The following is a 57,671-nucleotide window of genomic DNA, read 5'->3' as shown; positions in this document are numbered from 1 at the left end:
CCGGACCCGGGCTTAGCGAATTATAAGGATTTCAGGGAAAAAACCAGTGGTTACAAAACCACAACAACCGGCGTAATAATAGCCGGTTAATTATATAAAAATAATATTTTCATTTAAAATCAATTTGTTAATTATGTATTTCATGCCACGGACAGAAAATCGTTTATCAGCATTCATTAGCTATATTCAGGGTATTTTTATTATCCGGCAGTATTTTATCTGGCGGGAGAAGTGAATAGCGACGGAAAACGGAAAAAGAAGCAAAATAACCGTGATTTTTCAGCAGAAGAAAAATCACGGCAGAAAACAAATGATAAGAAAAATTAAATAATACATCACCAGTCATTGAGGCGGGGTTGTTAATATTTTGTTTTTATTGGTATTTTGCAGAATAAAAAACCAGTAAATGGTTTGTTATGTAAATTTAAAATCTTATTTTTTATTATTTTATGGATTATAAATTTGTGATCTCTTCGTCATTTCTCAAAAAAATTTAATCGCTAAAAAGGTGGGGTATTTTATCTATTTAATTGATTTTATTTTATTTATTTTTATTTAATCACTGTGATTTATAGTTAGGCTATCATTTAAAATGCAATGAATTTGGCGCAAAGTAATGACATTACCTTAGTGTAATTTATTATTTTGGAGCTCATTGTGAATCAGTCAGAACTTATCACGCTCGCGTCCGCGAATGCGTTAAATAAAGATTTCGACGTTAAGTATCAAAATGTCATCAGTGATTTTTTCAGCCGGGATCCCGGCAAATGGCCGATTTTTAATCATCCGCAAATTCGGGCAATTACACAATTCCGTCAGACCACTGACGCGGATGTGCAGCAGATCAACCGCTATCCGCAGGGGAAAGCGCTGTTTGCTCAGCTGGCGGGTGAGTCACATGTCCGTCAGAACGTGCTCCGCCCGGGAGAAGGGCAGGATGATTTACTGGTGTTTGCCTCCGCGCTGTGCAAAAACTGGGAAAACCCGCTGGCCGTGGAAAACGTGATTGCCATGCCGTCAGACCCGGCCGTTTACGGCTCCATGCTGGGATTACTGGGTAATCCGAACATGGTGTACTGCGAGTACTCCGGCGTGGCGGATAACATGGAAAAAACCGTTATCCGTAAAGTGGCTAATCTGATTGGCTATGATGCAGATAAAGCGTCCGGTCTGTTCACCCAGGGCGGAACCATGTGCAACCTGTACGGTTATCTGTTCGGGATCCGTAAATCGCTGAAGCAGTCAAAACACCTAGGAATGTCGGTTGATCAGGATTTCCGTATCATCAACTCACAGGGCGGTCACTACTCCAATATGACTAACCTGTCCCTGTTAGGTGTGGATATCACCAATAAAACAATCCGTATCCGGGTCACGTCAGATAACACCATCGACCTGGCGGATCTGGAACAGCAAATCCGTGCCTGCTATACCGTCCACTGTAAGATTCCGGTCATTTTACTGACCGCAGGAACAACCGATACCTTTGGTGTGGATGAGATCAAACAGGTTTATGATCTGCGCAACCGTCTGTGTGAAGAATTTGAAATGACCGAAAAACCGCATATTCACGTGGATGCGGCGGTCGGCTGGCCGATTATTTTCTTTATTGATTATGATTTTAATACCAACCCGCTGGCGATTAACGACGCCACCCTGGCTGGTCTGCGTCACAATGTGGCGAAATTTAAACAGCTGAAATATGCGGATTCCATCACTATCGACTTTCATAAATGGGGTTATGTGCCGTATACCTCCAGTCTGGTGATGGTGCGTGACGGTGATGATTTTAAAGCACTGGAAAATGACCCGGAGAACTTCACCTATTTTGAGCATGCGCTGGAAGGGCAGACTCACCTGCAATCCACCATTGAGTGCAGCCGCAGCGGTGTCGGCGTGTTCGGCGCGTATGCCGGATTGCATTACCTGGGTACTGAAGGCTATCAGACCATCATTGCGCACTGTCTGCAAAATGCGAACTATATGCGCAATCAGCTGTTATCGCTGGGGAATGCTTGTGTGATGGCACCGGAAAATCAGGGGCCGAGTGTCGGTTTCCGTCTCTATTCACCGAAACTGGTCAATGATCCGCAGGCAATGTTTATGCATGAGCTGACCTGTGCCGGAGATAGAACGGCCTATGACATGATGGTGCGCAACAGTCGCTGGCACCGTGAACTGTTCCTGAAACGCGGCAAAGCGGGACTGTTTACCAACTGGGTGGATTCTATCGCCTGCTCGGCTTATGCGGAGCATAACCGGTTTGCCTATATTCCGGGGGAAAAAGCGGTCTTTATGAATCCGGTGACGCAGCGTCATCACATCGACGCGTTTACTGAAATGCTGAAAACCATGAGCGCAGAATAAAAAAGGGTGTTTTTTTCTTTTCTGTTTATGGTATAACAGAAAAAGAGCATCACGGCAGTGTCATATAACGGCACTGTCTGTGAAGCAAAATTAACGATTTTCAGAGAAGAGTAAACCGATGAACTGCATGATCAACCGTCAGCTAAGCCTAAACCTACTATTCAGTTAGGTGGCTTCGTTTATCTGTTTTTCTTCATAAGCCACCAGCAAGGTGGCTTTTTTGTGCGTGTAAACCTGCTGGTGGAACTGTTTTTTTTAGGGAGAGTTCCTATGATGTCAGGTTTTACCGCAAGGATTATTATCAGCGCAGCTTCACGATCGGTCTGTTGTTCTGCCGCCGCTTCTGTCTCTCAGATGACACCGCAGGAGGCCGTATGAGTCAGCAATGGACATCCCGTTTTGGTCATATTTTAGCCGCTGCCGGGTCGGCCATCGGCATCGGTGCTATCTGGAAATTTTCGTATGTTGCCGCCAATAACGGCGGTGGTGCCTTCCTGGTGGTTTTCCTCTTATTCAGTTTTGTTATCGGTCTTGCGGTATTACTGGCTGAAAATATCCTCGGCAGCAGCACCCGCAGCGAAGCCGTCAACGCCTTCAAAAAAATGATGGGACGCCACTGGGCGTGGATCGGGGTGATCGGTGTATTCAGCTCGTGGTGTATTTACAGTTTCTACAGCGTGGTCGGCGGCTGGACTATCGGTTACACCGTGATGGCCGCCGCCGGTGAGCTGAACATTACCGACAGCAGTCAGCTGACCGGCATTTTCACCCGCTTTATCAGTAACCCGTGGTGGCCGGTGATCGCCCACCTGGTATTTGCCGGCATGACCTGCTTTGTGGTGCTGGCCGGGGTGCAGCGCGGGCTGGAAAAATCCGTGAAAGTGATGATGCCGTTACTGTTTATTATTATGATCGTGCTGATTATCGTCGGGATAAGCTTACCCGGCTCATCCGCCGGACTGAAACTGTTCCTGTACCCGGATTTCAGCAAACTGACCGGCAAAGGCGTACTGGATGCACTGGGGCTGGCCTTCTTCTCTCTTTCTATCGGGCTGGGGATCCACATTACATACAGCGCGTATTTGTCTGATAACAAAAGCATTGCCAACTCCAGCATGTGGGTGGTGATCCTCTCCTGCATGGTGTGTGTGCTGGCCGGACTGATGATTTTCCCTGCATTATCAGCAGCAGGTCTGGAGGCGAATGCCGGTCCGGGTCTGACCTTTATGACCATGCCGGTGTATTTTGCCCATCTGCCGGGCGGTTCTGTGCTGGCGGTGACATTTTTTGTCTTGTTGCTGATGGCGGCACTGACATCCGCAATCTCACTGCTGGAACACATTGTGGCGTATGTTCAGACGCGTTTTCAGTGGACACGCCGCAGAGCTGGTCTGGTGGTGACAGCATCGATTATGCTGATGGGGATCCCGGTATCATTATCTTTCGGGCCGTTAAGTGATGTGACCTTAGGCGGGAAAACAATTTTTGATGTTCTTGATTATCTGACATCCAATATCCTGATGCCGCTGTTCGGTATTGCTGTCTGCCTGATTTTCGGCTGGTCACGTAAAGCGAATGCGCTGATCCCGGAAAATATCACCGGACTGAAGCGTCAGAGTTTATTACTGGTCTGGCGTTATGTGGGACCGATCTGTATCGGCGTGATTCTGGTACACGGTCTGATCAGTTAATAACAGACAAAAAAACGGCCTGCATGTTCGCAGGCCGTCAGGCCGTTGACAAACCCGAAGGGGTTGGCGACGACCGACAGAGGTTGTAAAAATAAACCAGGAAAATCAATTTATTGATTTTCGGCTGATAACACAAAGCGGGAAAAACCCCGTTTTATCCTGCTTTGTCAGCAATCTCACGGCCTGCATGTTCGCAGGCCGTTTTGCTTTACGGACAATCAGAACCGGTAGTTCACACCCAGGAAACCGCTGTACGGCGTTTCCTGTTTACTGCCGTTGGCGTAGTTGAATTCGCCGTAGACAGCCCAGTTATCATTCAGTTTTGCATCAACACCAATGCCGTATTTCCCGGTGGTGCCGGACATATCATTGGTTCGCTTCCCTTGTTTATTCAGTTCCACATCGCCGTTTTTCAGGAACTCATGGTTCACGGCCACGCGGATATACGGTTTGATTTGTGTGCCGTTTTCCAGCACAAAATTTTTCCCGAAGGTGGCACCCAGCTCACCGCTGAACGAGCGGGCGGCATCGGCTTTGATACTCATCTCATTACTGTAGCGGTAATCCGCGCCCTGGCCGCGGAAGGCGGCAACCATGGCATACGGTTCGATAAAGTAATTCTCTTTTTCGAAGTACTTACCGGTTTCAACAGAGAAGCCGATACCGTTGGTGTTACTGTTGGCAGAGGTTTTGCCGTCATTAAACTGCGCATCATAATCACTGCGGAAATGGTTGGCTTTCACCACACCGTCCACATAGATACCGGATTTATGCTGCCAGGTGGTGTAAACGCCGAGGCTGTAACTGTTAATGGTACCGTCGTTTTTATCCATCTTCAGAGAGGAGTGAGAATACCCGGCAACAACGCCGCTCCAGAGATAGCCGTTTTCCAGCTCCGTCATTTTGTCACCACCGGCGACAATCCCGCTGATGTCATGACGGTAGGCGACTTCATTATTACTGATGTTGTGGCGTCCGCCGGTGACTTTCGACCAGACACCGAGATTCACCTGCGGGTTATTGCGCAGCTCACCGAGACGGGCGCGCAGTGTGCTCAGTTCGCTCCGCCAGATTTGCGGCAGGGCGTTGGCAATCATCATTGCGGTTTTACTTGGCTCAGAGAGATCCGGTCGTTCAGGTTCCGGATCCACAGGGTCAACCGGATCCACAGGATCAACCGGCGGAGTCTCTTTGGTAGGTGACAGATACCATTCATCCGATGAATCTTTATCCTGCACCAGATAATATTTATACGCCCCGAGATCCACACTCTTGTTGGTCATAGTAAACGTATCGTTCTGACTGCCGGCGGCGTGGATCAGATGATAGCGATCCGGGTCGGAGGTGTTACTGACCAGCGCTTTACCGGAATCCATCACACGGACACCAAACTTACCGTCTGTTTTATCCGAGACACTAAGGAAATCCCCGCTGCCGTCCGCGAGGCTGGTATTCATCACAAACAGGCCGTTACCGGAGAGTTCTTTGATGTTGAGCTGACTGTTGCGCCCGGTATTGCTGCTGCCCGGTTCACCAAAGACGGCGACACCATTGTTCACCAGGTTATCGACAGTGACAACGGATTCACCGGTATCACCGTTATGGCGGATATAGAGATACGCATTATTACCGGTCAGATTCACATTCTGAGCATACGATCCTTTGCCGAAGTTGCTGAGCCACGGATGCTGATCCCCGCCTTCCATCACCAGAGAGCCGTCTTCCACATCCAGGTTATAGAAGGCGTAAGCACCGTAATCGAGGATGGTTTGTCCGCCGTTGCGGATAGTGGTACCTTCTGTGCCGCCGTAAGCCAGAACATGCTGGATCCCGCCGTCAACCAGGGTAGTGGCCGCTTCCGCATATTTGCCGACAAGCTGAAGGCCGCCTTTATAAATCGTGGTATCGGAGGCTTTGCCGTTCAGTCCGACATTCTGAACACCGCCTGCCATGACTTGTGTATGAATAGCCGTCGGATCATTACCCCATTTTGCATCAGGATCACTGTTCTCAACCCATTGGCCGTCTTTCCAGTCACCGTCATGGTTTGTCACCAGCTGCTGACCGTATATCACGGTATCCTCAACCGTCCCGGAGCGCACCCGCTGTGTGCCGCCTGCATAAATCGTGGTGTTTTTGGCACCGGTACGGTCATTAACATAAACCGACTGATAGCCGCCGTCATAGATATAGTTATTCAGTGCCAGCCCGGACACCGCGTGATAGCTTCCTGCGCCGGTAATATAGTTATTGGTGGCTGTACCACTATCCTGTGTATAGGTACCGCCATTCTGAATAAGGGTACTCCGGGTGTCTGCATCCGGATTACTGACAGGAATGTACAGCTCGCCGCCGTCAATCAGATTATTTTCAGCATAGGCGTTATAGCCGACAGTCAGCTTACCGTCTTTATTTACACGGGTATTATAAGCCGATACCCGCTGTTTGGTGTCAGATGCGGTGCGTAACTCCATCACACCGAAGGCATCCACGGTGGTGTTGTAAGATGTGGTGCCGTTATACATTTGCAGGTTAGCGACATGGCCCGCATCAATCCCTTTCAGGGTAATACCGATAACGCTGCTGTTATCAAAAGGGGTTGCTCTGAATGAATCGCCCAGGTGGGTCGTTGAGTGCCCGAGGGTCGTGCCGATCAGGTGGGTATCATCCTGAAATCTGACATTCGGTTTTTTTGCTGCAGAGTAATTGAGATCTATTCCGGTCAGGTATTTATAACCTTTTACCGTAAATCCTTTGCCTGCACTGACATCCGCCTGCACATCAGCATCCGCATTGCTATAGCTGCCGCTATTTTTAATACTATCAATACGTTTGGATTCATCACTGAAGGAAAATTCAGGAATTGGTTCAGGTATCACAGCATAACCGGCAGAGGCGTACGACATCCCCATTGCGGAAAGTATCAGAAAGGAAAGTTTATTCATTTTCATTTTTTTGCCCGTGGTGGTTTTTTAAAAACACGTGAAAATTTGTGTTATTTAATTAATAACTAAAAGAAAAATATTTTTTTTCGGGGGCGTAAAGAGAGTAATAAGATCCTAGGATTTTAGTTAAGATCAGTCAATGCAGGGAATTTAGGGAAATTTAATAATGTCTGTAATGCTGATTTTTTGCACAAAAAAGATCAGAAAGTATGAAAGTAAAATGATTATTTCAGGTGATGATCACTATTAAAATGAATAATAAACAGAATATAAATAATCAGCTAAGTATAAACAGATAATAATATTATAATAATAAACATCTTGTTGCTTTTTTATGGTGACATTATCTGTATTTACACTTATTTGTGGTGTTAATATCTGATTTGCTCAATTTAATGCAGATCGTAAGAATAATGAAAAATTCAACATTAATTGATTTAAATCAAAAACAACCAAAGGCCATATTGTATTAATTGATATTCACCGGTAAATGAATCAGATGTAATTTATTTAATTTGTTATTTATTTGTGCTTAACCGATTAAATTATACCGAATGAGAATGTATTTCATTTTTATTTTAAACAGCCGCAGTTGTCCGAAATGTATTATTTCACCGGGTTCAGTTAATTCTGAAAACACCCCAGGTTGCATCTGATGAACCGGTGAAATGCATCCGGTAAATGCTGTCTTTTTTCCTGTCGGTAGTGAAAAATTCCGCCATTCTCATTGCGGGTCGCCGGTACGTTATATTTTAAATTGATATGTATTAATAAAACCGATAAATAGATTAAATGTTAAAAATAGAAAAAATTCTCATTATCTGTAAAATAATATTTCTGATTTTATTTTTTTGTTTATTGATTATGTTCCGTGTCTCAGTAATTTAATAATAAGCGGATTATATTAATATTAAATTAACACAACGGAATAGAGAGAATGATCGAAGATAATACCTTTATTACTTCGGATATCACTTCTGAGGGTATTGACCGGCGATGCTTTCTGAAACTCTGTGCGGCCTTAGCGGCTACCATGGGTCTCAGTGCAAATGCATCTGCCGAAATCGCGGCGTCCGTCAGCCGTAAGGATTGTCCCCCCGTCATCTGGATATCTGCACAGGAGTGTACCGGTTGCACTGAGTCCCTGCTCCGGGCGACGCACCCGACCATCGAAAATCTCATCCTTGATATGATTTCGCTGGAGTACCACGAGGTACTCTCAGCGGCATTCGGTCATCAGGCGGAAGCCAACAAGCACAATGCGATTGAGAAATACAAAGGTAAATATGTGCTGGTGGTGGACGGCTCTGTACCGCTGAAGGATGACGGTATTTACTGCATGATTGCCGGTGAGCCGATTGCCGATCATATCCGCCGTGCGGCGGAGGGGGCTGCCGCGATTATTGCCATCGGCTCCTGTGCCGCCTGGGGCGGGGTGGCTGCCGCCGGTGATAACCCGACCGGCGCGGCATCACTGGAAGCGGTTCTGCCCGGCAAAACGGTGATTAATATTCCGGGCTGCCCGCCTAACCCGCATAACTTTCTGGCAACGGTTGCTCACATCATCACTTACGGCAAAGCCCCGGGGCTGGATGATAAAAACCGGCCGCTGTTTGCTTATGGGCGTCTGATCCACGAACACTGCGAGCGCCGCGCTCACTTTGACGCCGGACGTTTTGCAAAAGCGTTCGGCGACCACGGTCACCGCGAAGGCTGGTGCCTCTATCACCTCGGCTGCAAAGGACCTGAAACGCACGGTAACTGCTCCACACTGCAGTTCTGTGATGTCGGCGGCGTGTGGCCGGTGGCTATCGGGCATCCGTGTTACGGCTGTAATGAGGCCGGTGTCGGCTTTCATAAAGGCATTCATCAGCTTGCGGGCGTACAGAACCAGACACCGCGTTCTGAAAAACCGGATGTGGAACTGAAAGAGGGCGGTTCGGTATCGGGCGGCGCTATCGGGCTGCTCGGCAGTGTCGTCGGGCTGGTGGCGGGTGTCAGTGTGATGGCTGTCCGTGAGCTGGGCCGCCAGCAGAAGAAAAACCGGAACGGCGATCCGCGGGGAGAGTAACTGTGAACAGGCGTGACTTTATTAAAGTGGCTTCCGGCGGGGCATTACTGTTAGGTAATACATCCGTGAGCCACGCGGCGGCGGAGAACCGCCCGCCGATCCCCGGTGCATTGGGCATGCTGTATGACTCCACCCTGTGTGTCGGTTGTCAGGCGTGTGTGACCAAATGTCAGGATATCAATTTCCCCGGCCGTAATCCCGACGGGGCGCAGACGTGGTCCAACAATGACAAGCTGTCGCCGTACACCAATAACATTATCCAGGTATGGACGAGCGGCAGCGGCGAACACAAAGATCAGGAAAAAGACGGTTATGCCTACATCAAGAAACAATGTATGCATTGTGTTGATCCGAACTGTGTCTCCGTCTGCCCGGTCGGTGCGCTGAAAAAGCATCCGGTCACCGGCATTGTGCATTACGACAAAGATATCTGCACCGGCTGCCGCTACTGCATGGTCGGCTGTCCGTATGATATACCGAAATACGATTACGATAACCCGTTCGGGGCGATCAGCAAATGCGAACTGTGCAACCAGAAAGGCGTTGAACTGCTGGATAAAGGCGGTTTACCCGGCTGTGTGGATGTCTGCCCGACCGGCGCTATCATCTTCGGTTCCCGCGAAGATCTGATGAGTGAAGCGAAAAAACGCCTCGGGCTGACAGCCGGAGAGGAATACGCCTATCCGCGCCAGACCCTGAAAACCGGCGACAACTACAACCATCCCGTGCCTTCCTATTACCCGCATCTGTACGGCGAAAAAGAGGGCGGCGGAACGCAGGTGATGGTACTGACCGGCGTGCCGTATCAGAATCTGCAACTGCCTGAACTGGCCGAACTCTCCACCGGTGCCCGCTCCGAAAACATCCAGCATACCCTGTACAAAGGGATGATCCTGCCGCTGGCGGTACTGGCCGGGCTGACTGTGCTGGTGCGCCGCAACAGCAAAAATGATACTCACGACGGAGGTGATGATCATGAGTCATGATCCCAAACCCCTCGGCGGAAAATTATTCAGTAAGCCGATCATCATTTTCGGGCCGCTTGTTATCCTCTGTGTGCTGCTTATCGTCAAACGTCTGGTCTTCGGGCTGGGGTCAGTCTCTGATCTGAACGGTGGCTATCCGTGGGGGATCTGGATTGCCTTTGACCTGCTGATCGGCACCGGTTTTGCCTGCGGCGGCTGGGCGCTGGCGTGGGCGGTGTATGTCTTTAACAAAGGGGAATATCACCCGCTGGTGCGTCCGGCACTGCTGGCAAGCCTGCTGGGGTATTCGCTGGGCGGGTTATCCATCACCATTGACCTTGGTCGCTACTGGAATATGCCGAACTTCTTTATTCCGGGCATTTTCAACGTCAACTCCGTTCTGCTGGAAACCGCGGTCTGTATGACGATTTATATCGGCGTGATGGCGCTGGAACTGGCCCCGGCATTCTGTGAGCGTATGGGCTGGAAAATCTCCCTGAAGCGGCTGAACAAAATCATGTTTTTTGTGATAGCGCTCGGCGCGTTGTTACCGGCTATGCACCAATCCTCGATGGGATCACTGATGATTGCGGCAGGCCACAAGGTCTATCCGCTGTGGCAGAGTTATGAAATGCTGCCGCTGTTCTCTCTGCTTACCGCCTTTATTATGGGATTCTCCATCGTGGTCTTTGAGGGCTCGCTGGTGCAGAGCGGCCTGAAAGGCAACGGCCCCGATGAAAAACGGCTGTTCGGCAAGCTGGCACTGACGGTCAGTGTGCTGATGGCGTTGTTTCTGGTGCTGCGCTTCGGGGAACTGATCTATCGCGGCAAGCTCGGGCTGGCTTTCGCCGGGGATTATTACGCCGTCCTGTTCTGGTGTGAAATCCTGCTGATGGTGTTTGCACTGGCAGTCTTCAGTATCCCGGCGTTCCGCCACGATTCCCGTCTGCTCTATACCGGTGCGGTGAGTATGCTGCTCGGCTGTGCGGCCTGGCGTCTCGCCTATTCATTGCTGGCGTTTGATCCCGGCAATGGCTATCACTACTTTCCGTCAGCAGAAGAACTGTTAATTTCCATTGGTTTCGTGGCTGTTGAGATCTGCGCTTACCTTTTCCTGATCCGCCTGTTACCGATACTCCCTGCAGTAAAAAAACCAGCAGCTCCCCCTTATCATGAGGCAAGCAAGTCATGAGCCAGAGAATTACGATTGATCCGGTTACCCGTATCGAAGGACATTTACGCATCGACTGTGAAATTGATGATGGTGTGGTCACCAAAGCCTGGGCGTCAGGCACCATGTGGCGCGGAATGGAAAAAATTGTCAAAGGTAAGGACCCGCGCGATGCGTGGATGATCCTCCAGCGTATCTGCGGTGTGTGTACCACCACACATGCCCTGGCCTCGGTGCGTGCGGTGGAAAACGCCCTGAATCTGGATGTGCCGGTGAATGCGCAGTATATCCGCAATATTATTCTGGCGGCGCACACCACCCATGACCATATCGTCCACTTTTATCAGCTTTCCGCGCTGGACTGGGTGGATATCACTTCCGCACTGAAAGCCGATCCGGCAAAAGCCTCTGCCATGCTGAACGGCGTGTCTGACTGGCCGCTCAACAGCACGCAGGAATTCGTCAGAGTGCAGGATAAAATCAAAGCCCTGGTGGAGAGCGGACAGCTGGGCATTTTTGCCAACGGCTACTGGGGACACCCGGCGATGCAGTTGCCGCCGGAAGTGAACCTGATTGCGGTCGCGCACTATTTACAGGCGCTGGAATGCCAGCGCGATGCTAACCGCATTGTGGCGCTGCTGGGCGGCAAAACGCCGCATATCCAAAACCTGGCGGTCGGCGGGGTGGCAAACCCGATTAATCTCGATGGTATCGGTGTGCTGAACCTGGAACGCCTGATGTATATCAAATCATTTATCGACAAGCTGAATGATTTCGTTGAGCAGGTTTATAAAATTGATACTGCGGTTATTGCTGCATTTTACCCGCAGTGGTTTGAAACCGGGCAGGGCGCGGTGAACTACCTGAGCACGCCGGAATTCCCGACCGACGGCAAAAACGGCAGTTTCCTGTTTCCCGGCGGCTACATTGAAAACGCTGACTTAGCGACCTTCCGCCCGATTAATTCCCAGACGGATGCTTTCCTGCTGGAAGGGATTCAGGAAAGCTCGCCGCACTCCTGGTATCAGGATGAAGCGCCGCAGAAACCGTGGGAAGGCACAACCGAGCCGAAATACACCGGCTGGGACCCGGACGGTAAATACTCGTGGGTGAAATCGCCGACCCTGTACGGCAAAACCGTGGAGGTCGGGCCGCTGGCGAATATGTTCTGCAAACTGGCGGCGAAACACCCCGGTACAGAAGAGAAACTGAATGAAATTATTGCGGTTTATCAGACCCTGACCGGCAACACGCTGGAGGTGAAACAGCTGCACTCGACACTCGGGCGGATTATCGGCCGTACGGTGCACTGCTGTGAATTACAGGCGGTGTTGCAGAACCAGTATGCCGCGCTGATCGCTAATATCGGCACCGGCGATCACATCACCTATGTGAAGCCGGAATTCCCGGCCACCGGCGTGATAAAAGGCGTGGGTTTCCTGGAAGCACCGCGCGGCATGTTATCGCACTGGGTGGTGATCAAAGACGGTGTGATTGAGAACTATCAGGCAGTGGTGCCGTCCACCTGGAACTGCGGGCCGCGCAATCACGACAATGTGGCGGGGCCGTATGAACAGTCGCTGGTCGGGCTGAAAATTGCCGATCCGGAAAAACCGCTGGAAGTGGTGCGTACTATCCACTCATTCGACCCGTGCATGGCATGTGCGGTTCACATTGTTGATGTTGATGGCCGTGAAACGGTATCAGTGAAGGTGCTGTGATGCGGATTCTGGTATTAGGTGTCGGTAATATTCTGCTGACCGATGAAGCCATCGGCGTACATATCGCGGAAGCACTGACGGAACGTTATATCCTGCCGGATTATGTGGACGTGATGGACGGCGGCACGGCGGGGATGGAATTGCTTGACAGCATGGCCGGGCGGGATCATCTGATTATCACCGATGCCATAGTGACGGCGAAAAGTGCCCCGGGCACCATCCGCATTCTGCGGGATGAGGAAGTACCGGCGCTGTTTACCAACAAAATCTCCCCGCACCAGCTGGGGCTATCCGATGTCTTGTCCGCACTGCGTTTTACCGGGGAGTTCCCGGCTAAACTGACGCTGGTGGGCGTGGTTCCGGCCTCGCTGGAGCCGGATATCGGTCTGACCCCGCAATTGCAGGCTGCTGTTGAACCGGCACTGCAGCAGGTGCTGGCGGTACTGCGGGAATCGGGCGTTGAGGCGGTGAAGAAGGAGACGGCAGATGTCTGAGGATATTCAGGGCTTTATACACAGCCCGGCAACGCAGATCCGCGAAGCTTTTGAAAAGATAGCGGCAGAGACTATGCACGATCTCACCTTCCTGCACCCGTCAATGCCGGTTTATGTCACGGAACTGACACTGTTTGAAGGGCAGTGGACGGGGTGTGTGATCACGCCGTGGATGTTCAGTGCCGTGATTTTTCCGGGGCCGGATCAACTTTGGCCGCCGCGCAAAGTCAGTGAAAAAATCGGCCTGCGGCTGCCGTACGGCACCATAACATTCACGGTCGGTGAGCTGGAAGGGGTATCTCAGTATCTGGCGTGTTCGCTGCTGTCCCCGCTGCCGCATACACTGTCCCCGCAGGAAGGAATGAGGCTGGCAGATGACAGTGCGCGTATGCTGCTCTCACTGCCGGTCACCGATCCGGATGTCCCGGTGATGGCCGGACGCAGAGCGCTGTTTACCGGTAAACCGGTGCCCCGGCATGCATGAGTTATCCCTGTGCATGAGCGCGGCGGACATTATCCGCGAGCAGGCTGAACAGCACGGTATTGCGCGGGTAACGGATGTCTGGCTGGAAGTCGGCGCACTGGCGGATGTGGAAGAGAGTGCGCTGCACTTCTGTTTTGATATCGCCTGCCGTGATACCGTGGCGCAGGGCTGCACACTGCATGTTGATGTTATCCCGGCACAGGCGTGGTGCTGGGATTGCAGCCGTGAGGCCGAAATTATGCAGCACGCCGGATGCTGCCCGTACTGCGGCAGTGAACGGCTGCGCATCAGTGACGGTGATGATTTGCGGGTAAAAAGCCTGGAAGGTGAGTGAGTGTCATTTTCCTGCCGTATTCAGCAGCCAGCGGGAAAAATGCTGCATGGCCGGGGTTTCCGGACGGGACTGTAACCGGGTCAGCCAGTAGCCGCCGAGGGTGATCTCAGCGGCAAACGGCTGTACCAGTGCGCCCGACTGCAACAGGCGGCTGAACATACTTACCGGCGCAATCGCTACCCCGGCACTCAGTTGCGCCGCTTCCGCCATGGCCAGTGAGGTATCAAACACCATGACCGGCTGTGACGGGGAAGGCGGTGTGCCGCCCGCACAATCCAGCCAGCGGCTCCACTCATCCCGGCGGAACGAACGCAGCAGCGTGAAGCGGTGAACATCATCCGGCTGCTGTAACTGCTTTGCAATCGCCGGTGAGCACAGCGGGGCGTGCGGTGCGCTGAAAATCAGTTCCGCGTCTGATTCATGCCATGCGCCGTTACCGAAACGGATCGTATAATCATGCCCTTCCGCCGCCGGATCCACGTGGTTATTGTGGGTGGAGATATGCAGATCAATATGCGGATGGCTGTCATAAAATCCGCTCAGACGCGGCAGCAGCCAGCCTGCGGCAAATGTCCCGACCACCCCCACTTTCACCCGCTCACGGAACTGCCCGTGAGAAAAACACTCCAGCGTGTCCGCAATCCGGTCAAACGCCTCGTTAAGCACCGGCAGTAATCCCTCGCCCTCATGGGTCAACACCAGCCCGCGCGAAACGCGGGTAAACAGCGCACAGCCGAGCTGCTCTTCCAACACTCTGACCTGCTGGCTGACGGCGGCATGGGTGACATTCAGCTCAATCGCCGCGCGGGTAAAACTGAGATGACGGGCGGCGGCCTCAAAGGCGCGCAGCGGGTTAAGGGGGAGGTAACGTCTGACCATAATCCACCTGTAAGTTTTTCTTTAGGCTCTTGTTATAATTAACCGTTTGTTCTGTCCGGCGAATCTGACGATACTTGCCGCCGTTACTCACACACGGAAGGTTAATTCTGATGAAAAAATCATTATCTGCAACACTGATTTCTGCCCTGCTGGCGTTTTCCGCCCCGGGGTTTTCCGCCGCTGACAATATCGCAGCGGTGGTGGACAGCACCATTAAACCGCTGATGGCACAGCAGAATATTCCCGGGATGGCAGTTGCTGTTTCCGTAAAGGGCAAGCCCTATTATTTCAACTATGGTTTTGCCGATGTTGAGGCAAAACAGCCGGTCACTGAAAATACACTATTTGAGCTCGGATCTGTAAGTAAAACTTTCACAGGTGTGCTGGGTGCGGTTTCCGTGGCGAAAAAAGAGATGTCCCTGAATGACCCGGCGGCAAAATACCGGCCTGAACTGACACAACCGCAGTGGAAGGGGATCACATTGCTCGATCTGGCTACTTATACCGCAGGCGGCCTGCCGTTACAGGTGCCGGACGCGGTGAAAAGCCGTGAAGATCTGCTGCATTTCTATCAGCAGTGGCAGCCGTCATGGCAGCCGGGCGATATGCGTCTGTATGCAAACAGCAGTATCGGCCTGTTTGGTGCTCTGACCGCCAACGCCGCAGGGATGCCGTATGAGCAGTTGCTGACCACGCGTATCCTGTCTCCGCTGGGGTTATCACACACCTTTATTACCGTGCCGGAAAGCGCGCAAAGCCAGTATGCGTACGGCTATAAAAACAAAAAACCAGTTCGCGTGTCGCCGGGACAGCTTGATGCGGAATCTTACGGAGTGAAATCCGCCTCAAAAGATATGCTGCGCTGGGCGGAAATGAATATGGAGCCGTCACGGGCCGGTAATGCCGATTTGGAAATGGCAATGTATCTTGCACAGACCCGCTACTATAAAACCGCCGCGATTAACCAGGGGCTGGGTTGGGAAATGTATGATTGGCCGCAGCAGAAGGACATGATCGTGAACGGCGTGACCAATGAAGTCGCATTGCAGCCGCATCCGGTAACCGACAATCAGGTGCAGCCGTACAACCGCGCTTCCTGGGTGCATAAAACGGGGGCAACAACCGGTTTCGGCGCCTATGTGGCCTTTATTCCGGAAAAACAGGTGGCGATTGTGATCCTGGCGAATAAAAACTACCCGAATACTGAAAGAGTCAAAGCCGCACAGGCTATTTTGAGTGCGCTGGAATAATGTTTTTCCTGAACCGGCCCCGGCGGACACGGCGGGGCCGTAATTTAAGATTATTCCTTATGCAATAATTTGCTTTATGGGCTGTTTTATGGAGGATGAGAGTATCGGGCACTGACAGCTTCCGGCTGAACCGGATTTCACTGTGTGCTGCGGCAAACTGATGTCAGTCTCAACACACAGAGGAAAATGTTGTCATGGACGTTCTGCGTTTTATCCTCCGCTTACCTTTTATTCTGCTGCGTCTGGCAGCACGCGGTCTTGTTTATCTTTTTACGCTGCTGGGTTTTCTGCTGCGCCCGTTCACCGGACGGATCCGCTGGGCGGTACCGGGCTGGGTGACCTTTGCCGGTAATCAGCTTGTCCGGCTGGAGCGGGGTGTAAACCGCTATCCGAAAACTATTTTTGTCTTATTGCTGCTGACCGCTGCGGTGGCAGCGGGCAGTTATTACACGTGGCACTGGTATCAGAACAAACCCAAGCCGGTGGATGTTGCGCCGCTGGTGGTGCAGGATATTTCCGCGTCTGTGCAGCGCCCTTCGGCAGTAAATTATCACCGTGATGATAATTCAGCGCAGATTGTGGTGGTGACATTCTCCCGCTCTGCCGCCCCGGTGACACTGATCGGCAAACCGGTCACTGCCGGTATTACCCTGACCCCCGCAATGGAAGGTGAGTGGCAGTGGCGTAATGACCGCAAGCTGGTATTCACGGCGAAAAAAACCTTCCCGATGGGGAAAACCTACACCGTCGATATGGATGTCAAAACACTGCTGGCTCCGCAGGTGGCGTTAGCGGAGAAACAAAAGACCTTTACCACACCTGAGTTTTATTATCGCGGCGGCCGGGCGGAGTTCTATCAGGATCCGCAGGATCCGATGAAGAAACACGCCATCATCGGCCTGACCTTCAATGCCCCCGCTGATGTCAAAAATCTGGAATCGCGTCTGTCCATGACCCGTGACGGCAAGCCGGTGCCGTATACCGTCACTTATGATGATAAAAAACTCAAAGCCTGGATCCACTCCGGGCAGCTTGCACTCAATGATACGGACAGCGAAGTGCTGCTGACAGTCAGAGCCGGTGTCGGTGCAGCCGTTCCGGCCAATACCACGGACAAAGATGAAACCTTCCGTGTGATCGTGCCGAACCGCTACAGCCTGGATGTGACGGGTATCGACAGTCAGCTGGTGGAATCAGATGACGGAAAAGATCGCCGCGCCCTGATTGTGTCATTCTCCGACCCGGTAAATGAAAAACAGATCACAAAAGCGGTTCGTGCCCGTCTGCTGCCGGAAAAACATCCCGATTATCATTCTGAGGGTATTTACGACGACTGGAAACCGGATGATATCAGCGAAAAAGTCATTGCTTTATCAGAGCCGGTGGCGCTGACCACGGATGACAGCGAGCAGGAAAATCAGGCGGCATTCAGCTTCAGTTACAATGCCCCGGCCAACCGCTGGCTGCTGGTGGAAATTACCGGCGGTATGAGTTCAGCGGGCGGTTATTACCTGAAAACATCACGCTATCTGCCGGTACGCATCCCGGATTACCCGAAAACACTGCGCTTTATGTCAGACGGGGCACTGCTGTCGATGAAAGGTGAAAAACAGATCACCGTCGCGGCACGTAACTTCCCTGGCCTGCAACTGGATGTGAAACGGGTGATCCCGGGCCAGTTACAGCACATCGTCTCCTTTAAAGATAAAAACTTTACCTCAACGGATTTTAACCGTCTGAGTGATGAATACTTTACGGAGCACTTTACTTATCAGACGGCGCTGTCAGCCGCCCGCCCCGGCGATATTCAGTATAAAGGTATCGACCTGAGCAAATACCTTTCCGCCGACCCGTCCGCAAAACGCGGCATATTCCTGCTGAGCCTGCGGGCGTGGGATCCGGCTAAACCGGCGGAAGCCACGGAAGCGGAAAGTTATGACGAAGGGGATGAGGATTACGAAGAGGACGCGGTGCTCGACTCGCGCTTTGTGGTGGTCACTGATATGGGGATCATTGCGAAATCTTCCCTCGACGGCTCGCGGGATGTGTTCGTGCAGTCCGTGTATACCGGCGAGCCGGTCAGCGGCGCGAAAGTCTCGGTGGTGGCCAAAAACGGCACCACACTGCTGAGCCGTGTGACCGGCAGTGACGGTCACGCCGCATTCCCGCCGCTGCATGATTTCCGTAATGAGCAGATGGCGGTAATGTTCCTGGCGGAAAAAGAGGGGGATGTCTCCTTCCTGCCGGTCAATGCCTGGTATGACCGGCAGCCGGACTTCTCGCGCTTTGATATTTACGGCGACGAAACCCCGGAAGATCCGCGCACCCTCAGCAGCTATCTCTTCTCTGATCGCGGTATTTACCGGCCGGGAGAAACCTTTCATGCGGGGCTTATCACCCGCACCTATGACTGGAAAACCCCGCTGACCGGCATCCCGCTGCGGGCGGAGATCCGCGACCCGCGCGACACGCTGATGCACTCACAGCAGATTATTCTTGATGCCACTGGTTTCAGCGAACTGAGCTACACCACATCGGAAAACGCCCCGACCGGCGACTGGAATATCTATCTCTACCTGGAAGGTAAAGATGAGAACGATCTGCGCCTGCTCGGCACCACCACCGTGGTGGTGAAAGAGTTTGAACCGGACACCATGAAAGTGGCGCTGAAACTGACGCCGGATCGTCAGCAGGGCTGGGTAAAACCGGATGAATTGCAGGCAGCGGTTGATGTGCAAAACCTGTTCGGCACCCCGGCGCAGAACCGCCGTATCGCGACAAAAATGACCATGCGGCCGGTTTATCCGTCATTCACGCAGTATCCGGATTACCGTTTCTATGAAAACAGCCGCAGTACGGATAACTTTGAAACGCAGCTTGAAGAGCGCACCACCGATGAAAACGGTGCCGCACCGCTGGCGTTAGGGCTGGAAAATTACGCGGAAGCGACCTATCAGTTACAGCTGTTCACCGAAGCGTTTGAGCCGGGCAGCGGCCGTTCGGTCACGGCAGCGGCGCGGGTGCTGGTCTCCCCGCATGACTCGCTGGTGGGTATCAAAGCGGACGGTGACACGGATTATATCAGTAAGGATGCAGTGCGGATGCTGAATCTGATTGCGGTGGATCCGTCACTGACCCGTATTGAAAAAACCAATCTGAAACTGGTGCTTCTGGAGCAGAAATACATTTCCGTGCTGATGCGCCAGCCGTCCGGGGTCTTCAAATATCAGTCAAGACTGAAAGAAACCCGGATTGATGAACAACCGCTGACCATCAGCAGCGCCGGCACTGATATCACACTGAACACCTCGAAACCCGGTCACTTTATCTTACAGGCGGAAGATGCGGACGGTAATGTGCTGAACCGAACCGACTACACCGTTGCCGGTAACGCGAATATCACCCGCTCGCTGGATCGCAATGCGGAACTGCAGCTGACGCTGAATAAAGAGGAATACAAACCGGGCGAAGAAATTGAAATTGCTGTCAGTGCGCCGTACACCGGCAGCGGTATTATCACCATTGAGCGCGACAAAGTGTATCAATGGGTATGGTTCCGCGCAGATACCACCAACTCGGTGCAGAAAATCCGTGTACCGGCAGAGCTGACCGGCAACGGCTATGTTAACGTGCAGTTTGTCCGCGATATCAACTCCGATGAAATCTTTATGAGCCCGCTGAGCTTCGGCGTACAGCCGTTCCGTGTCAGCCATGAGGCGTTTAACGCGGGGATTTCACTGACATCGCCGGACGTGATGAAACCGGGTGAAAACCTGGCGGTTCATGTGAAAACCACCTCGCCGCAGAATGTGGTGGTCTTTGCCATCGATGAAGGCATATTGCAGGTGGCGCGTTACCGCCTGAAGGATCCGCTCGACTATTTCTTCCGCAAACGGGCGCTGGAAGTGAAAAGCACTCAGATCCTTGACCTGATCCTGCCGGAATTCAGCAAAATGATGGCGCTGACCGCAGCACCGGGCGGGGATGCCGGAGAGGGCATCGATCTGCATCTTAATCCGTTCAAACGCAAGCGGGATGAACCGGTGGCATACTGGTCGGGGATCACCGCAGTTGATGGCGACGCGGTCTTTAATTATCAGGTGCCGGATTATTTCAACGGTAAGATCCGCGTGATGGCGGTATCGGTTTCACCTGACCGCATCGGCCACACACAGAGCAGCACCACGGTACGGGATGACTTTGTGCTGACGCCGAATATTCCGGCCATGGTCTCCCCGGGCGATGAGTTTGATGTCTCCCTCGGTATCGCCAATAATCTGACAGGGCTGAACGGTGAAGCGGTACCGCTGGATGTCACCGTCAGCGCCGATCCGGCACTGGAAATCACCGGCAGCAACCGTGCGCAGATCACCCTCGGTGAGAAGAAAGAGACGGTACTGTCGTTCCGCCTGAAAGCCAATGCGCTGCCGGGCACGGCGGATATCACTTTCCGTGTCACTTCCGGGGATAAATCGGCGATCCGCACGCAGAACCTGTCAGTCCGTCCGGCCTCGGCTTACCGCACCCGTTCATTTCTCGGGCGGATGGACGGTAAACAGCAGCGGGTGACGGCGCTGCGGCAGATGTTTGATAACTATGCCAAACGGGATGCGCGGGTATCATACTCGCCGATGGTGATGAGTGAGGCGCTGTCGCAGTATCTGGATAACTATCCGTATAACTGTTCGGAGCAGATCACCAGCCGCGCCATTCCGCTGCTGTTCAGTCAGCGTAATCCGGAAATCAGCACACTGCAGTCACAGACAGCGATCCGCAAACAGCTGCAACAGACCATGACCACACTGCTGACGCGGCAGAACGGCCAGGGCGGTATCGGCGAATGGCAGGCGATGCCGGAAACCGATCCGTTTGTCACGCTGTATGTGGTGCAGTTCCTGCTGGAAGCACAGGACGCGGGTTATCCGGTGCAGGAATCGCTGCTCGGCTCCGCCAATATTTATCTGAAGAAAGTGGCGGCGAACCCGATGCTGAATACGCAGGATGATATGCGGATGCGTGCCTTTGCCGTCTACTTGCTGACCCGTCAGGGCGAAGTGACCACCGGACTGCTGGCTGAGGTGCAGACACAGATGCAGAGCCGTTATCCGGATTCGTGGCAGGCTGATCCGGGCGCATTGTATCTCGCGGCATCCTACAAAATGCTGAAGATGGATAAACAGGCAGATATGATGCTGGCACCGACGTGGAAAGCCCTGAACACCGCTTACAGCAAAGCATGGTGGACACGGCGTTATCTCGATCCGCTGGTGCAGGACAGCACACGGCTCTACCTGATTGTCCGTCACTTCCCGGAAAAAGTGTCTGCTATCCCGCCGCAACTGCTGGAAAACATGGTGCTGCGCTTTAAAGAGGAGCGTTACACCACCTATTCAGCGGCCATGAGTATTCTGGCAATGGAATACTACAGCCGTCATATGCAGCAGAGCGGTGCACAAGCCGGTGAACTCACCATCAGTGTCCTGAAAGGCAAAGACGCGCCTGACGTGATTTCGGTGATGAAAAATGCCTCCGCGACCGGAAAATTCGGTGACGGTATCAGTGAAATCCGCTTTGATAATCCGTCGGATAACCCGGCTTGGTATGTGGTGACAGAATCCGGTTTTGACCGCACACCACCGCAGGCGGCAGTAGCGAAAGGACTGGAAATCAGCCGTGATTACCTGAATGAAAAAGGTGAGGTGATAACCAGCGCGGCACAGGGCGAAAAAGTGTATGCCCGTCTGCATATCCGCGCCAACGCCAAACAGGGACTGAATAATATTGTGGTGGCGGATCTGCTGCCGGGCGGGTTTGAGGTGGTGCGTCAGGATCCGGAAGCGGCGGACAGCCTGCAACTGTCACAGCTCCCGTTCAGCACCGGCCGCCGCTGGGTGCCGGACTTCACTGATGCCCGCGAGGACAGAGTGCTTATCTACGGCAGTGCTGCGGCGGATAGTCAGGAGTTTATCTATCAGATAAAACCGGTGAATACCGGGCGCTTTACCATTCCTCCGGCCTTTGGCGAAGCCATGTATGACCGGGAGATTCAGGCGCAGTCTGCGGCAGCCGGGGTCTTTACGGTTCTGCCGCCTGCCGGTGATAAACCCTGAATGCACGGGCGGTATCGGTCAGAATGAGCGGCATCCGGCGCGTAATACAGAACCTGGCGGCAGTGATTATCCTGCTGGCGCTGTTTCTGATCGGATTCCGCCTCTGGCCGCACCCGCCGCTCTCGGAAGGGCTGCCTCTGTCGGTGGCTTATTATGACCGCAACGGCACACTGCTGCGCCTGACACTGGCAAACGATGACCGCTACCGGCTGTGGACACCGCTGGAAGAGATGTCACCGCTGCTGACACAGGGCACGCTGCGTTATGAGGATCGCTGGTTTTATCTCCATCCCGGGTTTAATCCGTACAGCCTCACGCGCGGTTTTTTTGTCAGTTACATCAGCGGGGAGCGGCTTCAGGGCGGTTCAACCATCACCATGCAGCTGGCGCGGATGCGCTGGCACCTCAACACCCGTACCCTGTGGGGGAAAACCGAACAGATCCTGCGGGCGGTGCAGCTGGAACTGAGCTATTCCAAGCACGACATTCTGGAAGCCTATCTTAACTATGCCCCCTATGGCCGGAATATTGAAAGCGCCGGGGCGGCCTCACTGGTCTATTTCAATAAAAAACCGGCGGATTTAACGCTACCGGAAGCCCTGACGCTGGCGGTACTGCCGCAGTCGCCGGGGTATCGTGTCACACCCGGTACGGCAGATATCAGTCAGCCGCTGATGCAGGCACGTAACCGGCTCTGGCAGCGCTGGCGGGAAGAACATCCGGACGATGAAAACATGGCGGCACTGTTTGAATTGCCGCTGATGCTGCGCCAGCCGGAACAGATGCCTTACATCGCCCCGCATCTGATTGAGCAGATAGCCCGGCAGAACCGGTTCAGTGCTGAAAAACCACAGACAGTGGTCACCACGCTGGATGTGAATCTTCAGCGCATTGCCGAAAAACAGGTGGCTGCTTTTATCGCCCGCCGTCAGCAGGCGGGATTACACAATGCGGCGGTGCTCCTTGTTGATACCCGTGATATGGGTGTGCGGGCGCTGGTGGGCTCGGCGGATTATTACAACACGGCGATCCACGGTCAGGTGAACGGCACCAATGCCAAACGCTCCCCCGGCTCGGCGCTGAAACCCTTTATTTACGCCCTCGGGTTGGAGCAGGGCGTGCTGCACCCGCTGACCATTCTTAAAGATGTGCCGTCCACTTTCGGCAGCTACGCACCGGAGAACTTCGATCTGCGCTTTATGGGGCCGCTGCCGGCGACACAGGCACTGAATTACAGCCGTAATATTCCGGCAGTGGATATCGCGGCAAAACTCAGCAAACCGAATATCTATCAGTTTCTCCGTCTGGCCGGGCTCTCCGGGATGGCGGGGGAAAAACACTACGGGTTGTCGCTGGTCCTGGGCGGCGGTGAAGTGACCGCGCAGGAACTGGCAAAACTCTATGCGATCCTCGCCAACCGGGGCGTTCTGCGTCCGCTGCGGATGACTGAATCAGAACAGCCTGCTGCACCGGTCCGCCTGCTGAGTGAGGAAGCGGCGTTTATCACGCTGGATATGCTGGGGCAGCACCGCCGTCCCGGTAACAGCCTCGCGCAAAAACCGATGACACTGCCGGTGTACTGGAAAACCGGCACATCCTGGGGATTCCGTGATGCCTGGAGCAGCGGCATCACCGGGCCGTATGTGCTGGTGGTCTGGCTCGGGAACTTTGACGGCACCGGAAACAGTGCGCTGATTGGTGCGGAAGCTGCCGCACCGCTGTTTTTCAATATTATCGACAACATTATGGCGGAGTACCCGGCGCTGCGGGAGCCGGACTTTCCGCAACCGGAAAACCTCCGTCAGGTGGAGGTTTGTCTGGCCAGCGGCAACCTGCCGACGCAGTGGTGTCAGCGGCGGGGCAAAACCTGGTTTATCCCCGGTAAATCACCGATTGCGGTTGATACCATCTACCGCCCGGTGGCAACGGATAAAATCACCGGTGAGGTGGTGTGTCCGCCTTATGATCCTGCTGAGGTGAATATTGATATCTATGAATACTGGTCGTCTGACCTGGCGCGGGTATTTGCCATGGCCGGTCTGCCGAAGAAAACCCCGCCGTCTGCCGCACACTGTAAAGGCGGCAACAGCCTGATTGGCGGCACACCACCGCGTATCACCTCACCGCTGCGCAACACCACCTACACACTGCGGCGGACAGCAAACCAGCCATCCTCTCTGTTTTTTACCGCCACTGCGGATAATGACAGCAGTGTGATTTACTGGTTTGCCGGTGATGCATACCTCGGTAACAGCACCAGCCGCCGCCCGCTGGAATGGAAACCGGAAGCCGCCGGGAGCTACCGTATCCGCGCCGTGGATGATCACGGTCGTGCAGATTCACGGATGATTCAGGTGGATATTCTGGGAGTGAGGGACAGGTGAGTTGTAAACACTCTCCCGGAACAGGTCATATTCCGGGAGGGCGCTGATAATAAAACCGCTTATTTATTTTTTATCGCTGATACGTGAAAAATCCCACTCTTTTAAGGCTTTTTCGGCCTCTTTATTGCCGTATTTTGCTGACAGTATCAGGTTATCCCGTGCTTTGCGCAGATCATCATCACTGCCGGTACCGACCAGTTTGTGATAATACATCCATGCGACCTTGAGTTTCGCCATTTCATGATGATTGCCCTGTTCAAGGGAGGTCATTTCATAATAGCGGGCAGCCTGCGGATAATCCTTTTCCAGCCCGGACTGACCGAAATAGAGCATATCTCCGGCGAGGTGTGCGGTATTGCTGTCACCCAGTCTGGCTCCCGCATCAAAATACGCGAGGGCTTTTTTGCCATCCTCCGGGATGCCGCGCTCATTCGGTTTGCGGTAGAGATTCCCCAGTACGTTATACGCTCTGGCGTAGCCGTTTTTACCGGCGAGTTCATAGAAATAGAGCATTTTTTCCGTATCTTCCGGAACACGTTCGCCACGGGCATAGTTTACCCCCAGCGAGAATGCAGCCATGGCATCACCGCTTTCCGCTTTCTGCCGTTTCGCTTCAATTTCCTGTTCATAACGGCCGTATTGCTCATATTCCTGTTTTTTCTTAATCCGTTGCAGCACCGCATCATGTTCTGCATCTGTCAGTGTGTCAGTCAGTTTGTCTCCCTCGCGGGAACTGACATCGGCAAGTGAACCGTAGTAATACGCTTCGGCGGCCTCTTTTTTACTGACATAAGCGTTATACATACCTTTCAGAGCGTGCGTGTTGTTATATTCCAGCGAACGGGTATACCACGCGATGGCTTTATCCGGGTCGGGTGCGGTGTTGCAAAAGCCTTCAAGCCACGCATCCCCCATGGCTTTGGTCATGGTTTCCGGCGGCATCAGCATATAGTTATCGGTATTTTCCGGGTAGTCCGATTTTTTCAGCCACGCCGTGAGATACTGTTCCGCTTTAGCGGGATCGGCATCGTCACGGCGGCAGTATTCCGGTGATATATAGTATTCGTAGAGGGCTTCTGTGGCAGCAATATCGCCGTTATCATGGCCTTTCTGCAGATAAGACAGTGCTTTATCTGTGTCATTATTCTGCCGGTAATAATTGAACAGAGCGATTTGCGCATCGGCCCGTTTATCTGCCTCCGCTTCCAGCAGTGCGAGATATTTTTTGTTATCCGCGTTATACAGGGAGCTGCCGTTGTTATCACTGAGAGTACCGTTATACAGCCGGGCCAGTGTATCAAACGCGGTTTTTGACACAGATTCATCACTGTTTTTCAGTCCGTTTTCCACCTGGGTGACAACACCGGCCCACTCCGGTGAATCCGGTGGTATGCGGTTCTCTTTGAGCTGCATGACTGCCAGCAGGGTATCGGAGCAACTGTCACCTTTCTCCGCACCACGGCGTAATACCGCCATTTTGCCGTCATTGGTTTCCGTCGCCCCGGCCAGGGCGCAGAATGCAGGCAGATAACCGCTTTCCGCGCTTTTTTCAAACCAGTAACGGGCGGCATCATAATTACCGTAGCTCTTATCGCGTTCCCCGGCGGCGTTCATGGCGCTGCTGTCCCCGGCCAGTGCCGGTTTTATCGTGCTCTCATAGAATGCGATATCTTCTGATACATCACGCGGCCCTTTGTAGGCACGTATCAGGACGATGGCTTTGTCCCAGTCCGGTGCGATAATCCGGCGCTGTGTTTTTTTATCGTACTCTCCCTTTGCATAGGTATCCGCCAGCAGGATGGTGGCATAATTATGACCGGCATCTGCTGCCTTTTGCAGGTATGGCAGGGCTTGCTGCAGATCTTTTTGTGTGCCGCGTCCGAGAAAATAAGCATAACCGGTTTCATAGGCTGCATTAGGGCTTTCATCCGCCAGTTTTACGTTTATTTCAAACTGATCCATTGCCTCCAGTTCGTGAGCACCGTAATCACCGGCTTTGCTGAAATAATAGCGGGCTTTCTGACGATCCGCGCTGACAAGATTGCTGCCCTGCAGGTACTGTGTACCCAGATCACGCAGATAGCTGTTATTGCCGGTTCCTGGGAGTTTGTCGTACAGCGACAGCAGCCGTTTTTTATCTTCCGGACTGAGTGTGTCAGTGTTTTTGTAGTTATCAATCAGAGCAGTGATGGCATTTTCGTGCCCGCCTTCGGCTGCCATTTTCAGGTAATACAGCGATTTTTCCGGATCCTGCGTCAGGCCGTGGTTGCCGTTTTTCCAGGCGTAAGATAATTCATAGGCGGCTTCAGCATCCCCTTTCCGGACGCTGGCATTCAGGTCTGCCAGGGTATCACGGCTCTTTTTGACTTTGCTCAGGCGTGATTCTGTGAAACGGTAATCGCGGTCAGGAATTTTTTCATACCAGGCAATGGAGGCATTCAGGTCAGCGTTTACACCGTATTGACCTTCATAATAGATCTCGCCCAATTCATACATGCAGGCCCATTCACCGGCATCAGCACACTGTGTCAGGCGGGGTACAATATCGCGTTCCGTCAGTCCGGTTACCTTCAGAAATGCCTGATTCAGATTGCTCTGTGTACCGGGGCGGGTTGCGCTCTTCAGACGATTCACCATGTATTCACCGGCTTCCGGGCTGCCCTGATCTGCCGCTTTCATCATCAGTTCAATATCCGGACGCAGGATCTCATCGGTCATATCCGGTTTATCTTCCGCATCTTCCAGTTTCAGCCGCGCATAGTAATACGTGACATCCGGATCCTGACCCAGCAGCGGGGTAATCAGTTTCTGTGCTTCGGCGTTATTATCCCGCAGGGCAAGCAGGACCCAGAATTGTCTGGCAAGGAGGTCATTTTTGCCTTCGGAGAAGACAATCTGTGTGACATCATGCCATTCTTTTTCCGTCAGCAGGGAGCGGGAATATTCACTTTTCATGATTTCCAGCGCCAGCTTCAGCGCCTGTTCATTATCGCCGGTATTGAGGGAAATAAGCGCTTTTGCCAGGTGAGCATTGGCAGCGGGGGTATATTCGCTGGCTTTCTGATACAGTTCCATAGCCTGTTTGCGGTTTTTGACCGGATCTTCCCGCAACAGATAATCGGCATAAAAGTGTGCCTGGCGGTAGTTATTATTCTCTTCGGTATCTTTTTTCAGGAACGCGATAATCTCTTTTTCATCAATTTCACCACCGGTATCAAAGGAAAAATACAGATCCGTTAAACGCCGGTAAGCCTTATCCTGAAAATAGGGATTTTCTGACAGGGATTTATAGATCCCGACGGCTTTTTTTACATCCTGTTCAACACCGATACCTCTGGCGTATTTATAGGCCAGCTGATCCTGTGAATCTGCCAGCGGCGATAATTCTGCCGATTTTTTATTCAGTTCAAAGGCACGGACCGGATCATAAATATTCCCTTCCTGATCACCGTAACGTGCGGAAGCCAGCATCAGTGCCTCCGGGTCATCCGGATATTTTTCCAGTAACCTGGCTAAATACGCGGATATCTGTGTGTTGGTATCGTTATCCGGAAATTGATAGCTGTCGGCAAGATCCGCAATGATTCCGATTAATGCATCGTGGTGTCCGGTATCCGCAGCCTGTTTCAGGTATTCTGCTGCGCGTTCACGATCATAATCGAAGGCATCATCAAAACGGATATTACGGTGGATTTGATAAAGCAGATAAAGGGCATCGGGATATCCGGCTTCAGCTGCGGCTGTCAGATATTCAGGATTTGTTTTGGTATCAAGATACCAGGTATAAAGGGCTTTCGGATCGTTTTTATCAATCAGCGGCTGTAAATAACGGAGGGCTTTTTCTTTATCTGTGATGACCCCCGTTCCCTGCATATAAGTATCATAGAGGGCGTAACGGGCATGAAGATTACCGCTCTCTGCCATCTTTTCCAGTTTTTTCAGCCGTGCTGCTGTTTCATCCGTGGTTTCTGCGCCGTAGAGTGATAACGCTTTCGGCATAACATCTTCTTCACTGAGTGAGCTTATTTGTGAAAAAGCCATATAGCGGTATTTTTTTGCCTGTCCGGGGTCGGCTTCTATTCCGTGACCGCCGGTCTCGTATATCCGGGAAAGTAACATGGCGGGGAAGATAAATTGTTCACTGAGCAGAGGTGTCAGGATCTCAACGGCTTTTTTATAATCTTTATCATATTCGTAAGCGATATAACCCAGGGCGAATTTAGCAAAAAACGACCCCTGATCGGCGGCGGCGGTCATATATTTTCGCGCCTGCTCTGCATCTGACGGAATATTTTCATATTTATCGTGCAGATAAATACTGCCCAGTAATTCCTGTGCCTCACGTACACCGGCTTCTGCCGCAGCGTTCAGTGAGGTAATACCGTACGGATCCTGTTCGGTATAAGGCACTCTGCCGTGATAGCGGTAATAACCGAGGTTATATAACGCGTTTTTATTACCGGCTTTCGCAGCCCGTTCCAGCCACTGATAACCCAGCACCGCATTTTCCGGTGTACCGTTGCCGCTGAGATACATGACTGACAGCGCATAAGCAGCCTGCGGATCCTTTTCCGCTTCGGCGGAAAAATAGCGGAATGCCCCGTCAGTATCCCCGGATAAATACAGCTCATAGCCCTTATCTGCAGGGGTAGTGCCGGACGTCACAGAATAGGTCAGCCAGGCCCCGCCGGACAGTGCAATAGCTATAAGCAGAGCAATCCTTAGTTTACGTTGCTTTGTCATATCATCCCTTATACGGATTAATTTTAAACAGAAAGTGAAGAATAAAAAATTTGACTTAGTGTAACGGAATGGAGCGGTAATTCAATGTGATTGGATAAGGAAAAAACAAATAAAAACATTATGTTATTTTATGGTGGTATCCGGGGAGCTGTTTTTTGATTCGGGGGAATTGTTATCCGGATCTGGTGAGTTCGTCCGCAGGTATAATCGGCCGGCATTTAACAGCGCTGCGTTGTCAGTCAGTAAACATACGCCACGAATATTCATTTCTGTGTCCTGAATCGTTTGCATTCGCACTTTCCGGCGGTATCATTCTGAGAATATGAACATTTTCCGGGGGCAATCCGGTTTCCCGGCTGTAATATCTTTCAGGATCTCTTATGACTGACTCTAATTTTTCCCAAACGGCTGCATTTATATGGTCGGTAGCCGATTTACTGCGCGGTGATTTTAAACAATCTCAGTAGGGGCGCGTGATCCTGCCATTTACACTTCTGCGTCGTCTTGAATGTGTGTTAGCCGGGACCAAAGAAACCGTTGTGGCAAAAGCGGAAGAATTAAAAAAAAGCCCGCTGCCGGAAGACGCTAAAGAGAAATTTCTGTTGCGTGCCAGTGGTCTGACATTCTTCAATGCGTCGCCGATGGATCTCGGCAAGATGGGGCAGAATGATATTAAAGCCAACCTGGAAAATTATGTTCAGTCATTTTCAGCGGATGCGCGTGAAATCTTCGAACATTTTAAATTCAGCGAGTTTGTTGGTCTGCTGGATGATGCCAACCTGCTGTTCAAAGTTGTTAAGAAATTTGCCACCACCGATCTCAGCCCGGAGAAAATTTCCAATCATGATATGGGGCTGGTCTTTGAAGAACTTATCCGCCGTTTCGCGGAAAGTTCCAACGATACCGCTGGTGAGCACTTCACCCCGCGCGATATCGTGCGTCTGACCACCTCGCTGGTGTTTATGGAAGATGATGAAGCGCTGACGCAGGACGGTATCATCCGCACCATTTACGACCCGACGGCCGGGACAGGCGGATTCCTCTCTTCGGGAATGGAATATGTGCATGAATTGAACCCTTACGCGGTGATGCGTGCCTTTGGTCAGGAGCTGAACCCGGAATCCTACGCTATCTGTAAAGCCGATATGCTGATCAAAGGTCAGGACGTCAGCCGCATCAAACTGGGTAACACCCTCTCTAACGACCAGCTGCCGCAGGATCAGTTCGATTACATGCTCTCTAACCCGCCATTTGGCGTGGACTGGAAAAAGATTGAGGGTGAAATCAACGACGAACATACACAGAAAGGTTATAACGGTCGCTTTGGCCCGGGCCTGCCGCGTGTTTCAGACGGCTCGCTGCTGTTCCTGATGCACCTGATCAGTAAAATGCGTGACAGCTACAGTGCGGACGGTCATTTAACCCATGGCGGGCGTATCGGGATTATCCTTAATGGCTCCCCGCTGTTTACCGGCAGTGCGGGCAGTGGTGAGAGTGAAATCCGCCGCTACATTCTGGAGGCAGATCTGCTGGAAGGCATTATCGCGTTGCCGACCGATATGTTTTATAACACCGGCATTGCAACGTATGTCTGGATCTTATCGAACAACAAATCTCCGGAGCGTAAAGGCAAAGTGCAGTTGATTGATGGCACTCATCTGTACGGTAAGATGCGCAAGTCACTGGGTTCCAAACGTAATCTGATGGGCGAAGACGATATCAGACTGATCACGCAGACCTTCGGGGACTTTGAGGTGGTGGATGCCACCACTCTGGAAGAACCGGGTCTGGAAAAAACGACAGAACAAAAATCCAGCCGCGGCCGCCAATCTGCCACATCCAAAACCGAAACGCCGAAAACCTTTGCCAGCAAAATCTTTAACAGTACCGATTTTGGTTATCGCCGCCTGACCATTGAGCGCCCGCTGCGTTTATCCGCTCAGGTCACGGATGAAGCGATTGCCGGCCTGCGCTTTGCACCGAAGCCGTTTAATGCGCCGATGGAGCGCCTGTATGAGGAGTTTGCGTCACAGTGGCAGGAAGATAACTACGGTGACTTCTCAGAAACGGAAACAGAAGCGCGCGCCATCATTAAAGCCGAATTTGCCGAACTGAAAGAAAAGCAGATTAAAGACCTGCTCGACAGCAAACTGTGGCTGGCACAGCGCGGGTTAATGGAAAAAGCGCAGCAGATTCAGACGGCGCTTGGTACGCAGGAAGGTGGTAAAACGCTGGTGAGTAATGATTTTAACCAGTTCCAGCTGACGCTGAAAGGGGCTGTCAAAAAGGCGGGTGTGAAGCTGGATGCGAAAGAAAATAAACAATTTATTGATGCCATCACCACGAAGAACCCGGACGCCGAGCCGGTAGTGAAGAAGGTGCTGAAAGAAGACGCTCAGCCGCTGTACGGGGCGTTTGAGTACAACGGTAAAGTGGTCGAGTTTGAACAGGACGGCGACCTGCGGGATAACGAAAACGTGCCGCTGGATCCGAAACTTTCAACCAGTGACCTGATTGAAACCTATTTTAAAGCAGAAGTTCAGCCCCATGTCGCCGATGCCTGGATTAATGCCGATAAGCGCGATGCGAAAGATGGCGAAGTGGGGATTGTGGGTTATGAGATTCCGTTTAACCGCCATTTCTACGTCTATCAGCCGCCGCGCCCGCTGGAAGAAATTGATGCCGATCTGGATGCGGTCAGTACCGAAATCATGAAGCTGTTACAGGAGGTACATTCCTGATGGCAAAATATAAGGCGTATCCGGAATATAAGGATTCCGGGATTGAGTGGCTGGGGGAGATTCCGGAGAGTTGGAAAATAACTCGCTTAAAATTTGAAACGTTGTTAAATATGGGGCAATCACCTAGCTCAGATGATTGCAATATTGAAGGTGATGGATTAGCTTTCCTTCAGGGGAATGCAGAATTTGGTAAAGTTAATCCTATAGAAAAGCAATATTGCCCTGTAGCAAAAAAAATTGCTAATCCTGGCGATATTTTATTTTCTGTACGAGCTCCTGTGGGGGCTATTAATTATGCAGACAAAAAATATGGAATAGGGAGAGGATTGTGTAGTATTGCTGAATCTATAAAGATAATATCCTCTTTTTTGTGGTGGTTATTACCAACATATAAATATCAACTTGATGCGATAGCCACGGGTAGTACTTTTGAGGCTGTATCTGCAGAGCAATTAGGGAACTTAAGTTTTACATTACCGTCTATTTCAGAGCAATTTCAAATTGCTGATTTTCTCGATCACGAAACTACAAAAATAGATAATCTTATCGAGAAACAAAAACAACTGATTGAACTACTAAAAGAAAAACGTCAGGCGGTGATTAGCCATGCTGTGACGAAAGGATTAAACCCTGATGTACCGATGAAAGATTCGGGTGTTGAGTGGTTGGGAGAAGTACCGGAGCATTGGATTATCAAACGGTTAAAACATATCTCTCCCAAAATTGGTGTTGGGCTCGTTATTAACCCTTCTACATATACTAAAGATGAAGGTGTCTATTTTATATTTGGTGGTGACGTTAAAGAGTTTGGATTCGACCTAGCTAAAACAAGGCGAATGTCACCTCAGGATAGCAATAAACTACTTCCTTCAAGATTAAATAGTAGAGATTTAGTGTCAGTACGTGTTGGATATCCAGGAATCACTTCAGTGGTTACTGATGATTTAGAAGGCTCTAATTGCGCGTCAATTATCATTATTAGAAGAGGCAGTTACAACTCTGACTGGCTATGTGCGGCAATGAATGTTTGGGTTGGAAGACAACAAGTTGATCTTGCTTCTTATGGTGCAGCACAAAAGCAGTTTAACGTATCGGATGCTATTGAATTTGTATTTCCTGTACCTCCGATACATGAGCAAAATGATATAGCTGATTTTGTCCAAAAAACATTGAAAAAATTTGATGATTTAACTCAGAAAACTCTCAAACAGGTAGAGTTGCTACAAGAACGCCGCATTGCCCTAATCTCCGCCGCCGTCACCGGTAAAATCGATGTCCGTGATTGGGTTGCCCCTGATACTCAGGAAATAGAAAAAACTGAGGAGACTGCCGCATGAGTATGGACAGCACCAAAGAGCTGATTTTCCAGGACGAAATAATTGCTCAGATGATCGATAAAGGCTGGGTTAAAGGTAAATCGGACGGCTACGACCGCGAACGTGCGTTGTACTCACGGGATGCGCTGACGTTTGTGCAAACCACTCAGCCGAACGAGTGGGAAAAATTTGCCAAAATTTATCCCACCGATACCGAGCGTCACTTCCTCGATGCGCTGGTGGCGCAACTGAAAAAAGCAGATATCAATGCCACGGATATGCTGTCGCGGACTTATGGTACGCTTGGTGTATTACGCCACGGGATCAAAAGCCATAACGCGCGGTTTTCCCTGTGTCAGTTTAAACCGGAACACACTCTCAACCCTGAAACCCTGGCGCGCTATAAACAGAATATCTGTCGCATTGTGCCGGAGCTGGTCTACAGCCCGCACGCATCAAAAACTGCATATGAAGAAACCGGTGTAAAGGCGAAGAAATGGCGTATCGACCTGGTATTGTTCATCAATGGCCTGCCGGTAGCGACGCTGGAGCTGAAGTCTGAATTTAAACAGACGGTGCAAAACGCGATGACGCAATATAAGAAAACGCGTTTGCCCAAAGACCCCGGTACGAATAAACCTGAGCCGCTGCTGACCTTCAAACGCGGGGCGCTGGTGCATTTTGCTGTCAGTCAGTACGACGTGTTTATGACGACCAGACTTGATGGCGATAAAACCTTCTTCCTGCCGTTTAACAAAGGTACCCATGATGGCGGAGCAGGCAATGATATCCCTGAAGATGAAAATGATTACGCCACCAGTTACCTGTGGAATGAGGTGCTGCGCCCGGAGAATCTGCTGAAAATTCTCGCCAGCTTTGTGCATCTGCAAATTGAAGAGAAAGAAGAGTGGAACGGCCTGAAAGGTAAAAAAGAGAGCCTGATTTTCCCGCGTTATCATCAGTGGGACGTGGTGAATAAGCTGATCACTGCTGCGGTGGCAGAAGGCACCGGCAATAAATATCTGGTTCAGCACAGTGCGGGGTCGGGTAAATCCAACTCTATCGCCTGGACGGCCCATCAGCTCTCCCGTCTGTATGATAAAAAAGGCGAAAAACAGTTTGATTCCGTGATCGTGGTGACAGACCGTACTGTGCTCGATGATCAGCTGCAGGATACTATCTATCAGTTTGAGCATCAGGATGGTGTGGTCGGGCGCATCAATAACAAAGAGGGCGATGGCTCCAAATCGGAGAAACTGGCTGCGGCGCTGGAAAATTCGCAGCCGATCATTATCGTCACCATCCAGACCTTCCCGTTTGTATTAAAGGCGATTGAAAACAGCGTCAGCCTCAAACAGCGTAAATACGCGGTGATTGCTGATGAAGCGCACTCCTCACAAAGCGGCTCTACGGCACGCCAACTGAAGGAAGTGCTGATGACCGAAGAAACGGATGATGATGTGGTGATGTCGTCAGAAGATATTCTGGATGCTACCGTCGCCGCGCGTAAAGGCAGCAATAACCTGAATTATTATGCCTTTACCGCCACACCAAAAGCCAAAACACTGGAGTTGTTCGGTCGTCGCCCTGATCCGTCTGAACCGGCGTCAAAAACCAACAAACCGGAAGCGTTCCACGTATATTCCATGCGTCAGGCCATCGAAGAGGGTTTTATTCTTGATGTCCTGAAGAATTATACCAACTACAAAGTCGCTTATAAGCTGCTGCAAACGTTGGGTGACCCCGATTGTGAAGTGGACAGTAAAAAGGCCAAAATAAAGCTGAATCAGTGGGTCACGCTGCACGATCATAATGTATCGCAGAAAGTGAAGGTGATTGTTGAACACTTCCGCAAGCATGTCATGCACTTGCTGGGCGGTCAGGCGAAAGCCATGGTTGTGACCAGTTCGCGTAAAGCGGCGGTACGCTACAAGCTGGCATTCGATAAGTATATTTCTGATAATAAATACCAGAAAATCAATGCAATGGTGGCATTCTCCGGTGAAGTTGAATTCAATGAGGACGACCATAACAGCCCTGAGCTGCTTAACCAGAAATTCACTGAAAGCAATATGAATCCCGGGCTGAAAGGCCGGGACATGCGTAAAGCGTTTGATACCGATGACTATCAGGTCATGCTGGTGGCCAATAAATTCCAGACCGGTTTTGATCAGCCTAAACTGTGCGCCATGTATGTCGATAAAGCGCTGGGCGGCGTGGAATGTGTACAGACGCTGTCACGCCTGAACCGTATCTACCCGGGGAAAGCGCAGTCAGGCACGTTTGTGCTCGATTTCTATAATGAACCGGACGATATTCTGAGTGCTTTCCGGCCATATTATCAGACAGCAGAATTAAACGATGTCAGTGATCCTCAGCAGGCTTTTGAGCTATTTGAAAAACTCCGGGCTGCCGGTATTTTTCAGTGGAGTGAAGTAGAGCAATTCTGTGAAGCCTTCTTCACCAAAAATAAATCCAATGCCGCCATCAGTAATATTTGTAAACCTGCTGTCCAGCGCTGGAAGCTGCGTTATGTCTCCGCGATTGATGCGTATGTTCAGGCGAAAGAGATGCTTGAACGCGTCAAAAAATACGGGGATGTGGTCGTAACCACTAATGCAGAGAATAACGTTAAAGCCTGTAAGCAGGAAAAAGATAAGCTGGATATTTTTAAGAAAGATCTCGGCAGCTTTGTCCGTTTTTACGAGTTTATGTCACAAATCGTGGATTACGATGATAAAAACTTAGAAAAACTGAGTCTTTTTGCCCGCCATCTGCGCCCTTTATTGCATGAGCAGCGTATCGAAGACGATGAGATTGATCTGAGTAATGTTGAAATGAGCCATTACCGTCTGTCTAAGCTCCATGAACAGAATCTGAAGCTGCAGGAAGATACGGAAGACTATAAACTCACGCCGGTTAATGATATTGGCACCGCGAAACCAAAGGACAAGAAAGAAGAGTTTTTGTCGAATATTCTGGCACGTCTTAATGATCTGTTTATTACTGACAATCTCACTGATAAAGATATGATCAATTATGCTTTCACTGTGCGTGACAAACTGTCGGAAAATCAGGCGGTGATGACGCAGATAGCGAACAACACCCGTGAACAGGCCATGCTGGGGGATTTCCCGAAAGCCATTGATGATGCCGTTATGGACAGCAACGACGCCCAGCAGGAAATGATGATGCAGTATCTGTCTAATCCGGAACTGGCGAAAGGCTTTGCCCGTGTGGTGTTTGATATGCTGAAGGGCGCATGAATTTTTATTGATATCTGATAAGCAGATGGTCGTTTATGACAGGACAAAATATGGATCTGACATCAAAGAATTTGGATGAATTTTTACGGGACAGAATGAATGCCAATAAGAATAGTAAGTGGGGAAAATCTTACCGGGAATTAGTCGAACGGGTTAAAAGAGAATCTCCCGATTTTTCTGATGGTATTATCCGCGAGATTTGGTACACCCGCGGAAATGGTGTCGCCAGTCTGAACCAGGGCGGAATGTCCAAAGAGGAATTTGATAATGCGCAACACGAGTTACGTGAATTAACCAAAACGATTTCGTCGGGATGCAATCAGGATGTTCTCGGAAAGGCATACCAGCAGATACGAAGTTTAGTGAAAAGCCATGTTCTCCGGAAACATTACTGGGCACTCTGTCACCGGGCATTTGCTGCATTCTACCCTGATAAACTGAGTTCGGTTATTAATGAGTCGGCATTTTCTAAAGTTTATTTTTTCCTTAATAACCGGTTTGAATTGGGATTATCAAAAGATAACGGGAACTGGCTGGAGAGAAATATCTGGCTGAAAACAGTGTTGAATAATGCACTGGATAATAATGCCGATGATGTTGAGCTTAATATGTCATTGTGGTATCTGTATGAAGATATTGAAGCTAATAATAACAGTATTCGTGATACTTCGGCTGAAATTATCGACGAAGAGATCGCCACAGAATATGAAAATGGACGTGATTACAGTATTCCGAAAAACCAAATTTTGTATGGCCCGCCGGGAACGGGAAAAACGTACAAAACCATTGAACTTGCCGTTCAGGCCTGTGAACCTGAAAAATATACAAAGTTAACCGGATTTAAAGGAAAACAGTTCAGGGAACCATTGAAAAAGTTGTACGATGAACTTATTGATCAAAAACGTATTCGTTTTGTAACATTTCATCAAAGCTTTGGATATGAAGAGTTTATTGAAGGTTTACGGGCTGAAACAAATAATGGCAATGTCAGTTATGAAATAAAACCCGGTATTTTTCGACAGATTTGTGACGATGCATTGTTAGGGCAGGGCGATTCTGGTAACCGGCCTGAACTTGAGAGTGCCATCGAAAAATTTAAAAAAAAATGTACTGAAGATGACGGTGTTGATCTAAAAACTGCTACTGGTAAAGGGTTCCGTGTCAGGTATACAAACAATACCACATTCCGGGTATACCCGGATGCGAATGAAAAATTAGAGTATGGATATCCTGCATCTATAAAGCATATTATTAGTCTTTATTATCACAATGAAGCAGGAATTTATAACTTGCCGTATGTCAAGGGTATCCTTAGTTATCTGATTAGAACATACAATATTGCACCTGCGGTAAAATCAATTCCTGATGGGAAAAAACAAAATTATGTTCTTATTATTGATGAAATAAACCGGGGGAATATTGCAAAAATTTTCGGTGAACTGATTACGCTGATTGAATCTTCAAAGCGTCTCGGAGAACGGGAAGCTCTGACGGTAAATCTTCCGTATTCATCGGATACTTTCGGAGTACCTAATAACCTGTATCTAATAGGCACGATGAATACGGCGGACCGTTCACTGACTACTCTGGATACTGCATTACGCCGCCGGTTTGAGTTTACGCCATTATTACCGGATAGTGAGGCTCTGGGCAATACCGATATTATGGGCGTTAATCTTTCACGGTTACTCGGGACGTTAAATCGCCGTATCCGGGTATTGTATGACAGTGAGCATACGTTGGGGCATGCTTATTTTATCCCTGTTATTCAATTGAAAGAAACACAGGAAGAGGCATTTAAGATTCTTCAGCGAGTGATGAAAAATAAAGTTCTTCCGTTGCTGGAAGAGTATTTTTATAACGATTGGGATAAAATACGGTTGGTACTCGGTGATAATCAGAAAAAGGATGATTCATTACGTTTTGTTCGCCAGGTCAGTGAACAACAGAATCTCATTGAGCTGTTTGGTCAGGATGTTCCGGATGAGCTTGATGAAGCCGGGATGAGCTTTCAGTTATGTTCTGACGATGATGCAGTGTGGAATAATCCTTTGGCATATCAGCAAATTTATGATCCTGAAGCGTTAAATAATGAGAATAACTGATGCCAAAAGGTAAGGTAATTACACTTTTTGAACATGGATATCTTGTCAGCGAACGGGATAAAGATAAGGCAAACTATGCCAGGTCGCTGCCTGAACCGGCTTTTCGATGGCTCGAACAACGTTGCCTGAAAGATAAGGATACGGTTGACCAGCGGCTGCTGACACTTTGTGTACGGGCAGGTGTTAAGGTTTTACAGGTAAAAAACTATGTAGGTGTTCTCGCTTTGCCGAAAGGTATCCGCATTGAAATTTTACCAAAAACAGGGAAGAAGGATCCTGATGCCGGCCTGTCCCGCACTCAGTTGCTGATGATGCTGCGTACATTGAAAACATTTCGCTGTATTGCCAGCACAGATACATTCATATCCACATCAAAAATGACATTACCGGATATTTTTGTTGGCCAGTTTATTCGTAGTCTTCAGATATTACTCAAAAAGGGAATTAAAAGTGATTACCTCCGGCAAAGTAAAAATAGTGCCTGGCTTAAAGGTAAATTACTGGTCAGTAAGCAGATAAAAGCAAACAGTATTCGGCGTGATCGTTTTTTTGTTGAATATGATGAATACCGTGTTGAACGCATGGAAAATAGGATATTGAAAACTGCGGTTGAAAAAGTATACGACGAAGTTTACAGCCCTCAGCTGCGTCTGGGATTGCGTAAATTTCGTGACTTATTTGAAGCAGTTCCGATGATAAGTGATCCGGCAATTGCGTTCAGAAGTTTGGTACCTGACAGGCATATGCAGCATTATGCACTTCCACTCGAGTGGGCAAAACTGATCTTAAGCGGAAACTCACCTCACTGCATGAGTGGGAATGCTGAGGCTGTATCATTGCTATTTCCGGCAGAAGCTGTTTTTGAGGCATTTATTTCACAGTGGATGAGACATCATATGAGTGATGATTGGGGAATAAAATGTCAGGCCAGACAACATTCACTTACTTATTATAATGATAAGAATTTTTTTCAGCTCAGACCGGATATATTATTGGTACCAAAACCGCATACACAGGATTTACCACAGATATGTGATGCAAAATGGAAAATCATCAGCTCTGAAGATGGCGGGATAAAAAAGGCCGGGTTATCACAAGGTGATTTTTATCAGATGTATGCCTATGGTATGAAATATCTGAACGGAAAAGGAAATATTTTTTTGATTTACCCTGCTCATGAAGGTTTTAAAAAACCATACCAATCTTCATTCATGTTTAATTCTGAACTGCGACTATGGGTTGTACCTTTTGATCTGAAAAAGAGTATTCAGGATTCCGGTAAGATACTGCGACAGCATTTTGCAGAGATTTCAAAATCAGCGGGTGCTGAAAGAATCGTTTAAAATGGTATAAAAAAGGACTCAGATAATTTTTTATCTGAGTCCCTGATAAATCTGGTGGCCCCTACTGGACTTGAACCAGTGACCAAGCGATTATGAGTCGCGTGCTCTAACCAACTGAGCTAAGGGGCCGAGTGAGGATGATTATACTGCCTGTTTCCGGCGGGGTCTAGCATTTCTTGTCTATCTGACTGTTTTATGAGCGGAATATTGACTTCGGAAAATGATTGATGTGCGGTGATTGTGTAAATGAATGACTGTGTGTCCGGTAATGGGTCAGCATAAAAAAGGCGCCGTTAAACGGCGCCTGATAATGCTCTGATCCTGAAGCGGATTATTCGTCGAGGAAGCTGCGTAACACTTCAGAACGGCTCGGGTGGCGCAGTTTGCGCAGTGCCTTCGCTTCGATCTGACGGATACGTTCGCGGGTAACGTCAAACTGTTTACCCACTTCTTCCAGCGTGTGGTCAGTATTCATATCAATACCGAAACGCATACGCAGCACTTTCGCTTCACGCGGGGTCAGGCCGGCCAGCACTTCGTGAGTCGCGGAACGCAGGCTCTCTGAGGTGGCTGAATCCAGCGGCAGCTCGAGGGTGGTATCCTCGATGAAATCCCCTAAGTGCGAATCTTCATCATCACCAATCGGCGTTTCCATTGAGATTGGCTCTTTGGCGATTTTCAGCACTTTGCGGATCTTATCTTCCGGCATCAGCATCCGCTCTGCCAGTTCTTCCGGTGACGGCTCACGGCCCATCTCCTGAAGCATCTGACGGGAGATACGGTTGAGTTTGTTGATAGTCTCAATCATATGAACCGGGATACGGATAGTACGCGCCTGGTCCGCGATAGAGCGGGTAATCGCCTGACGGATCCACCAGGTGGCATAGGTCGAGAACTTATAACCACGACGGTATTCAAATTTATCAACCGCTTTCATCAGACCGATGTTACCTTCCTGAATCAGATCCAGGAACTGCAGGCCACGGTTGGTGTATTTTTTCGCGATAGAGATAACCAGACGTAAGTTCGCCTCAACCATCTCTTTTTTCGCACGGCGGGCTTTCGCTTCACCGATAGACATGCGGCGGTTAATATCTTTGACCTGTTCAATGGTCAGGCCGGTTTCTTCTTCAATCTGACGCAGGCGTTGCAGGCTGCGTTCAACTTCTTCCGCGACATCCTGCAGCTTTTCAGACCACGGTTTGTTCATCGCGACAGCAGCCGTAAACCAGGAATCACTGGTTTCATTGCCGGTGAACAGGGTGATGAAGTTTTTCTTCGGCATTTTGCTCTGCTCAACGCAGAGTTTCATGATGTAGCGTTCCTGCTGACGGACACGATCCATCATTTCACGCATGTTGTTGACCAGATGGTCAAACTGCTTCGGAACTAAACGGAACTCTTTGAAAACTTCAGAGAGCTGCTGGATTTCCGCATTGGTGTTCGGGTGGTCGCGGCCGTGAATTTTAATCTGCTGACGCGCTTTTTCATGCTGCACACGCAGCGCTTCGAATTTCTGACGAGCCAGTTCAGGATCGATGCTGTTATCGTCATCGCTGTCACTGTCATCCTCTTCTTCTTCGTCTTCGTCGTCGTCATCTTTGTTTAATTCTTCGGCCGGCAGCTCAGAACCGATGTTGGTTGCGGTTGGTGCCAGATCTTCTTCCGCGTTCGGGTCAACGAAGCCGGTAATCAGGTCAGAAAGACGGACTTCGCCTGCTTCAACGCGGTCGTACTGATCGAGTAAATACGTGATTGCCTCAGGATATTCAGCAACGGAACACTGAACCTGATTGATGCCATCTTCGATGCGCTTGGCAATGTCAATTTCGCCTTCGCGGGTCAACAGTTCTACCGTCCCCATCTCACGCATATACATGCGCACAGGGTCAGTGGTCCGGCCAATTTCCGATTCTACACTTGAGAGGACTTGTGCTGCAGCTTCGGCTGCATCATCATCGGTGTCTGTTGAATTCTCTGCCAGCATCAGATCATCAGCATCAGGTGCTTCTTCCATTACCTGAATGCCCATGTCATTGATCATCTGGATAATATCTTCGATCTGATCAGAATCGACGATATCTTCAGGCAGATGGTCATTGACTTCAGCATAGGTCAGATAGCCTTGCTCCTTACCACGGGTGACAAGAAGTTTCAGCTGTGACTGCGGGTTTTGCTCCATAAGACGGTATCCACACTTCTGAGTATTTAGGTTTGTGTTGGTCGGCAAAACAACTTAGCCAGCAACAATAACAATCAAGGATTTCTTTTCTTCGGCCATGAACCTTGGTGACATGGCATGCAGGGCTGTTCCTGCTGTCTGCGGCACTTAAGCCGTTATATTCATCATCGTTTAATAATAATACTTATTGCCGGACCCGTACGAGAAGACTCACTTCATTGCGCTCTTCCGGGGTCAGACCTTCTGTCCGCTCTTTGGCGATCAGGAAGTTAAATCTGTCATTGAGTGCAGATACCACCAGATGATTTAAAGCATCTTTGAAGGTTTTTTCTGCTATCTCATCTATCTCTATATCGTTCCATCCGGCCAGTTTTTCAAGCTGTGGCGCTAATTTATTATCACGGTAGTGTTCCAGTAACTGACCGGTGGTCAGCCCGGGTTGTGATAAACAGGTATCAATCAGCTCCCTGAATAATGAAAAACCGGCAATACGGCTGGTATCAATGGATTCCAGCGGCGGCACTAATTGTGCAAACTGCGGATTCTGTACCAGCAGGGCAATCAGGATCCGCATAGTGGTCGGTTTCAGTTTCGGGGCCTGATAACCGGGACTGTTTTCACTCTGGCGAACCGCCTGTTTGAGCTGCGTGATATCCGGTAATCCGAGTAAATTGCCCAGATCCTGCAATAAAAACGCCTGTTGGGCTTCACCCGGCACGCGGCTTATCAGTGGCATCGCCAGGGCATTCAGCTTGCTGCGCCCCTCCGGGGTGCTCATATCCACCTGGCGCAGCAGGGTATCGAACAGAAACTGAGACAGACTGTGTGCCTCATTCTGCCGCTGCTCGAAGGCTTCACGGCCTTCGCGGCGTACCAGTGAATCCGGGTCATCACCATCCGGTAAAAACATAAAACGCAACTGCCGCCCGTCATTAAGATGAGGAAGGGCCGTTTCGAGTGCCCGCCAGGCGGCTTCGCGTCCGGCGCGGTCTCCGTCATAACAACAAATTATGGTATCAGATGTCCGATAGAGCAACTGTATGTGCTCTGTCGTTGTCGATGTCCCGAGTGAGGCCACCGCATAATCAATACCGAATTGTGCCAGGGCAACCACATCCATATAGCCTTCCACCACAAGGATGCGGGACAGTTCGCGGTTATTCTGCTGTGCTTCATACAGCCCGAATAACTGACGACCCTTATGAAAAATATCGGTTTCCGGTGAGTTCAGGTATTTCGGCATCGCATCATCGAGGACACGTCCGCCGAAAGCAATTACCCGGCCGCGCCGGTCACGGATAGGAAACATCACGCGTTCCCGGAAGCGGTCATAGCAGCGGCCGTTATCATTGACCACTAACATGCCGGCATCCAGTAACTGCTGACGATCATCCTCGCTGCGGGCAAAGCGTTTGAGGACGTTGTCCCATCCGGCGGGGGCATAGCCGATAGCAAACCGGCTGATAATGTCCTGACTCAGGCCCCTGCGGTTCAGGTATTCACGGGCATGCACGGCGTTATCGGCCTGTAATGCATGGCGGTAAAAGCTGTCCAGTTTTTCCATCAGCTGATACAAATTCTGGCGCTGATGTTTTTCTATCTGACTGCTGCCGCTTCCGGTTTCATAAGGAACATCCAGCCCGTGCATTGCTGCTAATTCTTCGATCGCCTCGACAAACTCGAGCCGGTCATAATTAATTAAAAAATCAATAGCATTGCCGTGGGCACCACAGCCGAAGCAGTGGTAAAACTGTTTATCGCTGCTGACTGTAAAAGAGGGAGTTTTTTCGTTGTGGAAAGGACAACACGCCTGGTGATTTTTACCGTGTTTTTTCAGCGGCACCCTGACATCGATAAGATCGATGATATCGGTTCTCGCTAATAAGTCGTTGATAAATGTGCGTGGAATGCGCCCGGCCATAACCCCTTTTTCGCCTGTCTGATAACGATAATAAGCCGCGCTTCCTTCCGGAAACACGGCCATTAACTGCAACTACTGCGGTCTGACTAAGTTGCGGCGCGGCCGCAGCGATTAGTACAGACGAGTGCGACGTGCGTTTTCGCGAGCCAGTTTCTTAGCGTGACGCTTAACAGCAGATGCTTTAGCGCGTTTACGTACAGTCGTTGGTTTTTCATAAAACTCACGACGACGTACTTCAGCTAATACGCCTGCTTTTTCGCAGGAACGTTTGAAACGACGCAGTGCAACGTCAAATGGCTCGTTTTCACGTACTTTAATTACCGGCATGTGCCTCTCACCTCAATAAATAGGTCTGTACTGGCGTTATGCCAGTTGTCTTTAAAATGGTGCGGAATTTTACTTCAATGTGACCCACGTTGTAAAGTGCTGTGGATAATCAGACAAAGAAATACCCCGGATTTGGTCCGGTGTTACCGCCGGGACCGGATCCGCACACCCGACAGGGGTTTTACAGAGGGTGCAGATTATAGCGGATACGCGGTGATTTGTCAGCAACAGAAATCCGTTATGCAGGGGAAAAGTGTGTGGATAACTGTGTTCATCCTGTGAATAAGCGGTTTTTGCTGAATAAAAATACGGCAGAAAAGCCCCGTATTTCACCTTAATACCTGTCAGCACGCCATTATGGTGATACACTGCACTCTTTGCGGAGACGGATGTGCTTCCTGCTGTCCGCCACCAGTCCCGTCAGTTTTTGTTCCAGCGAGTTAAGTCCCATGCGAGTGTTAGGCATTGAAACGTCCTGCGATGAAACCGGAATCGCAATTTATGATGATGAAGCCGGTTTGCTGGCTAATCAGTTATACAGCCAGATCAAAGTCCACGCGGATTACGGCGGCGTGGTGCCGGAACTGGCATCCCGTGACCATATCCGGAAAACGGTGCCGCTGATCCAGGCAGCACTGAAAGAGGCCGGTCTGACGGCACAGGATATTGATGCGGTGGCCTATACCGCAGGACCGGGGCTGGTCGGGGCGCTGATGGTCGGGGCAACAGTCGGCCGTGCGCTGGCATTTTCCTGGGGAGTTCCGGCGGTGCCGGTTCACCATATGGAAGGCCATCTGCTGGCACCGATGCTGGAAGAACATCAGCCGGAATTTCCGTTTGTCGCGCTGCTGGTATCCGGCGGTCACACGCAGTTAATCAGCGTGACCGGTATCGGTGAATACACGCTGCTGGGTGAATCTATCGATGATGCAGCCGGGGAAGCCTTTGATAAAACAGCCAAATTACTGGGGCTGGATTATCCGGGCGGGCCTGCACTGTCACGCATGGCAGCTCAGGGCACGCCGGGTCGTTTTACCTTCCCGCGTCCGATGACCGACCGGCCGGGGCTCGATTTCAGCTTCTCCGGGCTGAAAACCTTTGCTGCCAATACCATTCGTCAGAATGATGATTCAGACCAGACCAAAGCAGATATCGCCCGTGCTTTTGAAGATGCGGTGGTGGATACGCTGGTAATCAAATGCAAACGCGCGCTGGAGCAGACCGGTTTTAAACGGCTGGTGATGGCAGGCGGGGTGAGTGCAAACCGCACACTGCGTGAACGCATGGCGCAGACACTGCAAAAACTGGGCGGAGAGGCATTCTATGCCCGTCCTGAGCTGTGTACGGATAACGGTGCGATGATTGCACTGGCCGGGATGATCCGCTTCAAAGGCGGCATGCGCAGTGAGTTAGGGGTGACCGTCCGTCCGCGCTGGCCGCTGGCTGAGTTACCGCCGCCGGACAAATAATCTCCGGACACAAAAAAGGCGCTTCAGCGCCTTTTTTAATCCTCTTTTTCCTGCTCTTTCGCTTCCTGGATTATCTCTTTATCCGTTTTGGCCCGCTTTTTCTTCAGCTTCTGCCAGATGCGGCTTTCCTGCCCGCGCCACAACCGCTGGATATTGTCATGATGGCGGATCAGCACCAGACAGGAGAGCATGGCAACCGGGAAGGTAAACTCCGGTTTGAACCACCAGACATAAAACGGTGCCACCAGCGCACTGACAATCGCGCCTAATGATGAGTAACCACTCAACAGCACGGTCAGCAGCCAGGTGCCGGCAACCAGTCCGGTCAGATCCCATCCGATGGCGGCAATCGAACCAAATGCCGTTGCCACGCCTTTTCCGCCTTTAAAGTGGAAAAATACCGGATAAATATGGCCTAAACAGGCAGCAATGGCGATAATGCCGAGGTAAAAATACGGTATTTGCAGGAGGTAGGCGAGCCAGACCGGCAGCATACCCTTGAGAACGTCGCAGATAAGGACACCGGCAGCGGCCAGTTTGCCGCCGATGCGCAGCACGTTGGTCGCCCCCGGGTTTCCGGAGCCGTGATGCCGCGGATCCGGCAGTCCCGCAAGACGACAGATCAGGATCGCACTGGAAATTGATCCCAGCAGATAAGCGAAGATGATCATACCAAGCGCGATTCCACTCATGCTTCTCTCCTGACAGACGGTAAATTACAGTTATTGGCCTCCATGGATAATACGCATATTTCATGGGAAGTGATATCCGATGAGCATAAAAAAACGGGGTAATTGCGGATGGATGTTGTTTTTATTAAGAAACTTGTTGTTTTTACAACGATTGGTGCTTACGACTGGGAAAAGGATATTACGCAGAAATTAGTGCTCGATATCGAAATGCACTGGGATAACAAACGCGCATCTGAGAGTGACGATGTGGAACATTGTCTCGATTATGCCAGTGTCAGCACCGCTATTCTGGATTATGTACAGACAAGAGCGTTCGCGCTGGTGGAACGTGTGGCGGAAGAAGTGGCGTCATTATTGCTGACAGAGTTCGCTACACCGTGGGTGCGTATTCGTGTGGCTAAACCGGGGGCGGTGGCGCAGGCGGAAGAAGTGGGTGTTATTATTGAACGACGTGCGGCCTGATATTGTCATAATGCCGTCAGCGGAACTGTCATAAAAGCGCTGAGGGTGTCATGAAATTGTCACACTTACGTCATATGCTGTCCTCCGTATCCGGCATTCCCGCGTCCGGGAGTGCCTTATTTTATCTGCCATACAGGGCGTTATATGGGCGATATCACAAGTTTACTACATGCATTGATTCTCGGGGTTGTTGAAGGGTTAACCGAATTCCTGCCGGTGTCATCAACCGGTCATATGATTATTGTTGCTGAGCTTATCGGCTTTACCGGCGATAAAGCAAAAACGTTTGAAGTGGTTATTCAGCTCGGTTCCATCCTGGCGGTGGTTTTCCTGTTCTGGCGGCGGATGTTTGCGCTTATCGGCATTCACTTCGGCCGGGTTCCCCATGAAGGACAGACGCAGGGAAAACTGAATTTACTCCATATTATTATTGCTATGTTACCGGCGGTGGTTCTTGGTTTACTGCTGCGGGATCAGATCAAGTCCCTGTTTAACCCGGTGAATGTGATGTACGCGCTGGTCGCGGGCGGTATCCTGCTGATTGTGGCGGAAGTCTTTAAGCCGAAGAAGGTGCAGGCCACAGGTCTTGATGATATCAGCTACCGTCAGGCGTTTGCTATCGGTTGTTTCCAGTGCCTGGCACTGTGGCCGGGATTCTCCCGCTCGGGTGCCACCATTTCCGGCGGTATGCTGATGGGGATCAACCGTTACACCGCATCAGAATTTTCCTTTATTCTGGCGGTACCGATGATGATGGGCGCGACAGCGCTGGATCTGTACAAGAGCTGGCATTTCCTGGGCAGTTCAGATATCCCGATGTTTGCGGTTGGTTTCCTGGCGGCGTTTATTGTGGCGCTGATTGCCATGAAAACCTTCCTGTCACTGATTAAACGTATCTCCTTTATTCCGTTTGCTATCTACCGCTTTATTGTGGCTGCAGCCGTTTACGTGGTCTTTGTCCACTGAGTTTCGCGTAAACACATCACTCTTTGCGCAGGGAAAATCCATCTGACCTGCGCAAAGTCAAAGCGGGCACTCCGCAGATTTGCTACTAATATAATTAATAACGGATACATAAAAGCCGGTAATGGTTTACCGGCTTTTATGTGTAATATTTTATTTATGTTGACTGCCCGACACAGCGTGATCAGATGCTCCGCACCTGTCACGAGTCTGACCACAATGCCGCGCCGGAGCCAATAAATCGAGCAGGAGTCAGGATTATGTGCAGCACATGCGGTTGCAGCGAAGGAAACGTGCAGATTGAAGGTCACAGCCACGATCACCATGATCACCATCATCATGACCATGACAACCATTCCCGCCCTATCATTATTCATCACCACCACTACCATCATAACGGCGATGTAAATCACTACTATTATGACGGTCGTGAAGTCGGTGAAGAGCATGAGCACGCACATGCTCACGATCATCATCATTCACATGAGCATGAACATGCGCACGACCACGGTCATGACCACGACCACGCAGCGGCCTTTGCGCCGGTAATTGATAAAGACAATATGCATTACGGGATGGGCGAAGCGGGCACACACGCGCCGGGCCTGACCCAGAAACGGATGGTGCAGATTGAAATGGGGGTGCTGGATAAAAACAACCAAATCGCCGTCCATAACCGCGAGCATTTACAGGAGCAGGGCATTTTGGCGCTGAACCTGGTGTCCAGCCCCGGCTCCGGCAAAACCACATTACTGACCCGCACACTCAATTACCTGAAAGACAAAGTCCCTTGTGCCGTGATTGAAGGGGATCAGCAAACCACCAATGATGCTGAGCGGATCCGCGCAACCGGCGTACCGGCGATTCAGGTCAATACCGGCAAAGGGTGTCATCTGGATGCACAAATGGTGCATGACGCTATGCATCACCTCGGACTGAAAGATAACAGTCTGTTATTTATCGAAAACGTCGGCAACCTGGTCTGTCCGGCCGGTTTTGATCTGGGTGAACAGCATAAGGTAGCGATTCTGTCAGTGACAGAAGGTGAAGATAAGCCACTGAAATACCCGCATATGTTTGCTGCCGCAGACCTGATGCTGATTAACAAAATCGACCTGCTGCCGTATGTGAACGTCAATATTGAAGCCTGTGTGAATGCGGCACGCCGTGTGAATCCGGATATCGATGTCATTGTTCTGTCAGCCACTACCGGTGAAGGAATGGATGAGTGGGTTGCCTGGTTGCAGGATCGCCTGAGTAAGGTGAAGCAGCAGCGCAGTACGGCGGAATAAGGGATGTCTATGCGTTTTGTTGATGAGTTCCGTGATCCGGCACTGGCAGAAAAACTGCTGGCGCAGATCCGGGAAGAGATGGCCTCATGGCCGCATCCGCTGAAACAGCCGTTACAGATTATGGAAGTGTGCGGCGGTCATACGCACGCCATTTTTAAATTCGGGCTGGATAAACTGCTGCCCGATTCCGTGGAATTTGTTCACGGGCCGGGCTGCCCGGTCTGTGTGCTGCCGATGGGGCGTATTGATGCCTGTCTGGAAATCGCGGCCCGTCCGGGGGTGATTTTCTGTACATTCGGGGATGCCATGCGCGTTCCCGGTCGCGGCGGTTCACTGCTGGATGCCCGCCGTCACGGCAGCGACATCCGCATTGTCTATTCCCCGCTGGATGCGCTGACCATTGCCCGTGATAATCCGGACAAAGAGGTTGTTTTCTTCGGACTGGGGTTTGAAACCACCATGCCGGGCACGGCGGCGACCTTACAGCTGGCGAAAAAAAACGGACTGAAAAACTTCACCGTTTTTTGTCAGCACATCACGATTATCCCGACGTTGCGCACACTGCTGGAGCAGAAAGATGTGTTTATCGACGGCTTTATCGCGCCGGGGCACGTCAGTATGGTGATTGGCTGCACGCCGTATCAGCCGCTGTGTGATGAATTCGCCAAACCGTTTGTGGTGACCGGCTTTGAGCCGCTGGATCTGCTGACAGCTATTCTGATGGTTATCCGCCAGCTGAAGAAACAGGCACAGGATAACCACGCGCCGATGGCGGTGGAAAATCAGTACAGCCGCATTGTGCCGGAGCAGGGAAATCTGCTGGCACAGAAAGCACTGGCGGAAGTCTTTGAACTGAAAGCCAGCAGTGAGTGGCGCGGGCTCGGTAATATCGCGGACTCGGGCATTCAGCTGACCCCGGCTTACCATGAATTTGATGCTGAACGCCGCTTCCGGCCGCAGCCACAGTCTGTTGCTGATAACCCGCAGGCGCGTTGCGGGGATGTATTAACCGGTCGCTGCAAACCGGCGGACTGCCCGCTGTTCGGCAACGCATGCACACCGGAAACAGCACTCGGCGCACTGATGGTCTCCTCTGAAGGGGCTTGCGCAGCGTATTATCAGTACCGGCGCGGAGAATAATATGAAACCCATTACTGAAATCACCCTGGCCCAGGGCAACGGCGGACAGGGAATGCAGCAACTGATTGACTCCCTGTTTTTGCAGGCATTTTCCAACCCGTATCTGAATGAAAAAGAAGATCAGGCACGAATACCGCTGGCGGAATTACAGGCCGCCGGTGATCGCCTGGCGTTCAGTACCGACAGCTATGTGATTGATCCGATTATCTTTCCCGGCGGCAATATCGGCAAACTGGCGGTATGCGGCACGGCGAATGATCTGTCTGTCGGCGGCGCAATTCCGCGCTATCTCTCCTGCGGATTTATCCTTGAGGAAGGGCTGTCGTTTGAGATCCTCTCTCAGCTGGTTAACAGCATGGCAGAAACCGCAAAAGCGAATGGCATTCAGATTGTGACCGGTGATACCAAAGTGGTGCCGCGCGGTGCGGCAGACAAAGTGTTTATCAATACCGCCGGTATCGGTGTGATCCCGCACCGGCTGAACTGGGCTGCGGCACGGTGCCGTCCGGGGGACAAAATTATTGTCAGTGGTACATTGGGTGACCACGGTGCGGCGATCCTCAATCTGCGCGAAAACCTCGGGCTGGATGCGGATCTGCGCAGCGACTGCGCAGTGCTGGAACCGATGCTCGCACCGCTGCGGGCAATCGACGGCGTCAGAGCTGTCCGTGATGCCACCCGTGGCGGCGTCACCGCTATCCTGCATGAGTTTGCCGATGCTTCACAGTGCGGTATGAATATTGAAGAACAGAAACTGCCGCTGAAAACCGCCGTACGCGGTGTGTGCGAACTGCTGGGGCTGGAGGCACTCAATTTTGCCAATGAAGGTAAAGTGGTGATTGTCACAGCTCCGGAAGCTGAAGCTGCGGTGCTGGCAGCCCTCCGTAACAGCCCGCTGGGTCAGGACGCCTGTACCATCGGGCAGGTAACAGAAGCAAAACAGGTGAAGGTACAGGGGATTTTCGGCGCAACGAGGTTGCTGGATCTTCCGTATAACGAGCCTCTGCCCCGCATCTGCTGAATCTGCGAATCTGCGTCATCCTTCGCTCCACAGACGCGTTGGCTGCATAAAAATCCCCGGGTCACATACTGGTGTATGCTCCCCGGGGATTTTTCTTTGCCGCCTTCCTGTGAAACGAATGATTTAGCAGATTCATTTTTCTGATTTCTTGTTTTCCTGTTTTTTCTGAGTTGAAGTACATGAGGGGTTAACCGGCAAAAAAGGAAAGCGTAAAGCGCCATGGATGTGTCAGCGTCTTTCCGGTTTGCTGGTTATTCCCTGCTCCCCGGTGGTGAAAAATGGACATCCGTATTTCTGCGAATCAAAAAAAAATATTAATAAGCTAATTATCTCAACAGGAGTATGATTCTCCGGTGGATCACATATAACGATCCTACTGGTACACACGTACTCCGACATCGATTCCCGACGCTGTCGGGATTTTTTTTGGTAAAAAAATGAACTGGTCTACATTTAAATCAACGTATCTTGTCAGGTTCTGGCAGCCGTTGCCCGCAGTGATCGCCGCCGGCATCTTATCCGCTTACTACTTCGGATTAACAGGCACATTCTGGGCGGTCACCGGAGAGTTTACGCGCTGGGGCGGACACATTCTGCAACTGTTCGGCGCTCATCCGGAAAACTGGGGGTATTTTAAGGTGATCGGTTTGCAGGGCTCGCCCCTGGATCGTATCGACGGCATGATGATTATCGGTATGTTTGCCGGTTGTATCGCCGCTGCCTTATGGGCTAACAACGTCAAAATCCGCCTTCCGCAACATAAAATCCGTATCTGGCAAGCCGTTATCGGCGGTATTATTGCCGGGTTCGGGGCGCGTCTTGCAATGGGGTGTAACCTGGCGGCGTTCTTTACCGGTATCCCGCAATTTTCCCTGCATGCTTGGTTCTTTGCACTGGCAACCGCCGCAGGCTCTTACTTCGGCGCAAAATTCACACTGCTGCCGATGTTCCGCATTCCGGTCAAACTGCAAAAAGTCAGCAAAGCCTCGCCGCTGACACAGGATTTGCAACGGGCGAAACGCCGTTTTCGTCTCGGTATGCTGATCTTCCTGCTGTGTGTCACCTGGTCTCTGTTCACGCTGTTTAAATCCCCGAAACTGGGTATGGCGATGCTGTTCGGTATCGGATTTGGTCTGCTGATTGAACGGGCGCAAATCTGCTTTACCTCCGCATTCCGTGATGTCTGGATCACCGGGCGTACCCAGATGGCAAAAGCCATTATCCTCGGTATGGCCGTCAGTGCTATCGGCATCTACAGCTATGTACAACTGGGCGCAGAGCCGAAAATATTCTGGGCAGGCCCTAACGCCGTGATCGGCGGGTTGCTGTTCGGCTTTGGTATTGTGCTGGCAGGGGGTTGTGAAACCGGCTGGATGTACCGTGCCGTGGAAGGTCAGGTGCACTTCTGGTGGGTCGGTCTGGGCAATATTATCGGCGCGACGATCCTGGCCTATTACTGGGATTCCGTGGCACCGTGGCTGGCGACTGACTACGACAAAGTCAACCTGCTGGATACCTTCGGCCCGGCCGGTGGTCTGCTGGTGACTTACGGATTACTCGCTTTTGCCTTTGTCCTGTTACTGATGTGGGAGAAGTGCTTCTTCCGCCGGAAAAACCAGGCTGACGCTGTCGCCTCTGCTGCACACTAAGGAGCACACCATGAATACCGAAAATACTGCAATTGTGCCGGATTACCGGCTGGATATGGTTGGTGAGCCGTGCCCGTATCCGGCAGTGGCAACCCTTGAAGCCATGCCGTCACTGAAATCCGGGGAGATCCTCGAAGTGGTGAGTGACTGTCCGCAATCCATCAATAATATTCCGCTGGATGCCAAAAACCATGGCTATACCGTGTTATCCATCCAGCAGGACGGGCCGACAATCCGCTATCTGATACAGAAATAATGCGGTTCCGGACACCGGTTACCCGCCGGTGTCCGTCAGCGTTTCAGTAATGCCACCGCAGCACGGATCCGCGCCTGTACAGGGTAATCCGGTGCCGGTGGTGCCAGTTTCAGGGCAATCTGGCGCAGCGGCTCTGCCATCACCATCGATAACAGCAAATCACTGGTTTGTGCTGCATCCGGCAGCGGCAGGAAGTCCCGATGGCGGGACAGCCATTCCGTCAGCAGCGCACGTCCGCGCTCAATTCCGCCTGCCTGATAGCGGGTCAGTAATAACTCCCGGCCGGGAAATTCACTGCTCAGTAAACAAAATAATCCCGCCGCCTCAGCACTCAGCACCTTGTGGCTCATGATGGTCAGGTTATTTTCAAGCAGCTGATAAAAATCATCTTTAGTCTTTGCGTCCTGCATAAACAGCGGCACAAAGGAATCCGTCCAGCCGCGCACTATCTGCTCTGCCAAATCTTCGCGGTTATCAGCGAACCGGTACAGCGTCTTTTTGGAGACCCCCGCCTGTTTTGCTACCGCATCCATCGTCATCGCGGTATACCCCTGTGATAACAACAAACTAAGTGATGCCTCCCGGATTTTCGCAATAAGTTCTTCTTCCGGGACAACCGGGCGTCCCCGTCCGCGGGATTCTGTGGCAGGTTCATGATTAGCCATACGTGCGATCCTCAATTGACAAATGTCCGTGGCGGGACAATATTAATTAGGAAACGAAAATCGTTTCTTAATTATGGAGTATACGATATGTCAGCGAAAAAGCAAAACTTACCGTGGGCACTGAGTGATATTAATCAGTTATTATCCCCGGAGCCACTGAGAATGGAAATGGGGCTGGAACGCAGCGAAGAGGGGTTGCTGACCGTCTCTGTCAGAACTGATCTGCACGGTTGTAAAGGGCGGATGCTGGAGTGGTGGTTCACATTTTTTGAAACCACACAACATATCCGCTGGTGGCATCCGCATGATCATGTGGCACATCACGGCTGGGATTCAGTCTGGAAAAAAGGGGAGAGTTATATCGGGGCAACAATCCGTGCGGTTGAGTCTCTCGGGCCGATCCCGCCGGTCGGGGCGACACTGAAATTCAATGATGCACTGGATTTCTTTGATGCGGATAAACTGGCCGCTGCGCGGCAGACTCATCAGATTTCCGGTGCTGTCTGCGCCCATATCGGGTTCGGGGATGATGTGAAAACCGATTCCCCGGGTTACCCGATCGACGGAAAAATGCTGCATATCACTTATGATACTGAGTTCGGATGTGTGTTACGCAGCCGGTTTTTACTCGGGGCGTCATTGGCGGATCCGCTGACGGAATTGCCGGATGAGATTGGTTTTGGGCTGATGAAGCACTGCTATAACGAGTTTACTTACTTGTCCCGTTTTCTGCCGTCACTCTATTACGGCGAGCACGGTAACGATGAAAAAGCTCCGCTGCCGTGGGCATAACAGCGGGTGTCTGCGGGAGCCTGTTGCCGGGCTTCCCGCAGATCGTGTTTTCAGCGCTCCGCTTCACCGCCGAGGGCGGCAATGGTGTTGCTGATCAGCGCACTCAGTTCGCCGGTCATCAGAATAAAATCAGCATCAAACCGCTGAGCAAAATCCTCGCGGTCGATATCTTCATTTTTGTCTTTTAAATCATCACTGTATTTCAGGCGTTTAAAGGAACCGTCATCAGACATCAGGAACTGAATACGCTCTTCCCAGTCCAGTGCCAGTTTGGTAACACATTTTCCGGCTTCAATGCAGGTGGCGATTTCGTCTGAGACCAGATCCTGTTTCTTACAGCGGATCACGCCACCGTCTTCCAGAATGGCTTTCAGTTCAGCTTCTTCCATCAGGGCAAAACCGGTTGGTAAATCACCGGAACGCACCCATTCGGTCAGCGTCAGTTCAATCGGGTCTTTGGTGGTCAGCGGGATCACCGGCAGAGAGCCGAGTGTTTTACGCAGCAAGGCAAGGTTATCTTCCGCCCGTTTGGCACTGGCGGCATCGACGATAATCAGGCCGCGTTCCGCATCGATCCAGATGGCGGTCTGGCTGAAACGGCTGAAGGCACGCGGCAGCAGCGCGTGAACCACTTCATCTTTCAGGGAATCTTTTTCCGTTTTCTTCAGTTTGCGGTGCTGCTCATGTTCCAGCTTTTCAATTTTCGCCTGTAATTCTTGTTTAATCACCGGCGATGGCAGCATTTTTTCTTCTTTTTTGGCACAGATAAGGATCTGTTTACCGGCAGCGTGGGTCAGTGCATCACCCCGGGAGCCCATCGGCGAAACCCAGCCGGTTTTCATCATATCCTGACTGCCGCACGGCGTGAATGCCATGTGTTCCAGCTGTTTTTCCAGTTCATCGGCAGACAGCGGAAACGGTGAGCTAAGGCGGTAAACGAGTATATTTTTAAACCACATCGGACAGTCCTGTTTTATGATGCGCGGTCATTGCGCGGTGAGATTTGCATCCCGCTATGATAGCGGATCTTGCCGCGTTGCTCTAATGCCTTCGCGCGGAAACTTGATTGTCAGGCCGCTGCCCTGCATTATCAGAGACATGAAAGACAGAGCGTAACTCCACAGCAGAAGGGGACAGTATGCGGATCGGTATTGATTTGGGCGGCACCAAAATTGAAGTGATTGCACTCAGTAATGAGGGGCAGGAATTATTCCGTAAACGGACGGATACGCCGCGTTTTGATTATCAGCAGACATTACAGGCGATTGCCGGGCTGGTTCACGATGCAGAAACCGCCACCGGAGAGACCGGCACTGTCGGAGTGGGGATCCCGGGAACACTGTCGCCGGTCACCGGACGGGTAAAAAATGCCAACTCGGTCTGGCTTAATGGTCAGCCGTTTGATGCGGATCTCAGTGCATTGCTGAAACGGGAAGTCAGGGTCGCTAATGATGCCAACTGCCTGGCGGTCTCCGAAGCGGTTGATGGCGCAGGCGCCGGGTTTCCGGTCGTTTTCGCGGTGATTATCGGCACCGGCTGCGGTGCGGGGATTGCCCTGAACGGGCAGGTTCACAGCGGTGGTAACGGTGTGGCCGGGGAGTGGGGGCATAACCCGCTGCCGTGGCAGGATGACGCCGACCGGCTGTTTAAAGGCATGGCAGATTGCTATTGCGGTAAACAGGGCTGTACCGAATTGTTTATCTCCGGCACTGGTTTTATGGCTGATTATACCGCGCTGACCGGCGAGGTCTGCAAAGGTGCGGAGATCATCCGCCGCTTGTCGCAGGGGGATTTACCGGCTGAACAGGTGATGGTGAATTATGAGCAGCGGCTGGCAAAAGCGCTCGGTCAGGTCGTGAATATGCTGGACCCGGATGTGATTGTGCTGGGCGGCGGCATGAGTAATGTCGATCGTCTGTATCAGACGGTACCGGCGCTGATGCGATCCCGTGTTTTCGGTGGTGAGTGCGATACGCCGATCCGCAAAGCGGTGCATGGCGACTCCAGTGGTGTCCGTGGTGCGGCGTGGCTGTGGCCGAAAGCCTGATAAAAAAAGCCCGCACAAGGCGGGCAAGGCATATTTTAACACGATAACAGAAGGTAATTGCGGCGCTTTATGACAGGTAAAGCGCCTGATGCGTCCGGGAACAGCTGCGCTTAATGCGCCGCTGAGTCCGGAAGATTAGTTGAAGATTCTGAAGCGACTTTCATCATCGATAAAGGCTTTTTCACCGGCTTCCTGTTCAATGGAACCGAACACTAACTGTGCGCGCAGTTTCCAGTCAGCCGGGATATCCCAGGCTTTGCTGACCTGCTCATCAATCACCGGATTATAGTGTTGCAGGGATGCACCGATATTTTCTTCAGACAGTGCTGTCCAGACAGCAAACTGTGCGATACCGCTGGCCTGTTCAGACCAGATCGGGAAGTTATCCGCATACAGTGCGAATTGTTCCTGTA

Annotated in this window: 36 protein-coding genes, 1 tRNA gene and 1 pseudogene (1 of these 38 running past the window's edge); 27 read left to right on the top strand and 11 right to left on the bottom strand. The window is 51.0% G+C overall.

Annotation, left to right across the window (positions count from 1 at the left end; translation table 11 throughout):
* Positions 1–657: 657 nt before the first annotated feature.
* Together ACF8OF_RS10265 and ACF8OF_RS10260 are read left to right on the top strand one after the other, a co-directional pair.
* Entirely contained in the window at positions 658–2,367 is a 1,710-nt protein-coding gene (locus ACF8OF_RS10265) for a pyridoxal phosphate-dependent decarboxylase family protein (protein WP_392496527.1), read from the top strand.
* A 374-nt stretch (positions 2,368–2,741) separates the two neighbouring features.
* The gene (locus ACF8OF_RS10260; protein ID WP_262861700.1) at positions 2,742–4,058 is read left to right on the top strand and encodes a sodium-dependent transporter; all 1,317 of its coding nucleotides are present in this window, start codon (positions 2,742–2,744) and stop codon (positions 4,056–4,058) included.
* A gap of 218 nt (positions 4,059–4,276) precedes the next feature.
* On the opposite strand, the gene ACF8OF_RS10255 is transcribed toward ACF8OF_RS10260, so the two are convergent.
* On the bottom strand, positions 4,277–7,009 hold the full coding sequence (locus ACF8OF_RS10255; protein ID WP_392496526.1) for an autotransporter outer membrane beta-barrel domain-containing protein: 2,733 nt from the start codon (positions 7,007–7,009) through the stop codon (positions 4,277–4,279).
* 931 nt (positions 7,010–7,940) lie between these two features.
* On the opposite strand from ACF8OF_RS10255, the gene hybO reads away from it, so the two are divergent.
* From hybO to hypA, 7 genes are read left to right on the top strand one after another with little or no spacing between them, the layout of a single operon-like run.
* Positions 7,941–9,074, top strand: coding sequence for a hydrogenase 2 small subunit (gene hybO, locus ACF8OF_RS10250; protein ID WP_392496525.1), 1,134 nt, complete (start codon positions 7,941–7,943; stop codon positions 9,072–9,074).
* Between the two features lie 2 nt (positions 9,075–9,076).
* Positions 9,077–10,060: a hydrogenase 2 operon protein HybA gene (hybA, locus tag ACF8OF_RS10245; RefSeq protein ID WP_262882027.1), complete on the top strand. Its 984-nt coding sequence runs from the start codon at positions 9,077–9,079 to the stop codon at positions 10,058–10,060.
* Positions 10,050–11,231: a Ni/Fe-hydrogenase cytochrome b subunit gene (gene hybB / locus ACF8OF_RS10240; RefSeq protein ID WP_392496522.1), complete on the top strand. Its 1,182-nt coding sequence runs from the start codon at positions 10,050–10,052 to the stop codon at positions 11,229–11,231. The genes hybA and hybB overlap by 11 nt, the downstream gene beginning before the upstream one ends.
* Positions 11,228–12,931: a hydrogenase 2 large subunit gene (gene hybC, locus ACF8OF_RS10235; RefSeq protein ID WP_392496520.1), complete on the top strand. Its 1,704-nt coding sequence runs from the start codon at positions 11,228–11,230 to the stop codon at positions 12,929–12,931. The genes hybB and hybC overlap by 4 nt, the downstream gene beginning before the upstream one ends.
* Complete coding sequence (locus tag ACF8OF_RS10230) at positions 12,931–13,425, top strand: HyaD/HybD family hydrogenase maturation endopeptidase (RefSeq protein WP_349465989.1); 495 nt, start codon at positions 12,931–12,933, stop codon at positions 13,423–13,425. Before hybC ends, ACF8OF_RS10230 begins: the two co-directional genes overlap by 1 nt.
* Positions 13,418–13,909 carry a hydrogenase-2 assembly chaperone gene (gene hybE, locus ACF8OF_RS10225; protein ID WP_392496519.1) on the top strand — a complete coding sequence of 164 codons (492 nt, stop codon included), beginning with the start codon at positions 13,418–13,420 and terminating at the stop codon, positions 13,907–13,909. The genes ACF8OF_RS10230 and hybE overlap by 8 nt, the downstream gene beginning before the upstream one ends.
* Positions 13,902–14,243, top strand: a complete 342-nt coding sequence (hypA, locus tag ACF8OF_RS10220) for a hydrogenase maturation nickel metallochaperone HypA (RefSeq protein ID WP_392496518.1) — start codon at positions 13,902–13,904, stop codon at positions 14,241–14,243. Before hybE ends, hypA begins: the two co-directional genes overlap by 8 nt.
* A gap of 3 nt (positions 14,244–14,246) precedes the next feature.
* Here hypA and ampR read toward each other — a convergent pair whose 3' ends face one another.
* The gene (ampR, locus tag ACF8OF_RS10215; protein WP_392496516.1) at positions 14,247–15,122 is read right to left on the bottom strand and encodes a LysR family transcriptional regulator AmpR; all 876 of its coding nucleotides are present in this window, start codon (positions 15,120–15,122) and stop codon (positions 14,247–14,249) included.
* A gap of 110 nt (positions 15,123–15,232) precedes the next feature.
* Here ampR and blaDHA point away from each other — a divergent pair, with 110 nt between their 5' ends.
* The 3 genes from blaDHA (at position 15,233) to pbpC (ending at position 24,866) form a co-directional block, all read left to right on the top strand.
* Entirely contained in the window at positions 15,233–16,372 is a 1,140-nt protein-coding gene (gene blaDHA, locus ACF8OF_RS10210) for a DHA family class C beta-lactamase (protein ID WP_392496515.1), read from the top strand.
* A gap of 194 nt (positions 16,373–16,566) precedes the next feature.
* Positions 16,567–22,482 carry an alpha-2-macroglobulin gene (locus ACF8OF_RS10205; RefSeq protein WP_392496513.1) on the top strand — a complete coding sequence of 1,972 codons (5,916 nt, stop codon included), beginning with the start codon at positions 16,567–16,569 and terminating at the stop codon, positions 22,480–22,482.
* Positions 22,483–22,505: 23 nt separating this feature from the next.
* A complete protein-coding gene (gene pbpC / locus ACF8OF_RS10200; RefSeq protein WP_392496511.1) occupies positions 22,506–24,866 on the top strand; it encodes a penicillin-binding protein 1C in 2,361 nt (786 codons plus the stop codon).
* A 63-nt stretch (positions 24,867–24,929) separates the two neighbouring features.
* Here the strand turns inward: pbpC and ACF8OF_RS10195 are convergent, their stop codons facing one another.
* Positions 24,930–29,609: a sel1 repeat family protein gene (locus tag ACF8OF_RS10195; RefSeq protein WP_392496509.1), complete on the bottom strand. Its 4,680-nt coding sequence runs from the start codon at positions 29,607–29,609 to the stop codon at positions 24,930–24,932.
* 380 nt (positions 29,610–29,989) lie between these two features.
* On the opposite strand from ACF8OF_RS10195, the pseudogene ACF8OF_RS10190 reads away from it, so the two are divergent.
* From ACF8OF_RS10190 to ACF8OF_RS10170, 5 genes and pseudogenes are all read left to right on the top strand, one after another.
* A pseudogene (locus tag ACF8OF_RS10190) lies at positions 29,990–32,350 on the top strand (N-6 DNA methylase).
* The gene (locus tag ACF8OF_RS10185) at positions 32,350–33,687 is read left to right on the top strand and encodes a restriction endonuclease subunit S (protein WP_392496507.1); all 1,338 of its coding nucleotides are present in this window, start codon (positions 32,350–32,352) and stop codon (positions 33,685–33,687) included. Before ACF8OF_RS10190 ends, ACF8OF_RS10185 begins: the two are co-directional and overlap by 1 nt.
* Positions 33,684–36,932 (top strand): type I restriction endonuclease subunit R, encoded by a 3,249-nt coding sequence (locus tag ACF8OF_RS10180; protein WP_392496505.1) that lies wholly within the window; start codon positions 33,684–33,686, stop codon positions 36,930–36,932. Before ACF8OF_RS10185 ends, ACF8OF_RS10180 begins: the two co-directional genes overlap by 4 nt.
* Before the next feature lie 50 nt (positions 36,933–36,982).
* Positions 36,983–39,037, top strand: a complete 2,055-nt coding sequence (locus ACF8OF_RS10175) for an McrB family protein (protein WP_392496504.1) — start codon at positions 36,983–36,985, stop codon at positions 39,035–39,037.
* Positions 39,037–40,380: an McrC family protein gene (locus tag ACF8OF_RS10170; protein WP_392496502.1), complete on the top strand. Its 1,344-nt coding sequence runs from the start codon at positions 39,037–39,039 to the stop codon at positions 40,378–40,380. The genes ACF8OF_RS10175 and ACF8OF_RS10170 overlap by 1 nt, the downstream gene beginning before the upstream one ends.
* Before the next feature lie 52 nt (positions 40,381–40,432).
* Here ACF8OF_RS10170 and ACF8OF_RS10165 read toward each other — a convergent pair.
* From ACF8OF_RS10165 to rpsU, 4 genes are all read right to left on the bottom strand, one after another.
* A tRNA-Ile gene (locus ACF8OF_RS10165) sits at positions 40,433–40,509 on the bottom strand.
* A 202-nt stretch (positions 40,510–40,711) separates the two neighbouring features.
* Positions 40,712–42,610: an RNA polymerase sigma factor RpoD gene (gene rpoD, locus ACF8OF_RS10160; RefSeq protein WP_223302412.1), complete on the bottom strand. Its 1,899-nt coding sequence runs from the start codon at positions 42,608–42,610 to the stop codon at positions 40,712–40,714.
* Between the two features lie 136 nt (positions 42,611–42,746).
* A complete protein-coding gene (gene dnaG, locus ACF8OF_RS10155; protein WP_392496620.1) occupies positions 42,747–44,483 on the bottom strand; it encodes a DNA primase in 1,737 nt (578 codons plus the stop codon).
* A 111-nt stretch (positions 44,484–44,594) separates the two neighbouring features.
* Positions 44,595–44,810 carry a 30S ribosomal protein S21 gene (gene rpsU / locus ACF8OF_RS10150; protein WP_004240446.1) on the bottom strand — a complete coding sequence of 72 codons (216 nt, stop codon included), beginning with the start codon at positions 44,808–44,810 and terminating at the stop codon, positions 44,595–44,597.
* A gap of 449 nt (positions 44,811–45,259) precedes the next feature.
* On the opposite strand from rpsU, the gene tsaD reads away from it, so the two are divergent.
* Positions 45,260–46,279, top strand: coding sequence for a tRNA (adenosine(37)-N6)-threonylcarbamoyltransferase complex transferase subunit TsaD (gene tsaD, locus ACF8OF_RS10145; protein ID WP_218426618.1), 1,020 nt, complete (start codon positions 45,260–45,262; stop codon positions 46,277–46,279).
* A gap of 35 nt (positions 46,280–46,314) precedes the next feature.
* On the opposite strand, the gene plsY is transcribed toward tsaD, so the two are convergent.
* On the bottom strand, positions 46,315–46,971 hold the full coding sequence (plsY, locus tag ACF8OF_RS10140) for a glycerol-3-phosphate 1-O-acyltransferase PlsY (RefSeq protein WP_004240442.1): 657 nt from the start codon (positions 46,969–46,971) through the stop codon (positions 46,315–46,317).
* A gap of 108 nt (positions 46,972–47,079) precedes the next feature.
* On the opposite strand from plsY, the gene folB reads away from it, so the two are divergent.
* From folB to yedF, 7 genes are all read left to right on the top strand, one after another.
* Positions 47,080–47,433, top strand: a complete 354-nt coding sequence (gene folB / locus ACF8OF_RS10135; protein WP_262882014.1) for a bifunctional dihydroneopterin aldolase/7,8-dihydroneopterin epimerase — start codon at positions 47,080–47,082, stop codon at positions 47,431–47,433.
* A 144-nt stretch (positions 47,434–47,577) separates the two neighbouring features.
* Positions 47,578–48,399, top strand: a complete 822-nt coding sequence (bacA, locus tag ACF8OF_RS10130) for an undecaprenyl-diphosphate phosphatase (RefSeq protein WP_262859055.1) — start codon at positions 47,578–47,580, stop codon at positions 48,397–48,399.
* 257 nt (positions 48,400–48,656) lie between these two features.
* On the top strand, positions 48,657–49,688 hold the full coding sequence (hypB, locus tag ACF8OF_RS10125; RefSeq protein ID WP_392496497.1) for a hydrogenase nickel incorporation protein HypB: 1,032 nt from the start codon (positions 48,657–48,659) through the stop codon (positions 49,686–49,688).
* Between the two features lie 9 nt (positions 49,689–49,697).
* A complete protein-coding gene (gene hypD / locus ACF8OF_RS10120) occupies positions 49,698–50,828 on the top strand; it encodes a hydrogenase formation protein HypD (protein WP_279797864.1) in 1,131 nt (376 codons plus the stop codon).
* A gap of 1 nt (position 50,829) precedes the next feature.
* Positions 50,830–51,849, top strand: coding sequence for a hydrogenase expression/formation protein HypE (gene hypE, locus ACF8OF_RS10115; RefSeq protein ID WP_392496495.1), 1,020 nt, complete (start codon positions 50,830–50,832; stop codon positions 51,847–51,849).
* 437 nt (positions 51,850–52,286) lie between these two features.
* On the top strand, positions 52,287–53,498 hold the full coding sequence (gene yedE / locus ACF8OF_RS10110; protein WP_392496493.1) for a selenium metabolism membrane protein YedE/FdhT: 1,212 nt from the start codon (positions 52,287–52,289) through the stop codon (positions 53,496–53,498).
* 10 nt (positions 53,499–53,508) lie between these two features.
* Complete coding sequence (yedF, locus tag ACF8OF_RS10105; protein WP_045137999.1) at positions 53,509–53,754, top strand: sulfurtransferase-like selenium metabolism protein YedF; 246 nt, start codon at positions 53,509–53,511, stop codon at positions 53,752–53,754.
* Positions 53,755–53,789: 35 nt separating this feature from the next.
* On the opposite strand, the gene ACF8OF_RS10100 is transcribed toward yedF, so the two are convergent.
* On the bottom strand, positions 53,790–54,419 hold the full coding sequence (locus ACF8OF_RS10100) for a TetR/AcrR family transcriptional regulator (protein ID WP_392496492.1): 630 nt from the start codon (positions 54,417–54,419) through the stop codon (positions 53,790–53,792).
* Positions 54,420–54,506: 87 nt separating this feature from the next.
* Between ACF8OF_RS10100 and ACF8OF_RS10095 the strand changes: the two genes are divergently transcribed.
* On the top strand, positions 54,507–55,211 hold the full coding sequence (locus ACF8OF_RS10095) for a DAPG hydrolase family protein (protein WP_392496490.1): 705 nt from the start codon (positions 54,507–54,509) through the stop codon (positions 55,209–55,211).
* A 50-nt stretch (positions 55,212–55,261) separates the two neighbouring features.
* Here the strand turns inward: ACF8OF_RS10095 and rdgC are convergent, their stop codons facing one another.
* Positions 55,262–56,170: a recombination-associated protein RdgC gene (gene rdgC, locus ACF8OF_RS10090; protein ID WP_025151776.1), complete on the bottom strand. Its 909-nt coding sequence runs from the start codon at positions 56,168–56,170 to the stop codon at positions 55,262–55,264.
* Between the two features lie 179 nt (positions 56,171–56,349).
* On the opposite strand from rdgC, the gene mak reads away from it, so the two are divergent.
* A complete protein-coding gene (gene mak, locus ACF8OF_RS10085) occupies positions 56,350–57,258 on the top strand; it encodes a fructokinase (protein WP_274371570.1) in 909 nt (302 codons plus the stop codon).
* Positions 57,259–57,393: 135 nt separating this feature from the next.
* Here mak and ACF8OF_RS10080 read toward each other — a convergent pair whose 3' ends face one another.
* A protein-coding gene (locus ACF8OF_RS10080) for a nitroreductase family protein (RefSeq protein ID WP_274371569.1) crosses the window boundary here: on the bottom strand, positions 57,394–57,671 show its final stretch. Its footprint extends 325 nt past the window's final position; 278 of the gene's 603 nt are visible here — the last part of the coding sequence; the start codon falls outside the window, past its right edge; it ends in the stop codon at positions 57,394–57,396.

Origin of the sequence: Morganella sp. TYF_1 (genome assembly GCF_043105645.1) — a bacterium.
GTDB lineage: Bacteria > Pseudomonadota > Gammaproteobacteria > Enterobacterales > Enterobacteriaceae > Morganella > Morganella morganii_B.
The sequence above is the reverse complement of the archived record's forward strand: the minus strand, read 5'-3'. Positions and strand labels throughout refer to the sequence as shown.

Bases quoted from the DNA above. Each gene is read 5' to 3' on its own strand.
- hybO (WP_392496525.1), top strand. From the start codon at position 7,941: ATGATCGAAGATAATACCTTTATTACTTCGGATATCACTTCTGAGGGT.
- hypE (WP_392496495.1), top strand. From the start codon at position 50,830: ATGAAACCCATTACTGAAATCACCCTGGCCCAGGGCAACGGCGGACAG.
- rdgC (WP_025151776.1), bottom strand. From the start codon at position 56,170: ATGTGGTTTAAAAATATACTCGTTTACCGCCTTAGCTCACCGTTTCCG.
- rpsU (WP_004240446.1), bottom strand. From the start codon at position 44,810: ATGCCGGTAATTAAAGTACGTGAAAACGAGCCATTTGACGTTGCACTG.
- ACF8OF_RS10185 (WP_392496507.1), top strand. From the start codon at position 32,350: ATGGCAAAATATAAGGCGTATCCGGAATATAAGGATTCCGGGATTGAG.
- ampR (WP_392496516.1), bottom strand. From the start codon at position 15,122: ATGGTCAGACGTTACCTCCCCCTTAACCCGCTGCGCGCCTTTGAGGCC.
- ACF8OF_RS10195 (WP_392496509.1), bottom strand. From the start codon at position 29,609: ATGACAAAGCAACGTAAACTAAGGATTGCTCTGCTTATAGCTATTGCA.
- ACF8OF_RS10100 (WP_392496492.1), bottom strand. From the start codon at position 54,419: ATGGCTAATCATGAACCTGCCACAGAATCCCGCGGACGGGGACGCCCG.
- folB (WP_262882014.1), top strand. From the start codon at position 47,080: ATGGATGTTGTTTTTATTAAGAAACTTGTTGTTTTTACAACGATTGGT.
- hypB (WP_392496497.1), top strand. From the start codon at position 48,657: ATGTGCAGCACATGCGGTTGCAGCGAAGGAAACGTGCAGATTGAAGGT.
- hypD (WP_279797864.1), top strand. From the start codon at position 49,698: ATGCGTTTTGTTGATGAGTTCCGTGATCCGGCACTGGCAGAAAAACTG.
- ACF8OF_RS10180 (WP_392496505.1), top strand. From the start codon at position 33,684: ATGAGTATGGACAGCACCAAAGAGCTGATTTTCCAGGACGAAATAATT.
- hybE (WP_392496519.1), top strand. From the start codon at position 13,418: ATGTCTGAGGATATTCAGGGCTTTATACACAGCCCGGCAACGCAGATC.
- hypA (WP_392496518.1), top strand. From the start codon at position 13,902: ATGCATGAGTTATCCCTGTGCATGAGCGCGGCGGACATTATCCGCGAG.
- ACF8OF_RS10095 (WP_392496490.1), top strand. From the start codon at position 54,507: ATGTCAGCGAAAAAGCAAAACTTACCGTGGGCACTGAGTGATATTAAT.
- ACF8OF_RS10255 (WP_392496526.1), bottom strand. From the start codon at position 7,009: ATGAAAATGAATAAACTTTCCTTTCTGATACTTTCCGCAATGGGGATG.
- ACF8OF_RS10260 (WP_262861700.1), top strand. From the start codon at position 2,742: ATGAGTCAGCAATGGACATCCCGTTTTGGTCATATTTTAGCCGCTGCC.
- ACF8OF_RS10230 (WP_349465989.1), top strand. From the start codon at position 12,931: ATGCGGATTCTGGTATTAGGTGTCGGTAATATTCTGCTGACCGATGAA.
- bacA (WP_262859055.1), top strand. From the start codon at position 47,578: ATGGGCGATATCACAAGTTTACTACATGCATTGATTCTCGGGGTTGTT.
- hybC (WP_392496520.1), top strand. From the start codon at position 11,228: ATGAGCCAGAGAATTACGATTGATCCGGTTACCCGTATCGAAGGACAT.
- blaDHA (WP_392496515.1), top strand. From the start codon at position 15,233: ATGAAAAAATCATTATCTGCAACACTGATTTCTGCCCTGCTGGCGTTT.
- ACF8OF_RS10205 (WP_392496513.1), top strand. From the start codon at position 16,567: ATGGACGTTCTGCGTTTTATCCTCCGCTTACCTTTTATTCTGCTGCGT.
- hybB (WP_392496522.1), top strand. From the start codon at position 10,050: ATGAGTCATGATCCCAAACCCCTCGGCGGAAAATTATTCAGTAAGCCG.
- tsaD (WP_218426618.1), top strand. From the start codon at position 45,260: ATGCGAGTGTTAGGCATTGAAACGTCCTGCGATGAAACCGGAATCGCA.
- mak (WP_274371570.1), top strand. From the start codon at position 56,350: ATGCGGATCGGTATTGATTTGGGCGGCACCAAAATTGAAGTGATTGCA.
- ACF8OF_RS10175 (WP_392496504.1), top strand. From the start codon at position 36,983: ATGGATCTGACATCAAAGAATTTGGATGAATTTTTACGGGACAGAATG.
- yedE (WP_392496493.1), top strand. From the start codon at position 52,287: ATGAACTGGTCTACATTTAAATCAACGTATCTTGTCAGGTTCTGGCAG.
- yedF (WP_045137999.1), top strand. From the start codon at position 53,509: ATGAATACCGAAAATACTGCAATTGTGCCGGATTACCGGCTGGATATG.
- ACF8OF_RS10170 (WP_392496502.1), top strand. From the start codon at position 39,037: ATGCCAAAAGGTAAGGTAATTACACTTTTTGAACATGGATATCTTGTC.
- pbpC (WP_392496511.1), top strand. From the start codon at position 22,506: ATGAGCGGCATCCGGCGCGTAATACAGAACCTGGCGGCAGTGATTATC.
- dnaG (WP_392496620.1), bottom strand. From the start codon at position 44,483: ATGGCCGGGCGCATTCCACGCACATTTATCAACGACTTATTAGCGAGA.
- plsY (WP_004240442.1), bottom strand. From the start codon at position 46,971: ATGAGTGGAATCGCGCTTGGTATGATCATCTTCGCTTATCTGCTGGGA.